Raw genomic sequence first — 57671 nt, 5'->3', positions numbered from 1 at the left:
GGAAGCGGCAAGTCCACGACAGGCAAGGCAGTGGTCAAACTGAATGAGGTGACATCCGGACAAATCCTGTTTGAAGGCAGGGATTTGGCATCTTTAAGTAGAAGAGAAATTAAACCATTTAGAAAAGATATCCAAATGATTTTCCAAGACCCGTATTCATCATTGAATCCCAAGAAGAGGGTACTGGACATCATTGCCGAACCGCTTAGGAACTTCGAACGGTTATCACCTTCAGAGGAAAAGAAAATCGTACAGGACTTCTTGGACAAAGTCGGACTCAGTCCGGAATCGATTCACAAGTATCCCCATGAATTTTCAGGGGGGCAGCGCCAGCGGATTGGGATTGCCCGATCATTGACATTGAAACCTAAACTGATCATTGCGGATGAACCGGTGTCAGCACTGGATGTTTCCGTTCAGGCACAGGTATTGAATTTTCTTCAGGATCTCCAACAGGAGTTCAATTTGACTTATTTATTTGTCGGGCATGATTTAGGCGTAATCCGGCATATGTGTGACCGGATGGGCGTTATGTATCGCGGTAGATTGGTAGAGGAAGGCAAAAGCGAGGAAATCTATGAAAATCCCCAACATATATACACAAAGCGCCTGATTGCCGCCATTCCGGATTTAGAGCCGGAAGTTCGCGAAAATAAAGTGCAGCTTAGAAAAAAACTCACCTCAGAATATGAGTCTACCTACTCAAAATATTTCGATGAGAATGGACGTGCTTACGATTTGAAGCCAATCTCATCGACACATAGAGTCGCATTACAATAAGGAGGTGGAAGGAATATGTGGAAGTTTATCCTAAGACGTTTATTAGTTATGATCCCGCAGCTCTTTTTATTGAGCATCATCGTTTTCATGATGGCAAAAGCAATGCCGGGAGATGCACTGTCAGGCCAGGAAATCAACCCTAGGGCCAATCCGGCAGAGCTTGATAGGATCCGGGAAGAACTGGGTTTGAATGACCCTTGGTACCAACAATATATAAGGTGGGCATCCAATGCAGTACAGGGTGATTTCGGTGTTTCCTATACACATAAGACGCCCGTTATGGATGTGATCGAAGACAGGCTTTGGAACACGGTGTTCCTGGCGTTGGTCACGCTGATCTTTACATATATGCTTGCGATTCCATTAGGCATACTTAGCGGAAGGTATAACGATACCTGGGTGGATAAAACCGTTACGGGTTATAGCTATGTAGGGTTTGGCACGCCGATTTTCATTTTTGCTTTAATCATGTTATTCGTTTTCGGATTTGCCCTGGATTGGTTCCCGTCTGGTGGCAGTGTCGATTCAAAGGTGGACGAAGGAACATTCGCCTATGTTGTAAGCAAGATCAATCATTTGATTTTACCAGCTTTAAGTACAGCTTTAATTGCAACAACAAGTACGATCCAATATTTGCGAAATGAAATCATCGATAATAAAATCAAGGATTTCGTAAGGACAGCGCGTTCGAAGGGGGTGCCTGAATCAAAAGTATATTCACGGCATATCCTGAGAAATTCCTTTTTACCGATAGCAGCATTCTTAGGTTATGAAATTACAGGATTGATTGGCGGCGCGGTCATAATCGAGACCATTTTCAGTTATCCGGGACTTGGGCAGCTTTTCCTTAGTTCAGTCAGTCTGCGGGATTTCAGCGTTGTTACGGCCATCGTCATGATGACGGGATTTGCCACTCTGCTTGGCACTCTTCTTTCGGACATCATACTTAGTGCGGTCGATCCGCGCATACGGATAGAATAGGAGCGGGGTGAGTCGTATGGAAATGAAAGTAGAAACCGGAAAGAACATACAAGTTAACGATGTGAGCCCTTCAGGAATCAAAATCATCTGGCAGGAAATCAAAAAGGATAAACTTGCCATGGGCTCATTGATTATATTAGCAGCCATATTGCTTTTTGTTTACGGTGCATCGTTCTTCATGGACGCCAAGGAAATAGCCAAGGTCGATTTTCTCTCCATTTATATGGAACCATCTTCAGACTATTGGCTTGGAACCGATTATGGCGGCCGGGATGTATTCGGACAACTGATAATAGGTACGAGAAATTCATTCACGATCAGTTTATTCATTACATTATTCACGGCTATCATCGGTTTATCATTAGGGCTTCTGGCTGGCTATTTCGGCGGGGCAACCGATAATGTGATCATGCGCGTTATCGATTTCGTGATTGCCCTTCCGCAATTGATGTTCATCATCGTTGTAGTCACGATTGTACCGATCTTCAATGTATATGTTTTCATTTTAATCATGACGATGTTTTTATGGACAGGAAAGGCACGGCTGATTCGTTCAAAGGCTTTGTCTGAGCGTGAGCTGGATTATATCCATGCCTCACAGACACTCGGGACGCCACATTGGAAAATCATCCTGTTTCAGCTTCTGCCCAATGTCAGTTCATTGATCATCGTTAACTTCATTTTGAACCTTGCTGGCAATATTGGCCTAGAATCCAGTTTGACTTTTTTAGGGTTCGGTCTTCCGGAGAGCACACCGAGTTTAGGGACGCTCATCAGTTATGCTCGTAATCCAGATGTTCTGGAAAACAAGTGGTGGATATGGGTACCCGCATCACTCATGATTTTAGTGTTGATGCTGAGTATAAATTTCGTTGGTCAAGCGTTAAAACGCGCCGCCGATGCAAGACAAAGAAGAGGATAAAAAAGGGGAGTGTATGATATGAAAGTCAAAAGCTACAGTAAGGTATTAAGTGCATTGGCCATTTCGTCTCTACTGCTTGCTGCATGTTCGAATGATACGGAGAAATCGTCAACGAAAGAGAAAAAAGGGAAAGATGTCGAACAGGTCGATACCTCTAAATTCCCGACAAAGACGACCAATCAAGGAGAGCCGATTGAAGGCGGCCATCTGACATATGGTTTGGTATCCGATACCCCGTTTGAAGGGATATTAAACAAAGTTTTCTATCAAGGCGAACCGGATCACCAAATCATCACTTTCCTGGATGATGAAGATTTATTGGATACAGACGAAAACTATGTGTTCACGAATGAAGGTGCCGCTTCCTATGAGATTTCAGACGACCATAAAACGGTTACGCTGACGATTAAGGATAATGTAAATTGGCATGATGGAAAACCTGTGACTGGTGCCGATTTGGAATATGCATATCTTGTCATGGGAAGCAAAGATTACAAAGGTGTCCGCTATGATGAACAAATGGCTTTAATCGAGGGTATGGAAGAGTATCATGAAGGGAAAGCGGATAAGATTTCAGGCATTAAAGCCGACGGCAAGAAAATCGTTTTCACATTCAAAAAAGCGAATCCTTCCGTCACGACCGGATTATGGACATACCCGCTTCATAAAGAATACTTAAAGGATGTTCCGATTGCAGATTTGGAATCTTCGGATAAAATCCGTAAAAACCCGATTGGTTTTGGACCATTCAAAGTGAAGAAAATCGTACAAGGGGAAGCGGTCGAATTCGAAGCGAATAAAGATTATTATCGCGGTGAACCTAAATTGGACAGTGTCACATTAAAAGTCGTGAATCCGTCTGTTGTCGTCAAGTCACTTGAAAATGGTGACCTCGATGTAGCGGAGGTCCTGGCGGAGCAATATGAGCAAGCCAAGGAATTGGATAATGTCGAATTATTGGGGAAAGTTGAATTGGCTTATACCTATATTGGTTTCAACTTCGGTCATTATGATAAGGAAAAAGAAGAAAATGTTATGGATGAAAATCCTAAATTCGGTGACAAACGCCTTCGTCAGGCGATGGCATATGCCATCAATAATGAAGAGGTTGGCGAAAAGATGTTCAAGGGCCTTCGCTTCCCTGCCAACTCGGTCATTACCCCGAACTTTAAATATAACAATAAAGACCTAAAACCATATGAATATAATCCTGAAAAAGCTAAGGAACTTTTGGATGAAGCAGGATTTGTAGATACGAATAATGATGGCATTCGCGAAGATGCTGACGGAAAAGAGTTCAAAATCAACTTTGCTTCCATGAGCGGTTCCGATGTTTCTGAGCCACTAGCAAGATATTATATCCAGCAATGGGAACAAGTAGGGTTGGACGTCGAATTGCAGGATGGAAGGCTGCATGAGTTCAATTCATTCTACGACCTGCTGAAAAAGGATAATGATAAAGTTGATATTTATCAAGCTGCATGGGGTGTAGCTTCCGATCCGGATCCATCTGGAATATGGTCCAGATCTGCAGAATTTAACTATACCCGCTGGGTGAGTGAAAAAAATGATGAGCTTCTTGCTAAAGGGATTTCAGAGGAAGCCTTCGATGATCAATATCGAATCGATACGTATAATGAGTGGCAAGAATTGATCCATGAAGAGGTTCCGGTCATTCCGACATTATTCCGTTATCAATTGGCTGGAGTGAATGAACGCGTTACAGGTTATGATTATCTCGCAGGCCGCCAATATCAGTGGCATAATGTCGGGGTAACCAAATAATTGATGACTATCGGCTGCCTTTATGGGCGGTCGATTTTTTTGCGTTTCAATGAAGTGGATAAAGGTTATATAGATAATAGTAAGTAATTGGAAGGGTGATATTGTTGGAAGTGAGAAATCCTAATGAAACAAAGAGAGAGTTAGAAATATTGTTTACTGAATCGGTTGGCCGTTTACTGAAACCTCTTGAAGAGGAAATCATTGCAGACATTGCAGCCTATCCAGACGAAAAGAGAATTGCCTTCTTGGAATATATGAAGGAAATGTCCAACAAACAAAGACAATTGAAGTAAGTTGAACTTTCATCATGAAGGAGGTTTTTTTATGAGAAACGAAGATATGGACAGATACAAGGTATGGCGCGATAAGTGGAAAAGGAAAGTGCATATGGAGAATTTAGCGTTATATGGAATTACAACATTAGCTATGGCCATCTTGCCTGTCATGGCTTTTATGAGTTAAAGCTATTAAAGGGCCGCCTTTTGGCGGTCTTTTAATATGTTAAAAGTTGCCATGAAAAGATATAATGAACAAAGAGGAAAGGAGAGATATGCTTGAGTGTGATCGAAGAAAAAGAAATCGTATCTTACATAAAAGAGTTAGTATCAATACCCAGCCCCTCCGGCTATACGGAGCAAGCCATTAAATACGCGGCCGAATTCATGGAGAAAAGGAAGGTACCTTACCAGATCACGAATAAAGGTGCACTACTTGCTTCATTAAAAGGCGAAGATGATGGCAGACATCGTTTGCTTACTGCCCATGTTGATACCCTGGGAGCCATGGTAAAGGAAATCAAATCGAATGGCCGCCTTAAATTGACGATGATCGGCGGTTTCCGCTGGAATTCAGTGGAAGGGGAGTATTGTAAAATCCATACGGCTGATGGGACCATTATCACCGGCACCATTTTAATCAACCAGACATCTGTCCATGTATATAAAAATGCCGGGGATGCCAAGCGGGATGATGAGACTATTGAAGTCCGTATAGATGCAGTCGTAAAAACCAAAGCGGAAACGGAGGCCATAGGCATTTCTGTTGGAGATTTTGTCTCCTTTGAACCAAGAGTGGAAGTGACGGACACAGGCTTTTTGAAATCAAGGCATTTGGATGATAAAGCTAGCGTAGGCATCCTCCTTCATATCATTGACCTCATTTCCGCAGGAAAGATAAAATTGCCATATACGACCCATTTCCTGATTTCCAACAATGAAGAAATCGGCTATGGCGGAAATTCCAATATCCCTGAGAAAACAGTCGAATATCTAGCAGTAGATATGGGCGCGATCGGTGATGGACAATCGACGGATGAATTCAGCGTTTCCATTTGCGCAAAAGACTCCTCAGGTCCATATCATTATAAACTGCGTCAGCACCTGGTCTCACTTGCCCAAGCAAATGCTGTCGACTACCGCGTCGATATCTATCCATATTATGGATCGGACGCTTCCGCTGCGATCCGGGCAGGATATGATGTCGTACATGGTTTGATCGGACCGGGGATCGATGCTTCACATGCCTTCGAGCGGACACATGTCTCTTCATTAAAGCATACAGCCAATCTGATTTTGCATTATATCCAATCAGAGTTGGTGTAATCGGGAAAAAGCCCGCACTCCTATCATATGAGTGCGGGCTTTTACTGGTTTTTTAGCAATCATTTTTATTATAGTCGTGAGTTTTAGTATAATACCCGTGAATTTCGGCGTTTTACTCGTGAATTTCGGTGTTTTACTCGTGAGTTTAGGTGTTTTACTCGTGAATTTCGGTGTTTTACTCGTGAGTTTAGGTGTTTTACTCGTGAATTGGCATTATAAACGAGATTTGGCCCATTTACTCGTGAATGACAAATAATGCTGATTTATAATGATAATTCTTGTGGAGGTTCACCGTTGTTGTTCATCAATCGGATGCTTTCCGGCTTAATTTGGAGAATTATATAATTTGGATCATTAGGACCTTCGAACCAATCTTCAAAGGATCCATTCCATAATTTATCCTTCAGTTCCTGTGAATCGTTTATTTTCGAGGTACCTGAGATTTCCAGGTAAGAATCGCCAAATCCTTCATTATCATAGCCGATCAGGATATGGACATTAGGATTCTTTTCAATTTCATCAATTTTTTCCGTCTTTCCACTCGTTGGTGTGTATAAAGTTAATTCATCGTTAAAAAATGTCATATAGCGTGAATGTGGTTTGTTGTTTTCAACTGAAGATAAAACTCCTATTTTATGATCACGGATGATGTTCAATACTTTTTCTTTTAATTGGTTTTGGATCATTTTTGCACACTCCTTTTATTTTTTACTCTATTACTTTTCCTCTTTTTTCATTAAGTTAAACAAATTTATGAAGTTTGCCATTTTTATGAATGAAGACTGAAAGAAGTTGCCATACTAGTCATTATGTGTTCTGTTTAGAGCAATTTTCATGATGTTAATCCATTTGTAAAGGTGAGTATGATGAATGAATTGTGGTGAATTACTTATCATCGGCGGGGCAGAGGATAAGTGCCTTGAAGGTGAAGTATTAAATAAATTTGTCGAGCTTGCAACCCGTAATAGTGATGGCGGAATAGGAATATTGCCTACAGCGAGTGAAATTCCTGAGGAAGTGAGTACAGAATATATCAAGATTTTCAGGGATTTAGGTGTGGGCAGGGTGGAAGTGATCAAGCTGGATTCAAGGCAGGATGCAGATGACCCGGCAATTTGTGAACAGCTGACATCTTTTTCCGCCATCTTCATTTCAGGGGGAAACCAGAGCCGATTGTCTGAACTGATTGTTAAAACCAAATTCCACGATGCCCTTTCTAAAGCATGGCATAAAGGAATGGTGGTAGCTGGAACAAGTGCTGGCGCTTCCATTTTAGGTAAGCATATGATCATTGCTGCTGACACGATGCTGAATGACAATAAGTTAAAGGTTGAGATTGGGGTAGGTTTCGGCTTCCTTGCCGGTTTGATAATCGATCAACATTTTTCCCAACGTGGCCGCTTTGACCGTCTGTTAAGTGCGATAGCAGGGAATAAAGAAATTATGGGTATTGGCATTGATGAAAATACAGCCATATTAGTTAAAGACGGTCATTTTGAAGTAGTAGGCCAACATCAAGTATTGGTTCTTGATGGAAGCAACAGTGATTATATCAATATCACATCCTCTGATAATGGCAGTGAAGAATTGACTCTTTCGGGATTTAACCTTCATGCACTAACCAGGGGATACCGTTTTGACCTGCTTACCAGGAAATTGTTGATGAAAAAGGGGATCCAACAATGATAATCAATCGAGTCCGTTATTTAAAAGGACCTAATTATTTTGCTTATACACCGACGATTTGCATTGAATTGGATATAGGGGAACTGGAACAGAAACCATCTGATTCAATACCTGGATTCAATGAAAAATTGTTAAAGGCGCTCCCGAACTTGGGAAGCCATACATGTTCTAAAGGGTATCGAGGCGGATTCGCCGAGAGGCTGAGAAAAGGAACATGGATGGGTCATATATTGGAGCATATGACGATTGAACTTCAAAACTTGGCTGGAATCGAAGCCGTTCGTGGAAAAACGATAATGATGGAAAAGAAGGGTCTTTATTATGTTACCTTTGACTATCAGGAGCCCCACTCAGGTCTTCAAGCTTTTTTAGCAGCAAAAGATATCGTGGAAGCCATCCTGAATGGTGAAAAATTTATAAATGTACAATCTTATGTAAAACAAATAGAACAGTTATATTATAAAAATAAACTGGGGCCAAGTACCGAAGCCATTTATAAGGCTGCACAAGCAAAAGACATCCCTGTCGAACGAATGGGTGATGATAGCTTACTGCGGTTAGGAACCGGCACAAGGCAGAAGTATGTCCAGGCGACAATTTCTAGCCAGACTTCGAATATTGCCGTTGAGAATTCATGTGACAAATCATTGACCAAATCAATTTTAAGAGGGTGTGGTCTCCCTGTACCTGAAGGGGAGGTTGCCCATTCCATTGAAGATATCTTTGCCTCGGCGGACAGGCTGGGTTTTCCGCTGGTCATTAAACCGTATAATGGGAGACAGGGGCAGGGTGTCATCACCCATATCAAAAATAAGGATGAACTATTCAATGTAATCAATTGTTTGGAGCCGCATGTGGAGAAGTACATTGTCGAACGGCATATTGAAGGACATGATTATCGGTTACTGATAGTCAACGGAGAACTTATCGCCGCTAGTTTGAGGCTTCCTCCCTATATTATTGGCAACGGTAAGGAAACGATACGCAAATTGATAGAAAAGGAAAATTGTAATGATTTGCGGGGAGAAGGTCATGAAAAGCCGATGTCAAAAATCCCACTTACACATACCGTGACGTGTTACCTGGAAAAATCGAATCGGACGCTCGATACCATTCCGAATCAAGGAGAATTGGTTCAAGTTGTCGGCAATGCAAATCTTTCGACTGGTGGAAAGGCAATCGATGTAACGGAACAAGTTCATCCCACCATTAAGAATATGGCGGTTGCTGCCGCGAAAGCGATCGGTCTGGATATAGCCGGAATAGATTTTATCTGTGAGGATATATCAAAACCAATCGAACATTCAAGGACTGCGATTATTGAAGTGAATGCTGCACCGGGAATTCGAATGCATCATTATCCGAGTGAAGGAAAAAAAAGGGATGTAGGCAAAGCCATTGTCGATTATTTATTTCCAACTCGGGAAGAGGCAGCTATACCGATCATCGCAGTGACCGGAACAAATGGAAAGACGACAACGACCCGATTGGTTCATTATTTTCTTACTAATGAAAAAACAAAGGTCGGTATGACCAATTCTGATGGAGTATATATCGGTGATGAGGCACTGGATCATGGTGATTGCAGTGGCCCGGTCAGTGCAAGAATGGTATTGGCCCATCCTGAAGTTGATGTAGCGGTATTGGAAACGGCCCGGGGAGGGATTCTGCGTGAAGGTCTGGCTTTTCGTAAATGTGATGTGGGGATCATTACCAATGTAAGTGAGGATCACCTCGGACGTGATGGAATCGATACATTGGATGATCTCATAAAATTAAAGAGGCTGGTAGCCGAAGTCGTAATGAAAACAGGCTATTGTGTGCTTAATGCAGATGACCCGAATGTAGCTGCCATGAACGCTTATACTGATGGGGAGGTCATTTACACCTCTACAGATGCCACCCAACCTCACGTGAAGGCTGCGATAAATGGGGGATGTAAAGTTTGGTACGTCAATGAACAAGGCGTAATTTGTCATTCATCTGATGGTGTCATCCACCAATTTATGGATTGCACCATGATTCCAATAACGATTTCCGGCAGGGCACGTCATAATATCGCCAATTTACTACAGGCGTTAGCCGCAGCCGAAACACAAGGCATTTCCATGGAAGAACTAAGAAGAAAGGCTGCCACATTTATGCCTGATACGAATTTGTCCAAAGGACGCTTCAATTTAAAGAAGTTGAAAGAGCGCACGATCATCATCGACTATGCCCATAATGAAGCAGGATTGAAGGCCATATTCGAAACGGTCAGTGCCTATAACAAAAATCGCCTTATCACTGTTTTGGCAGGACCGGGGGACCGTATTGATGTAGAACTTATCAGGCTCTCCAAGGTGGCGGCCATTAATTCCGATCTGTTCATCATTAAAGAAGACGATGATTTGCGGGGAAGGGAGCCGTTCGAAGTAGCCGGGCTGCTTCAGGAAGCTGCCGTAGAAGCAGGGTTACAAAAAGATCGGACATTCATCGAACCTAATGAATTGGACGCATTCGTAAAAGCCTGGGAAACATCACAACCGGGTGACCTATTATTGTTCTTTTATACGGATTTCGAATATGTAGAGAGGTTTTTCGAAAAGGTTTCAACAAATCCATTGCCGAAGAAATAAAAAAGTGCATTTCTCCCTGAAAATCCCTACACTGTCCATCGCAAGCTTGAGTAGTTTCAGTGAAGTGGAAAGTGAATGTATGAAAAAAAAGCTAATCCAAGAGGATTAGCTTTTTTTCATGACCGTTTCATTTGCAGCCGGGACAACGGCATGGTCTTTTTTATATATTCGCTGAAGCACGATGGACTGAACAATCATGAATATACCTCCGATTGACCAATATAGCGGCAATGCAGCAGGAGCGGAGAAAGAAATGAATAAAATCATTGCTGGTGAAAGCAGGCTCATCATCTTCATTTGTTTCTGCTGTTCCTCGGGCATTTGTCTCATGGAAATGACCGATTGGAAGTAATAGATGACACCAGCAATAATCGCCATGGCAATATTCGGCTGACCAAGGCTGTACCAAAGGAAACTATGGGTCGCAATTTCATGGGAACCTTGAATTGCATAATAAAAGCCCATTAGAATCGGCATTTGAATTAAGAGCGGCAGACAGCCCATGTTCAAAGGATTGACTCCATGTTTTTGGTAAAGCTGCATCAGTTCCTGTTGAAGGGCCTTTTGTTTAGCTGGATCTTTCGTCTCTTTGATTTTCTGCTGGATTGCTGTCATTTCCGGTTTCAGCCCATTCATCTTCGTTTTCATGCTAAGCTGTGTTTTATATTGCTTAGCAGTCAGGGGAAGCAAGACAAGACGAATCAAAAATGTCATCATGATGATGCTTAAACCATAGTTGCCATTAAATAATTCAGCATTAAATTCTAGCATTTTTGTCATTGGGTTAACCAAAGCAGTATGAAATGGACCGCTCGTTGCTGCTGAGCAACCAGTCAAAAGGGTCGTTGCCAAAAATAGGACGGCAATTAAAAACATGTTTTTCTTCTTCAATATAATTTCCTCCTCGAATTGTTAATGTTTAAACAACTAGAAGGAGGCTTGGCTCATCGGAATCATCTGGTGAATCCTTTTGCCGGATAAATGTGAAAAAGCGCTGTGCACCGCGCCAGTCAAAGATGCTGCCTGCATGAACAGGGGATTTACTTTTATCTGTATGAACGGAAGCTTGATATTTGTCGTTCAGGAGCGATTGCTTTTTATTTAAGAAGTAAAACGCAGCCAGTGGAAAGACAAAGGTAAATAAGTAACCTGCCCATACCGCATGGCGAACGGTCTGATAATCGAATTCTAATAATAATTCCCACATAGGAATCCCTCGTTTTTTCTAAGATAAGAAAATTTGGCCTCTAAAAATGATTCAGGGCCTGAAATGACTTTTGACCTTATTGAGTTTAAATCATTAATAACACTATATCAAATTCAAGTGCAAGAAAGCTAAAAAATATAAGGGTTTTTTCAAAAAATAAACAGGGAATATTTTCTGATGCATTATTTTTCAGATTATAGGTCATATAGAAACAGATTCGAGACTGTAATTCAGAGCGAAGATTGTACTCATGGTCATTCGTCTACATACGGATAAAAGGAAGTTCAATTATGAGGTGAAAAGGTATGAAACCATACGATTCATTGAATCAACAGAACCTCCATAACGGTAATGAAAATAATTTATATCAATATGCACATCTTCGAAACATGGATAATGATTTCTTGGCAGCGCCATATCCATTTAAAAATCAGAAAATGGATGTAAGGACTCCGCCTGACCCTTCCTACGGAGGGGGGCTCGGAGGTCATTATTCTCTATAACTGCTTCAAATCCCAAAAAAATCAAAAAGGTTTCGGAATGAGACCATTGTTTTGTCTACAAACTGAAAACAATCCGCATTAGCAGTTTGTTTTTCACTTTTCAAAAATAATCAGGAAAATCAGAAATGATCCCATCTAACTGCATCTTTTTGAACATGCGTATTCGTTTTTTATTGTTGACGGTCCATGTATATACTTTCATCCCGTGCTTTTGGATTCGCATTTGCAGCTTCGTACTCAAAATCGTTTGCTTTGGATTCAAAAATGATGCAAACTCGGCAATCTCTTTTAATTTTTGGTCATTAATTCGCCGTTTTATCAAAACGCCCACTTGTATGTCCGGCATTAATTGATGAAACCTTTTCATGGAGTCCATATCGAACGAATGAACCATTATCCTATTTTTACTTGTTGAATACTCTTGGAATTTCATTAATTCTTCTGCAAGTTTCTGTTCCATGCCGGGATAAGCAGAGGGATGTTTCAATTCGATTAAAATTCCAACTTCAGACCCGAAATTCTCCAATACCTCACATAGTAAAGGAATCCTTTCGTTTTTATAGCGAGAATGATACCAGCTTCCTGCATCCAGTTCCTTTAATTCGGCTGCCGTGTAATCACGGAGTTTCCCTTTGCCGTTTGTGGTTCGATCCAAGGTGGGATCATGATGAACCACAAGGACATCATCTTTACTAAGATGGATATCCACTTCCAGGAAATCAGCTCCCAATTCAATTGCTTTTTTATAAGATGCCATTGTATTCTCGGGGCAATATCCAGATGCACCTCGATGTCCAATTTTAAGGGGGGAAGGCTGCATTATTAAGCTTTCAGGGAAATCACTCTTTGATCTTTTAGCGTAGAGAGCGAACAGGACAAGCATGGTTATCACGATAATAAGTAAAAATGCAATCATCTTTCACACTCCTATTAGGCACAATGATTAAAATTTAGCAGGACAGTCTCATTTCATAATTTTACATGTTAGGCAGGAAAAAATCATGTTTTACACAATGTTATAATCCGACTTAAAGGATTTATTGGAAAGGTATGGAATACATATAATTTAAGTATCAATAAGGAGGGAAAGCAGATGGAATTGCAGGTGAAACCGAAGTCTAAAAAATGGAAGGGGAATTTTGGTTTATATTTTTCCCTGCCCATTCTCTCTTGGGCGTTTTACGATTTTGCCAATACGATTTTTTCTTCTAATATCAATACGATTTTCTTTCCATTCTTCCTCCAGGAACAGATTGGGGAAAATGCCGTTCTTGATCAGATTGCCAGTACCTTCATCTCCTACGCTAATGCGATTGCCAGTTTGTTTCTTGTTTTGTTTTCCCCGCTGTTCGGTGTCATGATCGATCGAACGGGAAAAATGAAAAAGTACATTATGATTTTCACCCTCATTTCTGTATTATGTACATTTTTAATGGGGGTATTTGGAGGAGCTCCGTTCGATGGGGAATTTCTGGGCATTCCAATTTCCTTAGCGATCGTCATTCTTTTATTTGTGATAGCAAAGTTTTTCTATCATTCGAGTCTTGTTTTCTATGATACGATGATGAGTGATTTAGGTACGAAACAGCAATTGCCGCTTATATCAGGATTTGGCGTGGCGGTAGGCTACCTTGGAACATTGGTGGGCCTGTCAATCTATCCATTTATAAGTAAAGGGAGTTCACATGAAGCCTTCATTCCCACGGCCATTTTATTTCTGGTTTTTTCCCTTCCCTTATTCTTTTTTTTAAAAGAGTCTCCAAAACAGCAAAAAGCGAAACAACCTTTTTTATCCGGTTATAAGGAAATTAAATCAACATTTAAAGAGATGCAATCCTATCGATCGGTTTTTACATTCATGATTGCTTATTTCTTTTTAAATGATGCAATTGCGACCACTATCGGCATGATGGCCGTATATGCCAAGACTGTTGTAGGATTTTCTTCAAGCGGATTCATTTTGCTTTACTTGGTATCGACAGTATCGAGTATTGCCGGATCGTTTCTGTTTGGATACATCACGCAGTCGAAGGGACCGCGGCTAGCTGTGACATATGTGGGGGTTCTGCTCTTGATCGCTTTATTTATAGCGGTCTTCGCACAAACCGCTCTTTGGTTCTGGGTTGCAGGGAGTATGTTCGGCATTTCGCTGGGTTCGATGTGGGTGACATCACGGACATATATCATTGAATTGACCCCGGATGAGAAGAGGGGGCAATTTTTTGGACTATTTGCATTCTCCGGAAAAGTCTCTTCAATAATCGGTCCGCTATTATATGGAACGATAACGTTGGTATTCCATGACCTTGGTACATTGGCGAGCCGGATGGCATTAGGGTCATTGATCATCATGGCGGTAATAGGTCTGGGCTTTCTTTTGAAACTGAAGGGATTGGAAGAAGTGAAATAAGAAAAAGGGAATGTAGCCGGCCTTAATGCCGTATCCATTCCCTTGCATAAACTTTATACCAAAATCAAGGTGACATCGACGTTCCCGCGAGTTGCTTTTGAATAGGGGCAGGTCATGTGTGCTTTTTTGGCGAAGTCTTCGGCTTCTTCCCTGCTTAGGTCGGGAATCGAAACATCCAACCTTACAGCCAATTTAAAACCGCCGTCTTCCTCATCTTTGCCGATCGTGACATTTGCCGTCACGGAAGTATCGACCTTTTTCTTTTCTTTTTGCAGAACAAGATTCAAGGCACTGTCAAAACATGCCGCGTAACCGGCTGCGAATAACTGTTCAGGGTTTGTAGCGCGCTCACCGGAACCACCTAATTCCTTCGGTGACCTCACATCGAAATCCAGAATCCCGTCCTCTGATTTAACATGTCCCTCACGACCACCGTGTACGGTAACTGTAGCTGTATATAATGGTTTCAATGAAAACAACTCCTTTGTTTATACTTACTATCATTAGTTCCCCACTATAAGTCTAGTTAAACAAAATGAAAGCGAGTTTATGGAGAGGATTGTTTAAAATGGTTTTAAAATGGTTTTAAATTGGTTTTAAATTGGAAGATATTGTTTTATAATGTACCGTATTAGGAGATGTAATACACCCATTTGCAAGGAGGGTTTATGATGTTTGAGTTGGATGTTCAAAGTGAAAAGCCGATATATGAGCAATTGATGGATAAGTTAAAGGAACTAATGATCAATGAAGTTTTACAGGAACATAATCAGCTCCCATCCATACGAATATTGGCTCAGGAATTGACCATTAATCCAAATACGATCCAGAAAGCGTACAAGCAGCTTGAATCTGACGGGTTTATATATACATTACCAGGTAAAGGGAATTTCGTGGCACCTCCTAAGTCCTTGAAAAATTCATTGAAAGAAGAAGAAATCAGAAACGAGCTTTCAAAGGTCCTCGCTGAAGCTCTGTATATCGGAATCGATAAACACGAAATTTATAGAATAATAAAGGAAATCAGTCCATTGGCAAAGGGGGGAGATTCATGATTGAAATAAAACAGGTAAGTAAATTATATGAAGGAAAAGAAGCGATCAAAAACGTCACCTTGGTCATACAAAAAGGCTCCATATTCGGATTATTAGGTTCAAATGGGGCGGGGAAAACGACTCTATTAAAAATGCTTTCAGGCAACCTGATACAGGATGCAGGTGAAGTTCTTATTGATGGATCATATGTGTTTGAAAACCGTATAGTGAAAAATCGTTGTTTCTTCCTTCCTGATACGCCTTATTTCCTGGCTAACTATACGATTAGGCAAATGGCAGGTTTTTATAGCCATATTTATAGTGAGTGGAATCAAGAACGTTTCTATCAATTACAGGAAGTATTCCCGATACCCGTTCAAAGTAAAATACATAAACTATCGAAGGGGATGCAGAGACAGGTTGCTTTTTGGCTCGCACTCTCGACGATGCCGGAAGTTCTCATATTGGATGAACCGTTTGATGGATTAGATCCGGTCATGCGTAAAAATGTTAGACAGTTGTTGATTCAGGATGTATCGGAAAGGGATATGACGATTTTACTATCATCCCATAATCTCTTGGAAATTGAAGATTTAGCCAATCATGTAGGGATTTTGCATAAGGGTGAGCTTGTTATCCAAAAGGATTTGAATGACTTAAAAGCGGATGTACACAAAGTGCAAATTGCCTTTAAACATAAAATCCCCCACGGTTTATACCGCGGAATTCAAATTCTTAACAAGGAAAGACGCGGCAGCGTGATCGTTTGCATCGTTAAAGGTAAAGAATCCATGATTAATTCGCACTTTAATCAGTTTCAGCCAGAAATATTAGATATTCTCCCCCTTACTCTAGAGGAGATATTCATTTATGAAATGGGGGATATCGGTTATGCCATCCAGAATAACCTGGTTTAATAGAGAACTGATTATCTATATTTTCAGAAGCACTGGCTGGATTGGTTTCCTGTATCTCGTTGGCCTCATATTTGCTCTGCCTCTGGAAATGTTAGCGATTATCTTGAATGAGAACAATGAATATGTGGAATTCGAAAACCTTTTTTCCTGTCAGCAGATGATACAGTTTGTCTTGGTCATCGTTATTCCAGTATTACTTGCCATCTTCCTTTTTCGGTTTTTACAAATGAAACAAGCCTCAGACTTTATTCATAGTTTACCGATTACTAGACGCAGCATCTACGTTCATATGATTGGGACGGGAATTGGCTTCATGGGTTTGCCGATTTTACTTACAGGTTCAATATTGATATTATTCCACTCGGCAATTGATATAGAAAGGCTATATACCATGACGGATATATGGTCTTGGATGGGGACTACATTTATTTTGGAAGCTTTGATCTTTTCTGTTGCCGTTTTAATTGGAATGGTGACGGGATTATCAGCCTTTCAAGGATTGCTGACCTATATTTTTCTTGCTTTGCCGGTGGGGCTGTTTGTTTTGTTTGCAGCCAATGTGAAGTTTTTGATAGCAGGATTCTCTGCAGATTATTATCTAAGTGCCAATATGAATGGCATCTCCCCCTTATTAGCAGCAACGGAGATGGAAAAAATCACTTTTTTCTCTATTAATACATTAATTTATAGTATATTAAGCTTTCTTTTTCTGATCAGCTCTCTTTTTCTCTATGAGAGGCGAAAGCTGGAGCATGTGTCGCAGGCATTTGTTTACCCGAAGATTAAGCCATTATTTAAATTCGGCCTGACATTATGCATGATGCTGTTTACAGGGCTTTATTTTAGCGAAACGACAGGCGAACCTGGGTGGATTTTCTTCGGATATACCGTCGGTTCTTTACTTGGATATTATTTAGGGGAAATCGTCCTGCAAAAGACTTGGCGAATACGGGTCAACCTGAAAGGGTATGTAGCGTTTATAGTGGCTATCATTGCGCTGGCACTCATTATAAAAATAGATCCCCTTCAGTATAAGGACAAGATTCCTGATGAAAAGATGATTAGCCAAATTTATATTGGCAATTCCCCTTTATTTCTTGATGATGATGACACTTCGAATAATACTTCCAATTATCTTAAAGAGAAGGAAAATATAGAAGCGATCAGGTTATTGCATCAGGAAATTATCGATAAGGGTAAAAAGGTATACATTGGTGAATTGAATGATGGACATTCCGTATTTCTCATGTATGAACTCAAGAATGGAAAACGGTTAGCAAGAGAGTATCATTTGCAAAACTACGACTCATACATGCCACTATTGGCGAAAATTTATGAGTCGAATGAATATAAAAAAATGGTTAATGAGTTATTGAATGTTTCCGCTGAAGACGTTTCTAAAATCAAGATAACGGCGAGCGGACAAGTGGACAAATCAATGACGATCACGGACGGTCAACAGCTGGAAGCTGCCGTGCAGGCTTTGTCGGAGGATCTGAATAATCAATCGTTCGCCCAAATGACATCTTCTTTTGGTGATTATGCCTCCATCGACATTCTTTTGAATAATAACAAAACCATTTATATGAACTGGGACTCTTCATATACTCAGTTTTCAAAATGGATGGAAAGTACCGGACAATCGGAAAAAGCGCGGTTAATGGCTGATGATATCTCTTATATCCTGGTTGCGAAGACCGATTCAAAAATATATCATTCGAATTCTGAAAGTGAACTTGCACAGCAGATTGAACAACAGCCAAATCGCTTGAAAATTAAGACCGCTTCGGAAATCGAGACGGCCATTGATAATGCCAAAATCGATTGGGGCGGAGAGTATTCAGCTGCCTTTTATTATAAAGAAAGCAGAGATGTGGACATCAAGAGTTTTTCTGGGGAACATGTTCCCGGCTTCATTTTGGATCATTTTAATGAAAGCTAACGTGAATATTTCGCTTGTACAAATATAAAGGAAAGGATGCTGCCCAATATGGGCGGCATCCTTTTGCATTGCCTATCAATTATGTTTGTGTATCTATGCTTTAGAGTTTTACGACGTTTTTAGCTTGAGGTCCGCGGTTTCCTTCTTCGATCTCAAATTCAACCTCTTGACCTTCATCAAGGCTCTTGTAACCTTCTCCTTGAATGGCGGAAAAATGTACGAAGACATCATCTTCGTTTGGCACTTCGATGAATCCAAATCCTTTGTCACTATTGAACCATTTCACTTTACCTGTTACTGTCATTCGATGAATCCTCCTAAAAAGTTAAAAAATATTAATGGTGAAGATTTTACCTAGATGGAAAAATCAATTTCACACATTATCCAGCACCCTCATTCAAGTTAAAATTATCATACGAAGATGCTTGATAATATGTGAAAGCCTACAGGAAAAATTAACCCGCTAACTCTGGAGCAATTTCCAATTTTTAAGTATATACCCACCTTTATAAAGGATAAAACAAATGGAAGTAATTTATACATTCCCATTTGGGGAAAATAATATTAGACAGGTTTAATACGGGGAAGATAACGGTATTGTCGTACAGAATTTTACTGGATTGAAATTTGACGGTGATGCCATGTCCAAGAGGAAAAGCCTTTAGGGATGAGATTAGGAAAACAATTTGTCATTAAAGTTTTTCACGAAAATAATCGGGTATAGGATAAGAAAGAAAGGACTGATGAAAAATGAAGAAATTATTGAAAAGGGCCCTCATTTTTGCTGCTCCAATCATTTTCAAGGAAGTAAAAAAACGCTGGAAGAACAAGCGGAATCAAAAAGTGATTAAAACAAGGTAAATAAACCATGAATAAATGAACGGTAACCATATGGAATAAGATAAGGGGCGCTGATTAAGCGTCTTTTGTTTTGCCATCTGAACAAATCCCCTTATGGTGATTCATTCACCTCTACATCTTTCCTTCATATCGTGTTAAAATAGAAAGGTTGATTGAAATGAATGCAGAGTAGCCAATGCTTAAGCCTTATGATATATTTCTTCTTACATATATAGTGTATGATCAGGATTTTTGCATACAAAGAAAGGTTGCCATTCCAATGTAAAAAATACAGTAATCCTCCTATAAATTTTTTTATTGATGACTCCAATAATGAAAGGAACATTTTATGACTACTTTAAAAGACGAGGTTCAATCCCGACGGACCTTCGCAATCATCTCTCACCCGGATGCCGGGAAAACGACTTTGACAGAAAAATTATTACTGTTTGGTGGCGCGATTCGCGATGCCGGAACAGTTAAAGCTAGAAAAACAGGGAAGTATGCAACTAGTGACTGGATGGAGATTGAAAAGCAACGGGGAATTTCCGTTACATCTTCAGTCATGCAATTCGATTATGATGATTTCCGTGTCAATATTCTCGATACACCAGGCCACCAAGATTTCAGTGAAGACACATATCGTACACTGATGGCTGTTGATAGCGCCGTGATGATCATCGACTCGGCAAAAGGTATCGAGGATCAGACGGTTAAATTATTCAAAGTATGCCGGATGAGGGGTATCCCGATTTTCACTTTTATCAATAAAATGGACCGACAAGGTAAAACGCCGCTAGAATTGCTAGCCGAACTTGAAGAGGTATTAGGTATAGAAACATATCCAATGAACTGGCCGATTGGGATGGGAAAAGACTTCGTGGGCATTTACGATAGGTTCAATAATCGGATTGAACAGTTCAAAACTGAAGGGGAAGAGCGTTTCCTCCCGTTGAATGACGATGGTGAACTCGAAGTGGATCATAAACTTAAGGATTCCCAGTTATATGAGCAAACTTTGGAAGAAATCATGCTGTTGACGGAAGCGGGTAACCAATTCTCTGAAGAAAACATTGCGAATGGAAAACTTAGTCCCGTATTTTTCGGTAGTGCTTTAACGACATTCGGTGTTCAGACGTTTTTGGATGCATATCTTAAATTTGCACCAGCCCCACAAGCACGGATGACAACGTCAGGTGAAATGGATCCCGTCAGTAATGATTTTTCTGGTTTCATTTTCAAGATCCAGGCGAATATGAACCCAAAGCACCGTGACCGGATCGCTTTCCTTCGCATTTGCTCCGGTAAATTCGAGCGTGGAATGAGCGTCAACTTGAGCAGGACAGGGAAACCGATCAACCTTTCTTCTTCTACTCAATTCATGGCTGATGATCGGAACACCGTAAATGAAGCGGTAAGCGGAGATATCATCGGTTTATATGATACCGGTAACTACCAAATTGGCGATACGATCACAACAAGCAAAGACATGTTTCAGTTTGAAAGGCTGCCTCAGTTTACTCCGGAACTATTCATGAGGGTAACAGCTAAGAACGTCATGAAACAGAAACATTTCCATAAAGGAATTAATCAACTTGTACAAGAAGGGGCAATTCAGCTCTTCAAAACGGTACGGATGGAAGAATATCTGCTTGGTGCGGTTGGGCAACTTCAATTCGAAGTATTCGAGCATCGAATGAGGAACGAGTACAACGTTGAAGTCGTGATGGAGCGCATGGGCAGCAAGATCACACGCTGGGCTGAAGATGAAAAGCTTGATGAAAATCTTCATAGCTCAAGAAGCATCCTTGTTAAAGACCGGTTTGATAAATATGCATTCTTATTTGAAAATGAGTTTGCACTTCGTTGGTTCCAAGATAAAAATCCTGATGTGGAATTATATAATCCAATGGATTTGAAATAATGGAGAAGCCCGTGTTATATACACGGGCTTTCAGTTTGTAGACAAAAGGGGTTCGGAATTAAAAAATTCCGAACCCCTTTTGAAATTCCCTTTTAAATTTTGACCAAAGGTTAAGAGATTTGGGCTCTTCGAGCCACTATGTTAAGCCATTTTAGGACCTTGCCATGTCCACGTGGCCATCTTCTTTAAATTAATGGCAGCCTCCATTTTACGAACCAAATGGTTCGGTGGCACCAGTTGATCTAAAGTAATCATTTCAAGTTGATCTCGCTGAATAGAATTATGTTTCGAAAGCATCCTCATCACCTCAAGTTTTAATCGTTCTATTTTAAAACAAAAAAGACTGTAGGCAAAAGGAGTTCTATCTAAATTTTTAAACATAGTTGATTGGAACGGAAGGTGCGAGACTTCTGCGGGAATAGCGAGTCCAAGGGAGACCCCACAGGCGCAAGTGCGCCGAGGAGGCTCCCGGACCGCCCGCGAAAAGCGAGTGCCTGAAGTGGAAATCAACGTCCAAATTGTACAAGCCATAAAAATAGACAAACTCGATTTTCATCGAGTTTGTCTACAGTCTGGAAGCCCGTGTTATATACACGGGCTTTGTTCATTATCCGGAGATATTTATACATAAAGAAGTGTTACTATAACTTTCGCTTACCTTACGGTTGACCTTACATACAGGGAATGAATTGTGCCGATAGCTTCCTAATTTCCTCAGTAAACTTTTCTCGTGGGAATGTGGGGTGATTTCTTAAGTCACCTTTTTCCGAAAACAGGATACATAGTCCTGATCGATCATTATCAGAAAAACGGTTTCATTATTTAGTAAAGATCAATGTGACAACTTAGGCATTGCAATTAGCCCGAATAATTATCGAATCACATAAAAGTCATTATGATGGAATGAATTGAACATGAAGAGAAATATCACTGAAAAAATCAAACGCTACTAAAATATTCATTTGACAATCTCCTGAAACTCCTTTATATTTAGCTAGTACTTTAGTGCTTAAAAGCGTTTCAGTAATTGTGAGTGAAAAGGTCCGAACCTTACCTCAGAGAATATACAACATTGAAAGCGGGGAAATACATCATGCGTCTTGAAGATGCAAAGCTAAAACTCTCCTTACCTGAAGCAATCGGGGTTTTGGCCATTCTTTTCTTAATTATTGCAACTGGTATCATACATTATGGACTTGCCCCCCATATTCCAATAATAGCGGCCATTCTATTTTTATTTGTTTATGGAGGGATCAAGAAGCTGCCATTTTCAATTATGGAGGCGGCTATAGTCAAAGGTGCAGGTACTGGTATGGGAGCCATTTATATATTCTTTTTCATTGGAATGCTGATTTCCATCTGGATGGCAAGCGGGACGATCCCCACCATCATGTACTATGGGTTTGACTGGATTTCTGGTGAATATTTCTATGCGATCACATTTCTGGTGTGTTCGCTAATTGGGCTCTGTATCGGGAGTTCACTTACAACATCAGCCACAATCGGCGTTGCTTTAATAGGCATGGCGGCAGCGATGGATTTATCGTTGGCGATCACAGCCGGTGCAATCATTTCCGGTGCATTTCTTGGTGATAAAATGTCTCCATTATCCGACTCGACCAACCTTGCATCGGGAACGGTTGGAGCACCATTATTTGAACATATTAATAATATGCTTTGGACTACGATTCCAGGTTTTTTAATATCACTTATCATCTTTTACTTCCTTTCACCGAATGTCAAAGTTGCTCGTGTCGAGGAAATCGAAGCCATGACCAAAGCCCTGGAAATGGAAACGAATATAAGCATATGGAGTTTGATTCCGTTTGTCATCGTTCTAATCATGGCTTTGAAAAAGGTTTCAGCCATTCCGACATTGTCGGCAGGAATCATTTCGGCAGCCATCATCGCTTTCATTCAAACGCCTAATTTGACGGTTGCAAAACTGGCGGATATCTTATACGGGGGTTTTGTGCTGAAGAGTGGAATGGATCAACTTGACTCAATCCTATCGCGGGGAGGCATTGAAAGTATGATGTTCTCCGTTTCGATGGTGTTGTTGGCATTGGCCATGGGCGGACTATTGTTCGAATTGGGAGTCATACCTTCTATTTTAAAAGCGATCCAGGATTCATTGACGAGTGTAGCGAAAGTGATTTCCGCTACTGTATTTGCAGGAATCAGCGTGAATTTCCTGGTGGGTGAACAGTATTTGTCAGTTATACTGCCTGGGAAAGCCTTTCAGCAGAAATATGAAGATTTAGGCTTGCAGCCCAAAACGCTTGCGAGGGTACTTGAAGATGCGGGAACAGTTGTGAATCCTCTGGTTCCTTGGGGTGTCTGCGGTGTATTCCTGACACAGGTATTGGGTGTTTCAACCCTTGAATATGCCCCATTTGCAATCTTCTGCCTGCTTTGTCCTTTGCTCAGCCTGATTTCTGGCTTTACGAAAATCGGTATCCATTATAAATGAAAAAAACAGGCGGTCGGTCTCGACTGCCTGTTTTTTCATGTGAACTTCCATAACCTTACAGAGAAGGGAACCCCCTGACATGAACAGAAATGTCAGGGGGGTATTTGATCGATTATTTTGAAGACGCAATCTCATCTTTTGGGATGGACACGACCTTTTCTTTCTGTTCAAGCAAGTTCATTCGCATAACGACATTTTGGAATATGCCCATTGAAAGCATGAGCAGCAGTAAGGAAGATCCTCCATAACTGATGAATGGAAGAGTGATCCCTGTAATTGGGATAAGTCCAGTCACCCCGCCAACATTGATGCCGACTTGAATGCCGATCATGGATGAGATGCCGATCAATAAAAGGCTTCCAAAAGGATCCTTGCATTTTGCTGAAAGTACAAATCCCCTTAAAACGATAAAACCTAGTGTCAATAGAACGAACCCCACTCCGAATATCCCGAGCTCTTCCGCAATGATAGACATGATGAAATCAGTATGTGATTCAGGCAGGTACCCGTATTTTTGTACACTGTCACCAAGTCCCACTCCAGTAAGGCCGCCGGATCCTATCGCGAATAAGGAATTCACGAGTTGATACCCGCTTTCTCCTGCCTTTCCGAAAGGGTCTGCAAACCCCGTAAAACGAGACATCTTATTTTCAGAAAGAACGGCTGAGAAATTTCCTGTGACGAGTACCCCTAATGCAAAAATGGCAACGAATATCGCAGTAATCAAAGAGAGTTTGAATATACTCTTAAAAGACATCCCGGATGAAATGATCATGGTACTTGAAATCAGGAAAATGACCGCTGCCGTTCCATAGTCAGGCTGTATTCCGATTAAAAAGCAGATGAATACCAGAAAGAAAATCGGCGGGATGACAGCTTTATCAATACTATTGATTCGATCCTGCCTTTTTCCGTAAATGGCTGCCAGATAAATGATTATGGCTAATTTGGAAAATTCAGCGGGTTGGATCGATTTTGTCCCTAATTTGAACCAGCTTGTGGCATTTCCTGCTGTATGGCCGAAGATAAAGAGCAACAAAAGGATACCGGCCATTCCAAACATCATAGACATCAAGAACATTTTGTTTTTGTACATCTTATAAGGAAGGATCATCGTGACAATCATTGCCAGAAATGAAATGAAAAAGGCCGTTTTTTGTTTTTCAAAGAAGAAATCCATGGACTGTTCGTATCGAGCAACAGCAGTGATCATGCTCGAACTGTAAATCATGACTAAACCAAACAAACAGAGTAATACGACAGCGATGAAAATAGGGAAGTCGTATGCTTTAATTATTCTTTTCACTTGTGCGCTCACCTCAAATATGTATGCGCGAAAAAATCGCCTTCTTATATAGTAACGGAAAATCGTTTATATAGATAATAATTTTTATTCGATATATGAATTTATCCTCCATAAACCAATATTAAACACTAAAACCGAGAAACTTGTCTGCCGGATTTCCTTTTTGTTTATAGCCGAATTCGGTTTCCTATACATTACCTTCGATAGCAAACGTAAATACTCCTTTTAATAATGAAAAATTTTTACTATATATTCCATTTCCGCAGTGCTATTATGTCTGGAAGATTACTATTTAAGGTTATTTGAGATAAGGATGGAGTTCATGGGGTTTCACCAATTGGTTGTAAACGTGATGTGATGCAGTGGATACTGTAAACGAATTTGTTAGAGTAACTCATCTTAAGAGGTATACTTATTTTAGCACCGATTATGTGACAGGGAATCGGGCAGGAATCTTATGAAGAGAGGGAACCGATTGTGAACTTGGTTCCAATCGCTTATATTATACAGGCTGCTGCGTCTCTGGCATTATATAAAGAGGGTTCAGGGAAAAACCTCGACGTTTAGTGAAGTTTTTGAACGTTTCGCTGATGAACTGTTTAAGAAAAGCAGTCAGGCGCTCTTATCAATCCGTCCAAGCATATTAAAGAGTGGAATAGAAGCGCTATATTAAATTCACTTGGAAAGGGCGTTTTGTCAGCACTGCAGCCGATAAGTTTTGCTGCATTTCAGAGAAGGTGGTCCTCCTTGGTCGATCATTATTTAAAGCATAAAAATGATAGGGAGTACAAATAAAAATAAGGTAAAGCAAGGGGAGTAGTTATGGAAGAAATACATGACAAGTTGGAAGTGTTTTCTCCGGCAACAGGGGAGAAGATTGCGGAAATCGTCCCAACGCCATTGAATTCGATTACTCATATATATAAGAAATCAAGACATGCGTTCGAATCATGGTCGAATCTGTCCATCAAGGAACGGCTGCAATATTTAAAACGGCTACGTTTATTGATGGTTGAAAAAATGGATGAAATAGCTGAAGTCATTTCAAAAGATACGGGAAAAGTGAAAATTGAAGCGCTGGTTGCTGACATCATGCCAACCATTGATGCAATCAAGCATATCGAGAAACATGCAGTGAAAACTCTTTCCGGACGGAAGGTCACCACTCCACTCATGTTAATTGGTAAAAAATCTTATATCCATTATATGCCCCGTGGAACGATTCTCGTCATTTCACCATGGAATTATCCGCTGCAGCTTTCCATGGTACCCATTCTTAATGCTCTAGCAGCGGGAAATACAGTTATCGCCAAACCGTCAGAGGTAACTCCTTTAGTTGGGGTGTGCATCGAAAGTCTGTTTCTTGAAGCTGGTTTCCCAGAAGGAACTATTCAGTTTGCCCATGGAGGGAAAGAATTGGGTGCGGCATTAACCGAGCAAAAACCAGATTATATATTTTTTACTGGATCTGTAAGGACCGGAAAAATGATTGGTGAGGTCGCAGCAAGACAACTGATCCCAACGACTCTGGAGCTTGGCGGTAAGGATCCGATGATCGTTCTGCGTGATGCTAACCTGGAACGGGCTGTGAACGGGGCCCTTTGGGGGGCTTTTACAAACAGCGGGCAGGTGTGCATGAGTGTTGAAAGGGTTTATGTGGAACGTTCTGTTTATAAGGAATTCCTTATGCTTCTTAAAGAAAAGACGAAGTCCATGAGGCAGGGGATGCAATCGATGGATGATATCGGTTCAATGACTTTCCCGGCACAAGTTGATATTGTGGGTGAACAACTGGAGGATGCACTGAATAAGGGGGCCGTACTTGAAACCGGAACACCTCCGATCGAGTGGAAAACGGGACAGACCCATTTCATTCCGCCGACGATTCTGTCCAATGTCGATCATTCCATGAAAATCATGAAAGAAGAAACATTCGGACCCGTGTTGCCTGTTGTGCCTTTCGATACGGAGGAAGAAGTGATCGCCCTGGCAAATGAAAGTGAATATGGACTCAATTCCAGCGTTTGGACGATGGATAGGGAAAAAGCAAGCAGGATTGCGTCACGGTTAGTAACCGGGGCGGTGACGATCAATGATGTGCTGATTACTGTAGCTAATCATCATTTACCATTTGGCGGTGCCAAACAAAGCGGGGTAGGCCGCTATCATGGCGAGCATGGATTGAAGATTTTCTGCCATGAAAAAGCGATCATGATCGATAAAGGTAAAAACAATACAGAAATACAATGGTATCCATATGAAGGGAAATACACGAGTTTCTTATCGCTGTTTCAGAACTACTTTTCTGCCAAACCGAACTGGATTCGTTTCGGCAAAGAATATTTGCGATTGATTAAAATATCCAAAGGGAACCGAAAATGAGATCTATTTACAAAAAAAGATTGTTATTTTCATAACGAGCGCGTATACTATTAATATACTTAATAACTGATTTTCCTTTTCAAAGGGGAGTAGCGTTAGGGTTCGCCCTAAAACAAAGTCGTCATTACGTGAATGTTAAACATTCATCGGCTTTGTTGACATGATTTCATGTTCAGCAAGACCTTTGCCTATATGGCAGAGGTCTTTTTATTTTGCCAATGCCAATGGGAAGGAAATACTAACTATTGGAGGTTGAATGGATGGAAGCATCAATATTATTGGAATATGGCTGGGTCCTTCTTATCTTGGTTGGATTAGAAGGGATACTTGCAGCGGATAATGCAGTCGTCATGGCAGTCATGGTTAAGCATTTACCAAAAGAACAACAGCGAAAAGCCTTGTTTTATGGTCTGATGGGAGCCTTTGTTTTCCGCTTTGCAAGTTTATTCCTTATTTCCTTTCTTGTCGACGTGTGGCAAATTCAAGCAATCGGTGCGATTTATTTACTTTTCATTGCTTTTCAGAACATTTACAAAAAATACGCTGGTAAAGGTGAGAAGGAAATCACGAAGCCTAAAAAGCAATCTGGCTTCTGGATGACCGTGGTAAAGGTTGAAGCGGCTGATATAGCTTTCGCAATCGATTCAATGTTGGCTGCCGTCGCACTGGCTGTTACACTTCCTGCAACAGGCTGGATGAAAGTCGGCGGTATTGATGGAGGCCAATTCGCTGTCATGTTCCTCGGCGGTATGATTGGATTGATCATTATGCGATTTGCAGCAAATGCGTTCGTGAAGTTGCTTCATCAGCGTCCTTCCCTTGAAACGGCAGCATTTTTGATAGTGGGTTGGGTTGGAGTGAAATTGGCGGTACACACACTCGCACACCCTTCACTGGCTGTCATCGATCATCATTTCCCTGAATCAACTCTTTGGAAATCGATTTTCTGGGTCGTATTGATTGGAATTGCAGCAGGTGCATGGATCGTTTCAAGCAAAAAAGAAAAAGAAGAGAAAAAAATACAGGAAGCTTAAAAAAACAGGCGTGCTGGTCACGCCTGTTTTTTTTGCTTTTTCATGTATTTATGGAGATGACCCTCAAAAGCGCAGGGATGTTTACGAATGATATGTTAAAAGATGTGAATATTAAATTCCAGTTATAAAAATGACAATTGTCCCATTGTATTGGACAAAAATCAGGAAAAAGATAACTTACTGTAATTGCACTGTAATAAACGAGAAAAAACTAAGTATTTTATCATGTTGATATATTATGTGATTTCATTTTTAATGCAAAAATAGTTCTTTTGGTACTGTCTTTTAGACTCCCTCCGCTTAAGATAAGTATGTTGATGCGTATTTTATGTTCAACAGGAGCGAGGTGAGCAAATGCTTGGATTGTTGTTTACAGCATTCAAAAAAAAGCGTTCTTTAGAAGAAACCGTATTGAAAATTCAACAAGGCGATATTAGCCTTCGTAATGATACCATAGAGTCATTCAAACCTTTTATTGCGAAAACAGTGTCATCGGTTTGCAAACGTTACATATACGAATCAGATGATGAATTCAGTATTGGACTGATTGCTTTTAACGAGGCAATCGATAAATATTCCCCGGAAAAAGGCCGTTCTCTATTGGCGTTTGCCGAGACCCTCGTTAAACGAAGGGTTATAGATTATTTAAGAAGCCAGTCCAAACAAAAAGAAATCTTATTGGATTTATCACTGAATGATGATAATGATCATCAAAGCCATATATATATCGATAATGAAAATTCCATCAATGAATACGAGAAGCAGAAGGAATCGGAAAGAAGAAAAGAAGAAATTCAGCTTTATATAAGCCATCTAGAGGATTTTGGTCTGTCTTTTGAGGATTTAGTTGAAAACTCTCCCAAACATGCAGATGCCAGGAAGGGAGCTATTATGATCGCTAAATTGTTAATGGAAGATGACGAACTGAAAGAAATCCTGTTTGCAAAAAAGCGGCTGCCCGTAAAACTGCTTGAGGGAAAAGTGGAAGTTAGCAGAAAAACGATTGAACGGAACAGAAAATACATCATTGCTGTGGCAATCATAATAAACGGAGAATTTTTGTATTTGAATGATTATATAAAAGGGGCTATCGATGGATGAAAAAAGGAGTTATTCTTTCAGTTAATAAGCGATTTGTAACCCTATTGACCCCCGAGGGTGAATTTCTGAAAACCAAAAGGCAGGAACGGGTATATGAAGTGGGTGAGGAAATCACTTTTTCACCTGCTAAACAAAAGTTCACTTTAGCCTTTTCCAATTTTCATTCACCTTTCAAAAAAACGGCCGTGCTAAGCATTGCCTCCACCTTCTTGATTCTCTTTTCGATTCTTCCTTCTTATTTCTCTGGTCCAGTGTCGGCATATATGACGATAGATGTGAATCCAAGCATTGAATTGGAGCTTGACGATGATTTAGAAGTTCTCAAACTTACCGGTTTAAATGAAGACGGCAAGCTTGTGATTGATCAGCTGAAGGAATGGAAAGGCAAGGATATAAAGACTGTTACAAACCGAATCGTTGAAACGACGAGGCAACTTGGTTATTTGAAAGGAAATAAACAAATAGTCGTTTCCACAACGTTATTGGGAAAAAATAAAGAACTGGATAAGAATTTAAAAGAAGAGGTAAAAGAAATATCTGAGCAAGATAATGTTTCTAAAACAAGAATGAAAGTGATCCAGGCAACAAAAAGCGATCGGAAGCAAGCAAGGGAACAAGGCATATCCACGGGTAAGTATCTCGAAAAGAAGTTGAATGAAGATAAAGAAAAGGTAAAAGTCAATAAGAGGGAGCCTGCTCCAGCGCCAGATAAAAAAGTTGAGCAAAAGGTTGATATTCCGAAAGAGAAGAGCATGACGTTGAGTAGGGAAAACAAATCGGATGGAGAAAAGAAAAAAGAGAATAATGCAATTGAAATAAAGGAAAAGCCGGCCAATGAAGCCAAACCGACTGAGCGGAAAGGCCCGGGAACGGAATTTACCAAAATTAAGGATCAAACCGAACGGGAAGATACAATTGGAAAACGGAATGGATACAAGGAAAAAATCAACGAGTCAAAAGGAAAATCCGATAGCGACCATAGCAACCAATCAAAGAACAAGCAAAAAAAAGAAAAGAATGTTAAAAAGATCGATGTTACAAAAGTTCCATCAGCCAAAGAAAAGAATAATAATGATCATATAAAGTACGACAATATAAATAAGCAAAATAAACAGGATATGCAATATAAACAAGATAAGAAAGATTGGGATAAGTCGAAAAGGGGTAAAGGCAATAAAGGAAACGGAAATGGACATAATGATTAAAAAGAGTCCAGCATGCAGCTGGACTCTTAGCCATGGATATTTAATTGTGATAAGAATTATTGACCTTTAAGTTGAGATTGTGCTTGTTGTACAAGGCGTTTCGTGATTTCTCCGCCAACTGAACCATTGGCACGTGCTGAAGTATCGGAACCTAATTGTACACCGAATTCAGATGCAATTTCATATTTGATTTGTTCTAATGCTTGTTCGATTCCTGGAACAAGAAGATTGTTACTGCTGTTAGCCATTTGAATCTCCCCTTTACTTTTTCAACGGCTTTTGCCGCTGTAATGATAGTATAAGTAGAATGTGGAGTTTTACTTATGAGAGCAGTATCAAACTTATTGGTAAACCTGCCTTTTTGTTGTAAGTAAGTCAGTTTTAAAAGAGAATGGAAAAAAGAATGAAAAAAGGGTAAACTAGATTTTTAATGGTTATGTGATTCACATAACTATATAGGAGTAAGAAAGGAAACTCTTTATGTTTGCTATCAAAAAAATATTATCAAAGTTAACACCAGCTCAGCTTATTGTCGGTTATTATTTTTTGGCCGTCACTATCTCGACAGTACTGTTGAGTTTGCCGGTTGCTCTGAAGCCAGGCGTGGAATTTAAATTCATGGATGCTTTATTCACAGCCGTAAGTGCAGTTAGTGTGACAGGTCTGACAGTTGTTAGTTTGCCCGAAGTGTATAATGAGGTAGGCTATTTCATTCTAATGTTCGTTCTCCAATTTGGCGGTATTGGCATCATGACACTCGGAACCTTTTTCTGGCTTATAGTGGGCAAGAAAATCGGTTTGAAGGAAAGGCAATTGATCATGACTGATCAAAACCAATCGAATCTTTCGGGTCTTGTTAAATTATTGATCCAAATCATTCAGATATTTGTCGTAATTGAAATGATTGGAGCTCTCGTTTTAGGCATTTACTTTCTGAACTTTTTTCCAGACTGGAAAGAGGCCTTTTTAAATGGCTTATTTTTAGCCGTAAGTGCCACCACGAATGCTGGTTTTGATATTACCGGTATATCGATGATTCCATTTAAAGACGATTATTTTGTACAGTTCATTACGATTATCCTGCTTACCCTTGGCGCCATTGGGTTTCCTGTTTTGATTGAGCTGAAAGAGTTTTTGTCCAATAGGGCCCGTACTTATAAGTTTCATTTTTCTTTGTTCACGAAGCTGACCTCAGTCACTTTCTTTTCCCTTATCATTGGGGGAACGATCCTGATTTATCTTCTGGAAATAAATGGATTCTTTAAAAATAAGGGTTGGCATGAATCGTTCTTCTACTCTTTATTTATGTCCTCCAATACGCGAAGCGGCGGGTTAACAACCATGAATGTAAGTGACTTTTCGGAACCGACCCTTTTATTGATGAGTATATTGATGTTCATTGGAGCATCCCCAAGTTCAGTCGGGGGAGGAATCCGGACAACGACTCTGGCCATCATGATTCTATTTTTATGGAATTTCATGAGGGGAAGGCGTTCCATTAAAGTGTTCAAACGGGAGATTCATCCCGATGATATCCGAAAAGCGACAGCAGTTATGATCATGGGATCGCTCCTTTGTATAATCGCGGTCTTCATTTTATCGATTACTGAGAATTTCACTTTGATGCAAATCATTTTTGAAGTATGTTCGGCTTTTGGTTCAGTCGGCCTTTCGATGGGAATTACGCCTGAACTCAGTAATACCGGTAAAATTGTCATTATGATCATTATGTTCATTGGCCGTGTCGGGATAACGTCCCTCCTGTATATAATAGGCCATAAAGAAGTTACGGAAAATTATCATTATCCAAAGGAACGCGTCATCATTGGGTAAATGATTTATGTATAACAGTAACCTTTCCATCCGGGGAAAGGTTTTTTGTCTTGTTTGCAGGAATCATGGATAAAATGTTGAAATTTACCTAGTAAGTGAGTATTCTACCACTTCTATATACAAAAATATTCTTAATTTGACCTCTTACTTCGAATTCGGTCGGATGAAGTATAAATCATTTTGGTAAGGAGGTGGAAGAAGTGAAGAAATATGCTGGAAGGATCTTTGTCCCTGCCCTTTTCTTCATATTGATATTACCCTTTATAGGGTGGCTGGGGCATGAAGAACGAAGGTTTTCCGCCTTTGCAGGAATATATTTAATCGTAATTTTAACCATAGCCTGGTGTTTGGGTGCCTTCTATGATCATAAACGGAAAACGATTGATTTATTGCAGGATAGCGAAGGGCGTTATCGCATTATTTCCAATTACTCTAAAGAGTTGATCAATAGCTTCAATGAGGTTATTTTCCAAACGGATGATAAAGGAAATTGGTTGTACTTAAACCCGGCATGGAAATCGATGAGTGGCACAACCGTGAATGAATCCCTGGGGCTTCACTTTTCTAAACATATGGATAAAGCTTCTTATCAAGACGTATTAAAGGTCTTTGCGGATTCCTTTCATCGAGGGAATAAATATTTTCGTGCGGACATTAAACTAAATGCGAAAAAGGGAACAAGTTGGGTTGAAGCATTCGTAAAACTAATTTACGATGACGCAGGGAAATTCATCGGGACGGCGGGCATTTTATCGGAAATCAATGAACGTAAACATGCGGAGGAAAAGCTTGTCAGCCTAAACGAACATTTGGCAATCACATCAAGCAAATTATCAACGGCTGCCCAGCTTGCGGCAGGGATTGCACATGAGGTCAGGAATCCGATGACAGCGATAATGGGATTCGTGAAGCTGATTAAAGATGGCGGTGCCGAAAAGCAGGAATACTATGATATTATTTTTTCGGAAATAAATCGAATCGAGCAAGTGCTGAATGAACTCTTGCTGCTATCTAAACCAGCAGGGGCGGTTTTTCTTGAGAAAGATTTAAAGGAAAGCTGTAACCATGTCGTGACACTGTTGGAGACAAATGCCGTGCTGAACAATATTCAAATTCATAAAAATTATGATTCTGAACCTATTTTTATGTACTTTGATGAAAACCAAATCAAGCAAGTACTAATAAACATGATAAAAAATTCCATAGAATCGATGCCGAATGGCGGAAATATTTTTGTGAGCATAAATGAAAAAAATGGGGAAGTTTTTTTGAGCATTTTGGATGAAGGGGAGGGTATTCCGGAAAACTCCCTTCAAAAAGTGGGAGAACCATTTTTCACTACCAAAACATCAGGAACAGGATTGGGTCTTTCCGTTTGTTTTAGAATCATTGAAAAGCATGGCGGAAAAGTTTTCATCACGAGTGAACTGAAAAAAGGTACGAAAATCGTTTGTATATTTCCAACCGTCCAACAAAAGGAATATGGTGGGAAGGGTAGGGACCAGATCCATGGCCTTGAACGACAAGAAAATAAATGATTTAATTATTGAAAAAGTCTGAATCTTATGTATATAATTTAAAAGTAATAACATACTGACCGGTTAGTAAGTTTAAAAGGAGGAATTCAATTTGAACTTTGAACATACTCAAAAGGTGAAAAATCTGGAAAAGAAGTTAACGGAATTCATGGAAAAGCACGTATACCCAAATGAATCAATATACAAAAAGCAGCTCGAAGCACAGAATAGCCGCTGGAGTGAAATACCCCCGATATTATCGGAATTGACGGCAAAAGCAAAAGAAGAAGGGTTATGGAATTTATTTTTACCTGATAGCGCTTATGGCGCGGGTTTAACAAATCTGGAATATGCCCCGCTTTGTGAAATCATGGGTAGGTCGACGATAGGGCCTGAAATCTTCAACTGTAATGCGCCGGACACTGGTAATATGGAGGTGTTGGTGAGATACGGTTCAGATGAACATAAAGAACGCTGGCTGAAGCCCTTGCTTGCTGGGGAAATCCGCTCATGCTTCTCGATGACAGAACCGGAAGTGGCGTCGTCCGATGCGACCAATATCGAATGCAGGATAGAAAAGACGGGTAATGAGTATGTCATAAACGGCCGAAAATGGTGGTCTTCAGGAGCAGGCGATCCACGATGCAAGATTGCCATCGTCATGGGTAAGACAGATCCTGAGGCGTCCAAGCATGAACAACAGTCAATGATTCTTGTACCGCTGGATACACCGGGTGTCAAAATCGAGAGAATGCTCCCTGTGTTTGGTTATGATCATGCCCCGCATGGCCATGCAGAAATCACTTTTGAAAATGTTAGGGTCCCGGCAACGAATATTCTATGGGGTGAAGGCAAAGGATTTGCGATTGCCCAAGGAAGACTCGGGCCCGGAAGGATACATCATTGCATGAGGCTGATCGGCGCTGCTGAAAGAGCACTTGAAGAATTATGTAAGCGCATTCAAAATCGTGTCGCTTTTGGTAAAACATTGGCGAGTCAAGGTGTGATCATGGAATGGGTCGCTGATTCACGGATTGAAATCGAACAAGCAAGACTTCTGACCTTAAAAGCTGCTTATATGATGGATACTGTCGGGAACAAGGAAGCGAAGGCGGAGATTGCCATGATAAAAGTGGTGGCACCAAATATGGCATTGAATGTGCTGGACAGGGCTATCCAAGGCTTTGGAGCTGCAGGGATTTCCGATGATTTCCCTTTTGCTGCGCATTGGGCAAATGCACGGACTTTAAGGCTTGCTGATGGTCCCGATGAAGTTCACCGCTCACAAGTTGCTAAAATAGAACTTCGAAAATACCAACAAAAGCATGAGGTGAAAATATGAAAGTTACCGACTTATTCGATCTAACTGGAAAGACGGCGATCATAACCGGTGGAGGGAGAGGATTGGGAGAACAAATAGCGACCGGCTTTGCCGAAGCTGGAGCAAATATCGTTCTTTGTTCAAGGAAGAAGGAGGCATGTGACGAAGTTGCTTCGCAAATCGAAAAGCTTGGTGTCAAGGCGCTTTCCTTCAAATGTGATATAACCAATCCGTCAGATGTACAGGAAGTCGTTAACGAAACTTACCGTGAATTTGGTGCCATCGACATTTTAGTCAACAATAGCGGGGCATCCTGGGGGGCACCAGCCGTCGACATGCCCCTTGAAGCGTGGCAGAAGGTGATGAATGTCAATGTAACCGGAACCTTTATCATGAGCCAGACAACAGGCAGGGTCATGATTGAGCAGGGACATGGGAAAATCATAAACATCGCTTCCGTTGCCGGATTAGGGGGGACCGACCCGAGGGTGCTCGATGCGGTCGGATATAATACGAGTAAAGGGGCGGTCATTACTTTAACGAAGGATTTAGCTGTTAAATGGGGTCAGCATAATATCAATGTTAATGCAATCGCACCCGGTTTCTTTCCGACAAAAATGACGAAAGGGGTTCTTGAGCAAGGAAAGAATCCTATCTTGGATTCCACGCCGCTAAAAAGATTAGGGAGTGATGATGATTTGAAAGGGGCAGCGGTTTTCCTGGCCTCAAAGGCATCTGATTTTGTGACTGGAAATATTTTGATTGTCGATGGGGGTTCACATGCAAAGTAATGAAAGGTAAGTAAAAATGGCTGGAGGGTATGAAATGATGAATGATAAAAAGTGGCTTTCCGTTTATCCTGATTCAATTTCAAAGGAAATAAAAGTCCCTGAGTTTCCGATGCAAAGAATCCTTCAAAATGCATGTCAGTCCTATCCAAACAATACAGCTATTACTTTTTATGACCGAAAGATATCTTATCAGGAACTTTTTCATGCGTCGCAAGCCTTTGCTTCAGCTCTGCAAAAAAAAGGTGTTCAAAAAGGCGATCGTGTCGCCATCATGCTACCTAACTGTCCGCAATACGTCATAGCTTATTATGGATCGTTGACAACAGGAGCCATTATCACCCAAATTAACCCAATGCTGGTTGAAAGGGAGCTTCAGCATACTTTACAGGACTCCGGTGCAGAGACGATCGTTGTATTGGATGGATTATACCCGAAAGTGAAAAGTGTGCAGCAACATGCAAATCTGAAAAATATTATCGCCGTAAGCCTTCAGTCTTCGGATGCAGATTTCCAGCCTGATGTTTCTTTTGACCAATTCATGAAGACAGGAGACGGCAAAATTAATCCCGTATCAATCGATCCGGAAAATGATATCGCCGTTCTTCAGTATACAGGAGGAACGACTGGCCGTTCAAAAGGGGCGATGCTGACTCACAGCAATATTCTGGCCAATGTCGTTCAATCGTATGAATTCTTCAAGCATGAATTAAAAATGGGCTCTGAAAGAACGCTGTCGGTCATCCCGCTTTTTCATGTTTTTGGAATGACGTCCGCAATGAATTTATCCGTGTATATCGCGGGTGACGCCATCATGCTGCCACGATTTGAAATAGAAGAAGTGCTGGAAACGATTAAGCGTGAACAGCCGACCACTTTTCCTGGTGTACCGACCATGTATGTAGCGTTGACGAATCATCCAAAGGCAGAAGAATATGGAATGGGCTCAATTCAGGTCTGTAACAGCGGAAGTGCACCGATGCCCGTGGAACTGCTACGTGAGTTCGAACGAAAATCAGGTGCGAAGATATTGGAAGGCTATGGTCTTACGGAAGCTTCGCCAACAACGCATTGTAATCCGGCATTTGCAAAAAGGAAGCCTGGGAGCGTCGGGATTGGTATCCCTTCGACTGAATATAAAGTGATGGACCTGGGAGATGGGACAAAAGAAGTGGCCCCTGGCGAAATGGGGGAATTGGTCGTCAAAGGACCCCAAGTGATGAAAGGTTACTGGAATATGCCGGAGGAAACGGCTGTGACCCTTAGGGATGGTTGGCTTTATACAGGTGATATCGCCAAAGTTGATGAAGACGGGTATCTCTATATTGTCGACAGGAAAAAAGATTTGATCATCGCAAGTGGTTATAATATATATCCGCGAGATGTGGAGGAAGTTCTCTATGAACATCCTGCTGTCCAGGAAGCGGTTGTCATCGGAGTTCCAGATGCTTACCGAGGGGAGTCGGTAAAAGCGGTGCTTGTACTTAAAAATAATAAAACGGTAAATGAACGGGAGATTATCGATTACTGCCGTGAAAACCTATCGGCCTATAAAGTTCCGCATTTCGTTGAATTTCGTGAAGAGTTACCGAAAACAAATGTCGGAAAGATTTTAAGGCGAGCTTTAAGAGAAGAACTTTCCAGGAAATAAGAGGGCTTAGAGTACGAAAGCGTATGATATCAATTCAGCTGAAATTTTAACAGATTGCGAGGATGCATACATGAAAGAAAAAATGACAGAACATAGCATACGCTTATTTGAAAAGAAGGGCTTTAGTGAAACGTCGATTTCTGATATCGTCGAATCCGTCGGGGTGACGAAGGGAACGTTTTATTATTACTTTACGAGCAAAGAGCAGTTGCTTATGGATATTCATCTAGCTTATATAGACGAGTTGCTTAGTGAGCAGGAAATAATCATGTTGGAACCTGGGAAAAGCTGTAAGGATAAGCTTTTCGATATGGTATTGATGCTTTTAAAAAGCATCAAAACCAAAAAATCCAGCGCAACGGTCTTTTTCCGTGAAATGAAAAATCTAAGTGACGAAAAACTTGCACAAATCCTTCCTAAGCGGGATGAGTTCCGTAATAAAATCGTGCAAGTGCTGATTAGTGGCATCGAGAGCGGAGAACTACGTTCCAATCTCGATGCATCCATCATCTCTTTTGCTATTTTGGGCGTTGCGAATTGGAGCTATCATTGGTTCGACCCGGAAGGTGAAAAAACCGAACAGGAAGTTGCAGCCATTTTTATGGGGATGATTCTGCAGGGAATTGAAGCGTGACCAGGTTACATACTAACCAGTTAGTTGAAGGGAGATAGAAGGCATGGCCAACAAGCAAATTCAATCGATAACCGTAATTGGGGCTGGGCAGATGGGGCATCAAATTGCGATGCTTGCTACACTTGGAGGTTACGAAACGATCCTTCAGGATGTTCAGGAAAAAGCGTTGAATACAGCCAAAGAAAAACTGGATGTCATTTTGACTAAATGGGTTCAAAAAGGAAAATTGTCTGAAGATCGTAAATTGGCTGCTTTTAGTCGTCTTCAATATACTACCGATCTTGAGAAAGCGGCTAGTGGAGCTGATTTGATCATTGAAGCGGTTGTTGAAAAGCTTGATGTGAAACAGGAAGTCTTCGCTAAACTTGAAGAATTGGCCCCAGCAGAAACCATTTTTGCAACGAATAGTTCAACGATCGTCAATAGCCTGCTTGCGAGTGTGACGAATCGTCCGGATAAGTTCATTAATATGCATTTCTTTTTTCCGCCTCTAATAATGGATTGCGTTGAAGTTGTCATGAGTGATCGCACATCCGAGGAAACAGCCAAGCGTACGATGGAAGTTACAGAGAAAATGAATAGGACAGGAGTTTTGCTGAGAAAAGAGATATCGGGATTCGTAGCCAATCGAATTTTGGGAGCGTTGCAGCGTGAGGCTTTATATTTGTATGAAGAAGGAATTGTGGACTATAAGGATATCGATTTAATTTGCAGGAAGGCTTTAGGCCATCCCATCGGCCCTTTTGAACTGATGGATCTATCAGGTATTGATGTAGGATATTTTGTCATGCAGCAACGATACAATGAAACTGGAAATCCAGAAGACAAGCCAAATGCTTGTATAGAAGAAAAGGTGAATAAAGGACATTTAGGAAGGAAAACAGGAAAAGGCTGGTATGAATATCCAAATCAAGGAGTGAAGAATCGATGACAAAATTAATTAGTGTGGTTAAGGAAAATAAGCTTGCGGTCATCACCATCGATAATCCTCCATTAAACGTAATCAGTAAACAAGTATTCAGGGAATTGGGAGAAACATTCGATGATTTTACAAAAGATACTGAGACTGTTGCGGTACTCATAACAGGTGCAGGCAATATCGCATTTGCGGCTGGTGCTGATATAAAAGAATTTCCTAGCATGATGGGGAACCCGAATATGAAAGAAGTGGTAAAGGAAGGTCATGCCGTCCTAACCAAAATCGACCAGTTTCCTAAACCTACGATAGCTGTTTTAAACGGCCTGACTTTGGGCGGCGGATGCGAACTGGCTCTTGCCTGCGATTTGCGAGTGGCTGAAACACAGGTTCAAATTGGTCTGCCGGAAGTGAAGTTAGGCTTATTTCCTGGAGCTGGCGGTACACAGCGTTTGTCCAGACTTGTAGGAAACGCAAAGGCAAAAGAGATTATATTTACCGGTGATCCGCTTGGTGCCATAGAAGCGGAAAAGATTGGGCTTGTCAATAAAGTCGTCGAGCAAGGCTGCGGCTTATCGGAAGCGAAAATTTTGGCCTCACGAATGACAAGGCACTCACTTCAAGCACTTTCGAGAATCAAGAAGGCGATTAATGAAGGAAGTGAGGCAACGCTTGAGCAAGGTCTAGAGATTGAAACGAATCTTTTTGAAGAAATCTTCCAAACTGAAGATGTTAAAGAAGGGGTTTCCGCTTTCTTGGATAAACGTAAACCTGCTTTTGTACATCGTTAATTCAAGGAGGGGTCTTATGCATGAATTTGAAGTCGACGTCCGTTTTTCCGAAACGGATGCTTTGGGGCACATCAATAACACAAGCTATTTCATATACCTCGAAGAAGCACGCATGAAATTTTTTGAAGCTTTGGGCCTAGCGACGAATGTCGAGTCATGGAATTTTTTGTTAGCCTCCACTAAATGTGACTTTATTGCTCAGGGATATTTCAATCAACTCTTGACCATTCGTTCATCAATAAAAAAGGTAGGTACGAAAAGTTATGAAATGGTCCATGATATCCTCTGTTCACAAACTGGTGAAATCATCGCTAAGGGAAGTGCAGTTTTAGTCTGTTTTAATTTTATGAAACAACAAAGTGAACCTATTCCTGAAATGATTAAAGAAAAACTCATTTCACATCTTGTTCATAATTAGAATGACAAAAGTCTAAAGGAGTGGAGGAAAATGGTTGACGATACGATTCCTGTTCGGCCCGGCGAGGAACTGAATATTGGTGCATTAGAAGGTTTCCTAAGAAAAAATATATTGGACCTTCCAAATGAACCGTTAGAATTGCAACAATTTTCAACGGGCTATTCCAATTTGACCTATCAGCTGAAAATGGGTGAGTGGGAGGCTGTTCTCAGAAGGCCACCGCTTGGTCCTGTTGCTCCAAAGGCACATGATATGAAGCGTGAACATCATATCCTTTCCTCGATCAACCCATATTTCCAAGCAGCTCCCGAGCCTATTCTGTTCTCGGATGATGAATCGATTGTGGGGGCCCCATTTTTCCTAATGGAAAGGAAACATGGAATTGTAATAGATACCGAATTTCCCAAAGGAATCGAGCCTACTGTGGAAAAGTGCCGACAGCTTTCTCATGTCATGGTGAATCGGCTTGCTGATCTTCACTCGATTCCCCATGAGAAAACTGGATTGGTGGAAATATCCAAACCTGAAGGGTTCATTGAAAGACAAGTACGCGGATGGATTTCCCGTTATGAGAGAGCAAAAACTGATGAAATCAAGGAAATTCGACCGCTTATCGATTATTTTCAACAGAATATCCCGAAACATAGCCAGACTTCTATTATCCATTATGACTATAAGATCAATAATGCCATGTTTAGCCAGGATCTTACAGAGATGGTTGGTTTATTTGATTGGGAAATGTCCACCGTTGGTGATCCGTTAGCCGATCTAGGAGTGGCTTTAAGCTACTGGATGGAAAGCGGTGACCCGGAACTTATCAAAATCGGTGTGGGTCAAGCGTCCGTCACGACTTTACCTGGTTTCCTGACACGAAGGGAATTTATCGAGACGTATGCAGCAAGAAGTGGCAGGGATGTTTCCAACATCGATTTTTATTTAACCTTTGGTTACTTTAAGTTAGCTGTCATTCTTCAGCAAATCTATTATCGATATAAAAAAGGCCAGACTAATGATCCCCGTTTTTCCAATCTCGGAAAAATGGTTAAAAGCTTACTCACTCATGCTGCAAATGTAGCTGCGAAGGAAGTTTAATAAAATGGAATATATACAAAACATTCATTTGCTACTAAAAAAAGAAGAGATAGATGGGGAAAAGCTTCAAGAAGGGGAGAAAGTTGCGGTCATCCTGGATGTGTTATTAGCGACCACAACGATTATTTCAGCACTTCATGATGGAGCACGCCAGGTGATACCGGTCATGGATCCAGTGGATGCCTTGGTGAAAAGCCGGGAATTGGACCATGGGGATTCCATAGTGGCAGGGGAACTAAAAGCAAAGCCGGTTGATGATTTAATGTATCCAAGTCCTACTCTATTGAGTAAGTTGGTACGCGGCAAAACATTAATACTGTCCACGACTAATGGAACGGTTGCGTTGAGGAATTCAGCCGCTGCCAAAAAGGTTTATATCGCTTCTTTGCTGAATAATCCGTCTGTTGCGGAAAAAATAAAAAAACATCATAAAACAGAAACGATCATCATCGTTTGTTCGGGAAACTCAGGTGAATTCAGTCTGGAAGACTTTTACGGTGCAGGCCATTTGATAGATTGCCTGATTGCTGGATCACAAGGTACGTTCATACTCAATGATGCAGCAAAGGCTGCAAATGCTCTTTATCACACGAATTGTGAAAATGCCTTTGATATCCTGAAATCATCATATGTCGGACAGTTGTTTGACAAACATAGTTTGATCGCCGATTTGGAATTGGCGGCGCAAAAAGGTTCGATGGATCTTGTTCCAGAGTTGGTGGATGGAAGGATCGAAGCTGAATTGAAAAGGCAGGAAACGTAGTTCAAAATCCAGACAGGAGGAGTGAAGGGGATGAGGTTTTCACAGTCAATTGCGGTGGTGACAGGTGCAGGTTCTGGTATTGGGAAAGCTACAGCGATGCGCTTGTCGGACGAAGGGGCAAAAGTGTTGTTGGTAGGGCGTACGAAAGGAAAGCTGGAAGAAGCAGCGGCAGAAATCAATGCCAGACACACAATTCCCATGGCCGACATTTTCCCTGCAGATGTTACCGTCGAGGAAGATGTAATAGAGCTGGCCAGTTATGTGAAGGAACAATACCGTGACCTTCACATTTTAATCAATAACGCAGGTGGATCAAAGTCCTCGAAGCTCTTGGATACATCTGCAGCTGATTGGGATATGATTCAACATGTCAATTTGAAAAGTGTCTTTCTAGTTTCCAAGTACTTGGGGAAATTGATGGAAGAAGGAGCGAGCAGTGGAAATGAAGGCTCCATCAATCGGGCAATCGTGAATGTGGCTTCACTGTCAGGGCATCAGGCTGGGGCATACATCCCGCATTATAGCTCTGCTAAAGCCGGAGTCATCAGTTTAACGAAATCATTGGCACTGGAACTTGCTGCAGTCGGCATTCGAGTCAATTCCGTATCACCTGGATTCATTGAAACGCCATTAACGGAGGATGGGTTGCAAAATGAAAAATTCGTAAAGTCCATTCAACGGAATACGGCACTGGAAAGAGTGGGAAAAGCGGAGGAAATAAGTAATGTCATTACCTTTGCTGCTTCCCCGGAGGCTTCCTATATGACTGGGACGGATTTATTGGTGGATGGCGGCTGGTTGATCAAATAGAAAAAGGGGATGGGTAAATGTTAAAAGAACACTTATTGACAGAAGTAATCGATAATGTAATGATCCTGACTTTGAATCGTCCTGAAAGCTTGAATGCATTTAGTCCGGATATGATTGCAAGCTTAACGAAAGCGATTAAGGATGTAAAACAAACACCACATATAAGGGCAGTCATCATCAAAGGGGCGGGAAGGTCATTCACTGCAGGAGGTGACGTTAAGTCAATGGGGAAGGCCTCTGCAGGTCAATTGTATGATCATGTTGGCAGAATGAACGATTGCATATTGGCTCTGGATGCTTCTGAGGTTCCCGTAATCGCTGCCGTCCATGGATTTGCGGCAGGGGCCGGATTCAATTTGGCACTCGCTTGTGATTTGATCGTGGCTTCCGATGATAGTCAATATGCCATGAGTTTTTCACAGGTAGGCCTGATCTCTGATGGAGGGGGTTCGTATTTTTTACCTAAATTAATAGGGCCTCACCTTGCAAAGCAGCTCTTCTTTTCAGCCGAGCCCATTTCTGCGGAACGCTTATACCAGTTAGGTGTCATTAATTATATATATCCACTCAATCAACTTGAAGAGGAATCATTGAAACTTGCGGAAAAGCTGGCAAATGGTCCGACAAAAGCATATGGGATGATGAAAAAGCTCGTTAGCCATTCATTTACGGCTACCCTTGATGAAATACTCGAACAGGAACGTATCACGCAAACCTTGATGGCTTCCACAGAAGATCATCTGGAGGGAGTTGCAGCATTCAAAGAGAAAAGAAAACCGGAATTTACAGGAAATTAATAAGGGAGGTATAAAGATGAGAGCTATTCATTTTGAAGAATACGGCGGACCGGAAGTACTGAAATTGACTGAAATGGAAAGACCCGTGCCAACTGGGCATGAAGTTTTGATTGAAATCGATTGTGTCGGCGTCAATTATGCAGATACAGCCAGAAGGGAAGGGCAATATGTAGTACCTACGCCGCTTCCGTTCATTCCAGGTGCGGAAGTGGCTGGCGTTGTGGTGGAAGTTGGTGGAAAGGTGACCAAAATCAAACCTGGTACAAGGGTCGTCAGTTTAATTGAATCGGGTGGATATTCAGAATATGCTCTATCTGATGAATTCTCGGCCATTCCTCTTCCTGATGCCATTCAGTTCCATGAAGCTGTTGCCCTTCCCCTTCAAGGCCTGAGCGCCTATCATATATTAAAGACAATGGGACGCATGCAAAAGGGGGATACGGTATTGGTCCATGCTGCTGCAGGTGGAGTGGGAACGATTGCAGTCCAGCTAGCCAAAATTTTCGGGGCTGGAAAAGTGATTGCCACCGCCAGCACAGTGGAAAAGTTAAAACTGGCTAAAGAGATGGGGGCAGATGAACTCATCGATTACACGAAAGAAGGGTGGGAAATGAAAGTCCGTGAGGTCACGGGAGGAAAGGGAGTCGACGTGGCGCTGGAAATGGCTGGAGGGGATATTTTCAATAAAACATTGAAATGTTTGGCACCATTTGGGCGTCTTGTTGTTTTTGGTAATGCCAGTCGTAAGCCTTATACGATGAACCCGCAGCAATTAATGAGGCGCAATCAATCCGTCGTAGGTTTTTTCCTGCCACAGATCATGAAACAACCAGATTTGCTGTTGCCTAGCATTCAAGACCTTTTTGCATACGTCTCGTCTGGGGAGCTTAAGCTGACTATCGGCGGCATCTACCCAATTGAAAAGGCAGCTGCCGTTCATGAGGAAATGAACGCCCGTCAAACGAAAGGGAAGTTGATTTTGCAGGTTAAATGAGAAAAAGGGGGTGTTTGATGCACCCCTTATATAATAATGGGATTTTTGACCTTCTTGAACGACTCAATCCGTATCAGTGCTAACATCTTTATCGGGATGCATGAAAGGTGGCTGCGGCGCTCTTTTAGCCTCTAACAGTTCACGGTTTTCAGTTGAATTCCAGCCTATATCATTGGTGGGGTGTATCCATTCATCTCCAGCCATGATTTCCGGGTCTGTATCTTCACTCCAATTTTCGAGTGGTGAGTTTTCAGATGCATATTTACTGTCGCCAATGACGACTCCATGATCATTGACGAATGGAGCCTGTGGTTTTATGCCGGTTCCTTTAAAGCTGGGTGCGTTAATTTGGTGTGGCTGTGTATCGTCGATAATTGGTGAATCCAATTTCTTTTTCATTTAATGTCTCCCCTTTCCGTTTTACGGTTATTTTTCTCGTCTGTCCCTATATTATCCCTGAATAATTTCCGTCCTTTTTACCCCATTCTAAAATGTAAACTATATTAAAAAGGGTGGATGAAAATGAAACGGAAAGCCAATGTGGATGGTGCTGTCAAAGCAAGTAAAACGCCAAAAAGAAACCAAGCTGAAAATGAATTTTCCAATGAGTTCGCATTGGAGGAAAACGCAATGAAAGGTGCCAACCGCAATTCAAAGCAGGGCAGAAAAGGAAGAAGTTAATGGATAAAGAAAAACGGAACAGTCAGGAAAAAATGGGAGAACATGTACGAACTGAATTTGGAATCGAATTCAGCGGCGATATGAACGCAACCAAAATTTATGAAATTTTGGCAAAAGAAAATAAAAAACGTGATAGTGATAAGTAAATAAGGACGGACCCAGGAATGGGTCCGTCCTTATTCTTAAAGCTTGATGCTTCCAGATTTTGAGAGAGGGAAAATCGTTGATCCCTTACCACTCGGATCAAAATAGGCAAGCAAGAACGATGGTTTATTGACGATTGTCCCCTCAGCTAAATACGTTTCCAAATCAAAGGGAAGTGCCTCGAGCAATGTGTGTTTGTGAATTTCCTTTTCATTAAGAGCCAGAGCTGTGAAAGAGGAACCAAGCTGTTCAGGCTTATTCAGAATATCTTCATATATCTCTTTTCGCCCACTTTTATCTAATGAAGCTTCCCACCAAGGTTTACGTGGTTTGTATTTTTGATTCATGAAATAATCCAATTTCATGAGTCCGATAATGTTATTCAGTTCAGCAGATTCCCGGGAAGCCAAAAACTGCTGTAAACGTCTGAACAAGTCTTCAAGCTGATGTCCGATTCGTGACCAACCTTGTTCATCCCAATAGGTACCGAAATCTTGAAAGAAGTCGAATGGTGATTGGAATACCGTTTTGACAAGATATTCCGTGGTATGATCCATTCTATGATCGTTCCAGTATTTTTCTAGGACATCTTCAACTTGTTTAATGCGGACAATGTCATCGAAGGATAAAACATTATTTCCCAGGATTTCATAGGGAGCATGTTCGCTGTATATATATTGGTGTTCATCGGCACGTATCCGTAAGCCAGTGCCACGAAGCATCTTTAAGAAACCAAGCTGCATCTCTTCGGGTCTGAGCTCGAATACATCATTGAAAGTCTTTCTGAAAGAATGGTAATCTTCTTCCGGTAAACCGGCAATAAGGTCTAAATGCTGATCAATTTTCTGCCCTTCTTTTACCATGGTTACGGTCCTGGTCAGTTTTTCGAAGTTCTGCCTTCTCATGACTAGATCATTCGTATGATCATTCGTCGATTGTACCCCTATTTCAAAGCGGAACAATCCTGCAGGGGCATTATCATTCAAGAACTGGATAACTTCCGGACGCATGATGTCCGCCGTGATTTCGAATTGGAAAACCACACCGGGAAGATGTTCATCGATTAAGAATTGAAACATTTCCATGGCATAGCTTCGGCTGATATTGAAGGTTCGGTCAACGAACTTAATGGTCTTGGCACCATTAGCCATAAGGTACCGGATATCTTCTTTAATCTTTTCACGATCAAAATACCTGACACCCACTTCAATCGATGAAAGGCAAAATTGGCAGCTGAACGGGCACCCTCGGCTAGTTTCGATATAGGTGACACGTTTGGATAGATCGCCGCGGTCTTCCTCCAAACGATATGGAGTAGGGAGGGATTTCAAATCAACCTTGCCGTTTTGAGGCTGGATGATGTTTTTTCCATCCTGTCGATACGCAATGCCGCCGACCTTCTTATAGTCATTCGAACCTTCAATTTCTGATAAAAGAGCCTTGAAGGTGACTTCGCCTTCGCCAATTACGATGAAATCAGCCCCAGGAATCTGATCAAGCCATTCCCTAACATCATAAGTGACTTCAGGTCCGCCCAGGATGATAACCAATTCTGGATTGATCTTCTTCAGCATGGCTACGACTTTCATTGTTTCCTCTATGTTCCAAATATAGCAGCTGAACCCTATGACATCAGGTTTTTTGGAATGAAGGTCACCAACTATGTTCATAATCGGATCTTTTATCGTATATTCTGCCAGCTGAACATCATAATCTGGCTGGGCATAAGCTTTTAAATATCGGATGGATAGCGATGTATGGATATATTTTGCATTAAGAGTACTGATTATTATATTCATGTTAAAGGGCGTAAAATAAACGCCTGGCTCCTTTCGTGTACATGTCATTTTAAGCCAACAAGCACTAACGAGTAATTTTACCATAGCGTGCTCCATTTGAAAAATGAGTTATTGTATAGAAGGGGAATCTTTACAGCTTGAATGTCGGTATGAAATAAAAACGGATAAAGCAGGAAATGCTTCATCCGTTTTATTTAAAACGCTTGTTTAATGTACTCTTTTGTTTTAGTCATGAACCGTTTTGTTTTGGTCGCCTTCAATTCGATGATCGGCTGCGCCATGGTAGCGATCATTTCACTTGATAATAACACGGTAATCAGGAAAGAGAGGCCGGCGAGCATGATAAAACTCTCTGTATTGCTGAAGTATTCCTGTATGGTGCTTTCACGGAAGAACCGAATGAAGAAACCATGCAGCAGATAGACATAAAGGGTTTGTTTACCCCAATTCGTAAAGAAATATTGTCCGCGTGGGATGAATGAAAGGAAGCTGAACACTGAAATGATGCTCAATCCATAAAATCCCAGGCGTTTGAACATGGACACGATTGTGGCATCTTCGAGTTCGGCATATGGTTTCGAACCGAGCAGCCATTTATAATTGATATCGTCATTTAAATAAAAACCGATAAAAATCACTAACATGACACTAAGTGAAGCCAAACGAACATTGGGAGTGAATAGTTTTTTTAAATGGTCCTTGCTTAAATGGTATCCGATCAGAAACATCGGGAAAAAAACGAATGTCCTGGAGAGACTAAGGTAATTGGAGATATTGTCAATGTATCCAATCAATAATGCGATTAAAAAAGATAAACCTATGCCTATTGATGGCTTTAGCTTTGAAAAACCAAGCAGCATGATGTTCCAACAGAATAAACTGATCAAGAACCATAGCGACCATTGGGGATCAAGCAGGTCTACGGTGATGGCAGAACGTTCATATAAGAAATAATAGTAAACGGTATATATCAATTGGAAAATGATGTAGGGTAAAATCAGTTTTTTAGTAATTTTACCTAAATACCCTTTTTGATAAAAACCTTTCGCAAAGAAGCCTGAAACAAGGATAAAGGCAGGCATGTGAAAGGAATAAATGGTTTTATATAAAGCATAAATCGTTTCACTGTCATGTATATACGTATTCAGCAAATGTCCAAAGACGACAAAAGCCATGAGAATGAACTTGGCATTATCGAAGAAAAAATCACGTTGTTTCATTGTTGCCTCCATTTAATAAATTTTTAAGGTAGCTAGAAAGAAACCATTGTTATTCCTTATACCCTAAATACCTTGTACGAAATCAATATTTATTAAATTTATTATAAAAACCTTAAATTAAGCTTAACGCTAAGTTTTATAGGATTCAATATACTATAAATTGATTTATAGGATAATTTTGGAATGATATGATTGCACCGATTTTCGAAAATACCGAGGAAAATCAAGATGGATGTCGAATAAAGTTGGTAAGCAGAGGTTTTGATGAGGGGGGTTAATATGAATATCGGTTATGAGAATGAAACGGGATATAAACAGGAAATTTTAAAATTGAATAAACAGATCGAAGGGTTTTTTAACATTTTCAATTCAATGGCGGAGCCGTATATTAGGGTTGATGAGGAACTGTGTATCACTTATGCCAATGATGCTGCTTGTGCCCTGCTGGAAACATCGAAAGATCAGCTGGAGTTCATGAAGTTAACTGATTTTCTCGATGTCATCCCTTTAAATAATCAGGAAGTGTCAAGTTCCCTTAAAACCTCGAATGAATCTGAAAGGCAAATGATCCAGCTACATACCGGAGCCCTTAAGCAAATAGAGTTTATACGTATAGGCGATCTTTCCGAAGGACAGCAGTTCTATCGTTTGGGCGATGTGACATTGGATGTTTCTTCGTCAAGGGAAACAAGGATGTCAAGGCAGATGTTTTTGGACATTTTCGATACAGCCATAGAAAGCATCGTTCTATTCGACAGTTCAGGAATAATAATGGAAGTGAACCATGCCTTTATCCATGTCTTGGGCATCCCGAAAAAAGAGATTGTCGGTAAGAATATGAGGGATCTCATATCCCCAGATTATAGGGGATATTGGGATGAGAGCATACAAAGTGCCTTGGATGAGTCGAACTTCAAAGGAGAGGTAGAGATAAAGGTTGGGGATGAACTGCATCATTTTACCATTTCGATAAGTTCTACGGTAGGAAATGAATTATATATGTCGGTGCTTCGAAGAATTACAGAATCAAATATAATAGAAAAAAAGTTAGAGACGAGCGAACGGATTTTTGCGGAATTATTCGACCAGTCCATGGATGCGATCATATTCTGGAATGATGACGGGATCATTTTTCGTGTCAATCATTCAGCATGTAAAATATTCGAATCCAGCAGAGAGGATTTGATAGGCAGCTATATCTGGAAATACGTGTATAGCAACAATCACCATTTTAGTCAGATGATGGAAACGTTTGGAAGAGACACCCAAGTTCGGGGTGAGCTGATTTATAAAATGCCTAATAACCAGATTAAATTGCTTGAATTGACTGCCAAAAAACATGAAGGTGACGGGTATAACGTAACGATATTTCGAAATGTCAGTGAGCGCTGGCTGATTGAGAAGGAACTAAGGGATAGTGAGAAGAAGTTCAGAAAGATTTTTGAAGGAACATTAGACGGCTTGATTTTATGGAATCATGAAGGGTTCACGGATATTAATGAAGCGGGTCAAAAAATATTGGAGATTTCGAAGCGCAAGCTGCTTTCTTTATCTGTAAAGGGGTTCATCGAAAAAATTCCTGAAAATGCACCTGTATTGAACGCCCACATTGAAAATGTTTATAAGCATGAGGTCTACTCTTCCATCATTCCAATTACATTCGAAGATGGAAGAGTTAAGCATATTGAATTTTTGACTAGGAAAAATTTATATTCGAACCTGAATTTAAGCATTTTTCGTGATGTGAGTAAAAATCTCGAAATGCAGGAACAGATCAGGAAATCGGATACTTTGAATGTCGTTGGTGAACTGGCGGCCGGAATTGCTCACGAAATCAGGAATCCAATGACAGCCTTAAAAGGTTTTATCCAGTTGCTTGAGGATGGTGTTAAAGGGGAGTTTTCCACATATTTCCATGTGATTACATCCGAAATTAAGCGAATCGAAACCATTATCACGGAATTTTTGGTACTGGCAAAGCCGCAGGCGCTAAAAATTTTCAAACAGGATGTTCATACCATATTAAGAGAGACACTAGAATTACTGGCAGCTCAGGCACTGTTGGAAAATATTCAATTCGAGACAGACTTTGAAGAAGATGAATTTAAGGTTTTATGTGAAGCGAACCAGTTAAAGCAAGTCTTCATTAACATCATCAAAAATGCATTGGAAGTCATGCCGGATGGCGGATCTGTTCATATTAAAACAAGCCGATTTTCAGAGAAATACGGTTGCATTTCAATTACCGATAAAGGCATGGGGATTTCAACGGAAATGCTAAAAAAATTGGGTGAACCTTTTTATACGACGAAGGATAGGGGAACCGGGCTGGGGCTCATGGTCAGCTATAAAATCATTGAAGAGCACAATGGCTATATAGAAGTGGAAAGCGAAGTGGGAAAAGGGACGAGCTTTCATATTTATTTGCCATTCGAGTAATGTAGAAGGGAATGTTCCATACCTTTCTTAAGTTAACAGATAGCATGGAAATTTCATCAGTTAATGGGGAATCTTTTAGTTTGTTTACAAAAAGGGGTTTGGAATGGTCTAATCCCAAACCATGATTTCAGTAGAAACCTTGGTTATGTTTTTACTATTTTCTACGGATGAAACCCTCACTGGATTGAAGAAATTTGCGACACCCCTGACGAATACTCCACAGACGCTTGCTTTGATGCGGCTTGGCAGACAGTCGGCGGAAAGGGAGCGGATTTCTGAAATCAACTGAAACGGTATAAATAAAAAATTCGTAGGCAAACTGGCTTTTCTTCGAGTTTGTCTATAGTCTGGGGATCCTTTATTGGATACCTTTTTTTGTTCCATCATTTATTATCTTTGAATCACAATTGAGGTTGTAACCATGAGAAATATTGTGCTTCCATTAAAGGGAAACTGCCGAAATAATTAAACGCTAATAATGACATCCAAATTGGGGAACTTACGAATCGATTTTCGGAGCTGGCTTCATATGAAATCTTCCTAATCAATATAAGAGGTTTATGCTTAGAAATTTCCGTCATATCCTGTCTGCTGGTAGGTAAAGCTTTATCGCAATTTAAGAAGTTTTGTCTTTTTTTGCGAATCTATTTACATATAAGGCATATTTTGTAATACTTCTTTATTATAATGTAACTTTAAAAGGGCAGGAGTAGTGAATGTAGTTATGAATTCTAGGTGTGCAACGGAAATTTGTTCTGAGATTCGAATGAAGCGTTGGGAAATGATGGAGTTGGCAAAAATGTATGGACTAGGTCATGAGTATACCCTTCGCCAAAGCGAGCAGCTTGATAAACTAATAAATGAGTATTTGATCCTTCAACATCATTCATCAGTGGAAGTGAGAAATAAGCGAGAAGAAATGGTTGTTATTGTGCAGCAGCCCTTTAATGACGACATTACCTTTTAGAGGGAACTGAATGCATGCATGACTTATTAAATTAGCAGGCAAGGAGACAATCACCTTTGTGTGGTTTCTGGTGAAATGAACCTTTGCAAACATATCATGAAAACAATTAAAGAAGACTTAGATAAACAAGTCAATATATCTTTTGAATTTCCTATGGACTTGGGGAATATAACGAGGGGAGGCCACCAGAAGGTGTCCTTCATGCATCTGGATTGGTTTAGAAGTCTTAATTTTTCTGAATGGATTACAGATAAATAAAAAGTAAGAGCTGACTCACTTGATGGAGCCAGCCATGGAAGTTCGGGAATTACAAAACTTCCAATAATATTACCATGAACAAAAGGCCGACAATGAAGGAATAGGTAGATGTGCGTTCATTACCATCCCCATGGCTTTCAGGAATCAATTCCTTATAAACGATGAAAAGCATGGCCCCTGCGGCGAAAGCTAGGCCGTATGGAACCAGGAACTCAATGTAAGAGGTTAAATAATAACCCAGTAAGCCCGTTATTATTTCGATGGTACCGGTTAAGGTTGCTATCAGGAACGCTGTGAGTTTACCGATTTTTTGATTAATTAAAAACAAGGCGACCAGCAAGCCTTCCGGAGCATTTTGCAGACCGATGGCAAAAGCGATCAAGTTACCTGTATCAGCTGTATCAGAGGCGTAACTGACCCCGACAGAAAGACCCTCAGGAATATTATGGAGTGTAATGGCAGTGATGATGAGCAAAGCCTTTTCATCGAACTGAATGCCACTTTTCGTATGGCTGAGATCGATATGAGGAATGTTTTTTTCCATGATCGTTAAGGTCATTACCCCGAGAAAAACCCCAATTACTAGCTGAATATACCCTCCGGTGGCCAGAGACTCCGGGATCAGGCTCAATAACGAGGCAGCCATCATGATTCCAGCGGTAAATGCCAGAAGTGTGTCTCTGAATCGATGTGTAATTGAACCTTGTATAAACAAGATTGGTAACGCACCAAACCCTGTTGACATAGCGGATAGGATGCTGCCTAATAAAACTCCACTCATAAATTTCTCCTTTGTAAGGTACTTATCGTTACTTATTTGTAAATTTCTGGGTGGAACAATAATTTATTGTATTTAGACATAAAGAATATGTTCCAGGAAAAAACCATTTGGCATCATTCTTCTGCATACCATTTTTTCAATGTTAGATCAGTCGGTAGCAATATGCTGATGATCCCCAGTAATGGCAGGAATCCCACTAGCTTAATCATGGATTCGATTCCAATTATATCTGCAATGGCTCCCAATGAAACGGATCCAATGGCACCCATTCCAAAGGCTAACCCTACAGTCAAGCCTGCCATCGTTCCGACTTTTCCCGGGACCAATTCCTGAGCGTATATTACAGTGACGGAAAAACTGCTCATTATAATGAATCCCGCCATCAATAATAAGATAAAAGCGGCTGTAGGGGGTACGAATGGTAAAAGTGCGGTTATAGGCATGCTGGCAGCGAAAGAAAAGAAAATGATATTTTTACGCCCGAATCTATCAGCAAGCGGACCTCCGAAAAATGTACCCACAGCACCTGAGGCTAAAAAGGCAAATAGGAAAAATTGTGCAGATTTTATCGTGAATGAATACTGCTCGATCAAATAAAAACTATAAAAGTTCGTCATGCACGATACATACCAGGAACGGGCAAAGATTATGAATAAAATCAATACCAGGGCTTTGGCCACTTTATGGGATCGCTCTTTATTGATTACTTTTGCAGCAAGCTTTTTAGGCTGGAAGTGAACTAATTTTTGGGAATACCACTTGGCAATATACATCAATAGGATAACGGCCATTAAAGCAACCAGGGCAAACCAGAGTGCGCCTTTTTGACCAAAAGGAACAAGTACGATGGCTGTGATGAGTGGGGCAAGTGCTTGCCCGCTATTCCCGCCGACCTGGTAAATTGATTGTGCCAGGCCTCTCTTTGGTCCGCCTGCCATGTAGGCGACCCTAGAGCCTTCAGGATGGAATATGGCTGACCCTAAGCCCATCAAGATGACTGCACCAAGGATAATGGTATAGTTTGGGGCAAGTGCAAGAATGATGACCCCGATTAAAGTACTGGTCAACCCAATGGGCAATGCATATGGAAAGGGCTTTTTATCCGTATAGAACCCAACTGCCGGTTGCAGGAGCGATGAGACGATATTCAGGCAGAATGCAATCATCCCCAGCTGTGTATACGTTAGCGACATTGATTTTTCGAGGATTGGGAACATGGCCGGTACGACGGCCTGAAGAGAATCATTCATTAAATGGCATATGCCTATGATGATCATGATTTTCAGAGTCATATCTTGTTTTTGCGGTTTTGTTTTAATGGCAGCGATACTTCCCATCTGTATATTTCCTTCTTCCTGATTAAGATTTTTACCTATTCCATAAATAGATTCAAGGAGCATGCACCGTATGCATGACACCTTTATATAAATCGGAATCGTTACTAGTCTTCATAAAAAAATGAAACTCTTCAAAGTATTGCTAAGGGTGGTCCTTTATAAGCGGTAAGCTGATTGTAACGGTCGTACCGTTCAGAGGTTTACTTGAAAACTCGATGGTACCGTTAAATGATTCAATTATTCGTTTACACACAAATAGCCCTAATCCGGTTCCTTCCTTTTTCGATGTATAGAAGGGATCGAACACTTTACTTATATCTTTTTCATTCAGTCCTTGCCCGGTGTCGATGATCATGATTTTAGCCCATTCATTTTCATGGTGAATTCGAATCCTTAACTTTTTCCCAACTTCCATGGCCTCGAAACCGTTTTTGGCAATGTTGAGAATGACTTGTTTGAGTTGGTCCTTTGTACAATGAACCAGGATCGGCTCCTTTATGATATTCCATTCCACTTCAATATTGAAATGACGTGCTTCTGATTCTATTATTGGTCTCAATTCAGCAATGATACTGCGAATATCATATAAGGATAAAGTCTGGGCCATTGGCTTCCCTAAAATCAAAAATTCGCTGACGATACTATTGATCCGTTCAATTTCCTTCATGATGACAGAGTAATAGAACTGATCTTGTTCTTCAGGGTGTTTTTCAACCAGTAACTGCACTAGCCCCTTTATGCCGGTAAGTGGATTTTTTATTTCATGTGCAGTACTGGCAGCCAATGTTCCGACAAAATCTATTTTTTGTCTTTCGTTTAGTAACTTTTGGTTTTTGGTATTCCTGCGAACGATCAGTTCCTCCACGATGATATAAATCATGTGAGTAAAAAAGAAGGTGAAAAAGACAAGCATTAAAAAAACATTCATGTTATTTGTGTTAATCTTGTCGGGCACTTTGACGGACAGTGTCCAATCGACTTCGGTCAAAGGAACATCCACCCATGTTGAATGTCCAGTGAATCCTTCGGCATTTATATCTAAAATTCGGGTTTTGTCCTTTGTTTCCAATATAAAGGTATGACCAGGGCTAAGCATTTTTAATATTTTTTCCATATGATCTAGCCTGATATGTGCCAATAAAAACCCTTGCACTTTTTTATCATGATCAAGTATGGGGGCGAAAATGGAAAAATAATTAAAATTTGGGTTATATATATCTTTTGTTCCTACAACAACGGCTTTTTGAGTTTTTACTGCACGTTCAATATCATTCTGTTCAATTAGACAGTAATGATGGAAATTCTTATTCGTTCCTGAAATGGCAACACCGTCGCGATTTAGCCAATATACTCCGGCATACATGGAATCTGTATCTTTGATCCATTTCATAAGAAGTTCGGTTTTTTTTTCATCCATATAAAGCAAGGAACTGCTAAGGCTAAGCAGCTCAAGGTTTTCCTTCGTTTCACTGATAACTTGATCTATGTATTCTTGATAAACCGTTCCCGCCCATTTAGCTTGTTCCTGTCTTTCTTTTTGAAGAGAACGTTCTAAATGCATCCAATAAATGATAGAGAGAATAATTAATGGTAAAATAACAATAAGTAGATATGTGGTGAATTTATGCCTTGTTTTCATGTTTGTCACTACTTTAGCTTTTTTTTCAAGTATATCAAAATGATTGATTAAACAATAGTACATACTAATAGGGCAGATTGACAAAAAAGTCTTTATGTCATATAATAACTTTCAATTCAAGATATTTTAATTAAAAATTTTAAGGTTGTGAAGTTATGGAGAATAATAACATCCAACAGTCTTTGAAGCTGTTCATAGTGATGTCTAGAGCTCATCGATCCATTAATGATGTGGTAAATAAACATATAGCTGAAGAGGGTTTGAATCCAACTGAGTTTGCAGTACTGGAATTACTTTATCATAAAGGGGATCAGCCTCTTCAGCAAATAGGCGGAAAAATCCTGCTTGCTAGCGGCAGCATTACCTATGTCGTGGATAAACTTGAGCAGAAGGAATATCTGCAGCGAATAGCATGTAAAGAGGATCGCCGTGTAACCTTTGCAAAGATAACGGATAAAGGAAAGGCCTTTATTGAAGGAGTATTTCCTGAGCATGAAAAAAGAATCGATGATATCATGAGTGTACTAACGCAAGATGAAAAGGCCACCGTGATCGAATTGCTTAAAAAGATTGGCTATTCCGCTCAAAATTAGCTAAAGAACCAGCACCTGGATTTGACTGCAGGTGCTGGTTTTTTATGTCTGAAAATCTGATTTTGTTTCCGGGACATAAAGGTTTTTTATAACCCTGCGGCGAATTAAATTATATTACGATAACCGCGATAATGGTGAATGTGTCTTGGAAAAGAATTCGATTGGATAACGTTACTCTGGTTGAAAAAATGTTTTTATATCGTGAAAAGGAGCGTACATATGAAATTTAATGAGTATGAATATAAACGTCCCGAAATGGATGAAATTAAAACCCGGTTCATGAAAGCTTTGGAAAAGTTTACTGACGCTGCTAATGCCGATGCACAAATAAAAGCCATGGAAGAAATAAATGAAATTCGAAATTATGTAGGTACGATGTTTAATTTGGTCTATATACGGCATTCCATTGATACCAATGATGTTTTTTATAAAGCTGAGAATGACTATTTAGATGACTTCTCCCCTGAAATGGAAGAGTTAACCTCAAAATTTTACAAGGAACTCGTTCGCTCGAAATACCGTAAGGAGCTTGAGGTAAAATGGGGGACTCAACTATTTGACCTGGCAGAGGCCCAACTCAAAACTTTTTCGCCCGAAATCATACCACAGCTGCAAAAAGAAAATAAATTATCAAGTGAATATTCACAATTGATTGCCTCTGCAAAAATTCACTTTGAAGGAAAAGAATTAACACTTGCGCAGCTTCAGCCTTTTATGGAGTCCTCGGACCGTGAGTTAAGGAAAAATGCAAGTGAGGCAAATTACGGTTTCTTTGAAGAAAAGCAGGAGGAATTGGATCGTATATTCGATGAACTTGTCAAGGTGAGGAATGGGATT

The 57671-nt window shown here is 40.7% G+C and carries 56 protein-coding genes (2 of these 56 cut by a window edge); 41 read left to right on the top strand and 15 right to left on the bottom strand.

Annotated features, from left to right (window positions below; translation table 11 throughout):
• The 8 genes from Q8G36_RS12840 to Q8G36_RS12805 all read left to right on the top strand — a co-directional run.
• Positions 1-780, top strand: the 3' portion of a protein-coding gene (locus Q8G36_RS12840) for an ABC transporter ATP-binding protein (protein WP_305161271.1). Its footprint begins 147 nt before the window's first position; only the last 780 of its 927 coding nucleotides appear in the window; its start codon lies beyond the left edge, outside the window; the stop codon is at positions 778-780.
• 15 nt (positions 781-795) lie between these two features.
• Entirely contained in the window at positions 796-1761 is a 966-nt protein-coding gene (opp4B, locus tag Q8G36_RS12835; RefSeq protein WP_034314271.1) for an oligopeptide ABC transporter permease, read from the top strand.
• A 22-nt stretch (positions 1762-1783) separates the two neighbouring features.
• Positions 1784-2683: an ABC transporter permease gene (locus Q8G36_RS12830; protein ID WP_054400497.1), complete on the top strand. Its 900-nt coding sequence runs from the start codon at positions 1784-1786 to the stop codon at positions 2681-2683.
• Between the two features lie 18 nt (positions 2684-2701).
• Positions 2702-4468, top strand: coding sequence for an oligopeptide ABC transporter substrate-binding protein (gene opp4A, locus Q8G36_RS12825; RefSeq protein WP_305161270.1), 1767 nt, complete (start codon positions 2702-2704; stop codon positions 4466-4468).
• 104 nt (positions 4469-4572) lie between these two features.
• Positions 4573-4761: a hypothetical protein gene (locus Q8G36_RS12820; protein WP_095390035.1), complete on the top strand. Its 189-nt coding sequence runs from the start codon at positions 4573-4575 to the stop codon at positions 4759-4761.
• Positions 4762-4792: 31 nt separating this feature from the next.
• Positions 4793-4930 (top strand): hypothetical protein, encoded by a 138-nt coding sequence (locus Q8G36_RS12815; RefSeq protein WP_305161269.1) that lies wholly within the window; start codon positions 4793-4795, stop codon positions 4928-4930.
• A 98-nt stretch (positions 4931-5028) separates the two neighbouring features.
• Positions 5029-6069: a M42 family metallopeptidase gene (locus Q8G36_RS12810; RefSeq protein ID WP_305161276.1), complete on the top strand. Its 1041-nt coding sequence runs from the start codon at positions 5029-5031 to the stop codon at positions 6067-6069.
• A 118-nt stretch (positions 6070-6187) separates the two neighbouring features.
• The gene (locus tag Q8G36_RS12805; RefSeq protein ID WP_305161268.1) at positions 6188-6325 is read left to right on the top strand and encodes a hypothetical protein; all 138 of its coding nucleotides are present in this window, start codon (positions 6188-6190) and stop codon (positions 6323-6325) included.
• 7 nt (positions 6326-6332) lie between these two features.
• On the opposite strand, the gene Q8G36_RS12800 is transcribed toward Q8G36_RS12805, so the two are convergent.
• Complete coding sequence (locus tag Q8G36_RS12800) at positions 6333-6755, bottom strand: pyridoxamine 5'-phosphate oxidase family protein (protein ID WP_305161267.1); 423 nt, start codon at positions 6753-6755, stop codon at positions 6333-6335.
• 184 nt (positions 6756-6939) lie between these two features.
• Here Q8G36_RS12800 and Q8G36_RS12795 point away from each other — a divergent pair, with 184 nt between their 5' ends.
• Together Q8G36_RS12795 and cphA are read left to right on the top strand one after the other, a co-directional pair.
• The gene (locus tag Q8G36_RS12795) at positions 6940-7755 is read left to right on the top strand and encodes a cyanophycinase (protein WP_305161266.1); all 816 of its coding nucleotides are present in this window, start codon (positions 6940-6942) and stop codon (positions 7753-7755) included.
• Positions 7752-10373, top strand: coding sequence for a cyanophycin synthetase (gene cphA, locus Q8G36_RS12790; RefSeq protein ID WP_305161265.1), 2622 nt, complete (start codon positions 7752-7754; stop codon positions 10371-10373). The genes Q8G36_RS12795 and cphA overlap by 4 nt, the downstream gene beginning before the upstream one ends.
• 105 nt (positions 10374-10478) lie before the next feature.
• Here cphA and yidC read toward each other — a convergent pair whose 3' ends face one another.
• Positions 10479-11264: a membrane protein insertase YidC gene (gene yidC, locus Q8G36_RS12785; RefSeq protein WP_305161264.1), complete on the bottom strand. Its 786-nt coding sequence runs from the start codon at positions 11262-11264 to the stop codon at positions 10479-10481.
• Between the two features lie 28 nt (positions 11265-11292).
• Complete coding sequence (locus Q8G36_RS12780) at positions 11293-11580, bottom strand: hypothetical protein (protein ID WP_048687259.1); 288 nt, start codon at positions 11578-11580, stop codon at positions 11293-11295.
• Between the two features lie 305 nt (positions 11581-11885).
• Here Q8G36_RS12780 and Q8G36_RS12775 point away from each other — a divergent pair, with 305 nt between their 5' ends.
• A complete protein-coding gene (locus tag Q8G36_RS12775) occupies positions 11886-12083 on the top strand; it encodes a hypothetical protein (protein WP_305161263.1) in 198 nt (65 codons plus the stop codon).
• Between the two features lie 100 nt (positions 12084-12183).
• Here the strand turns inward: Q8G36_RS12775 and Q8G36_RS12770 are convergent, their stop codons facing one another.
• Positions 12184-12999, bottom strand: coding sequence for a glycerophosphodiester phosphodiesterase (locus tag Q8G36_RS12770; protein ID WP_305161262.1), 816 nt, complete (start codon positions 12997-12999; stop codon positions 12184-12186).
• Between the two features lie 177 nt (positions 13000-13176).
• Here Q8G36_RS12770 and Q8G36_RS12765 point away from each other — a divergent pair, with 177 nt between their 5' ends.
• On the top strand, positions 13177-14493 hold the full coding sequence (locus Q8G36_RS12765) for an MFS transporter (RefSeq protein WP_305161261.1): 1317 nt from the start codon (positions 13177-13179) through the stop codon (positions 14491-14493).
• A gap of 53 nt (positions 14494-14546) precedes the next feature.
• Here the strand turns inward: Q8G36_RS12765 and Q8G36_RS12760 are convergent, their stop codons facing one another.
• Entirely contained in the window at positions 14547-14963 is a 417-nt protein-coding gene (locus tag Q8G36_RS12760) for an organic hydroperoxide resistance protein (protein ID WP_076366919.1), read from the bottom strand.
• A 201-nt stretch (positions 14964-15164) separates the two neighbouring features.
• On the opposite strand from Q8G36_RS12760, the gene Q8G36_RS12755 reads away from it, so the two are divergent.
• The 3 genes from Q8G36_RS12755 to Q8G36_RS12745 are packed head-to-tail and all read left to right on the top strand — an operon-like array spanning position 15165 to position 18386.
• A complete protein-coding gene (locus tag Q8G36_RS12755; protein ID WP_305161260.1) occupies positions 15165-15548 on the top strand; it encodes a GntR family transcriptional regulator in 384 nt (127 codons plus the stop codon).
• Positions 15545-16444 (top strand): ABC transporter ATP-binding protein, encoded by a 900-nt coding sequence (locus Q8G36_RS12750; protein WP_305161259.1) that lies wholly within the window; start codon positions 15545-15547, stop codon positions 16442-16444. Before Q8G36_RS12755 ends, Q8G36_RS12750 begins: the two co-directional genes overlap by 4 nt.
• Positions 16419-18386: a DUF6449 domain-containing protein gene (locus tag Q8G36_RS12745; protein WP_305161258.1), complete on the top strand. Its 1968-nt coding sequence runs from the start codon at positions 16419-16421 to the stop codon at positions 18384-18386. Before Q8G36_RS12750 ends, Q8G36_RS12745 begins: the two co-directional genes overlap by 26 nt.
• A 100-nt stretch (positions 18387-18486) precedes the next feature.
• Here Q8G36_RS12745 and cspD read toward each other — a convergent pair whose 3' ends face one another.
• On the bottom strand, positions 18487-18690 hold the full coding sequence (gene cspD, locus Q8G36_RS12740; RefSeq protein WP_305161257.1) for a cold-shock protein CspD: 204 nt from the start codon (positions 18688-18690) through the stop codon (positions 18487-18489).
• An 885-nt stretch (positions 18691-19575) separates the two neighbouring features.
• Between cspD and Q8G36_RS12735 the strand changes: the two genes are divergently transcribed.
• Complete coding sequence (locus Q8G36_RS12735; protein ID WP_305161256.1) at positions 19576-21150, top strand: peptide chain release factor 3; 1575 nt, start codon at positions 19576-19578, stop codon at positions 21148-21150.
• A 141-nt stretch (positions 21151-21291) separates the two neighbouring features.
• Here the strand turns inward: Q8G36_RS12735 and Q8G36_RS12730 are convergent, their stop codons facing one another.
• On the bottom strand, positions 21292-21447 hold the full coding sequence (locus Q8G36_RS12730) for a hypothetical protein (RefSeq protein WP_305275075.1): 156 nt from the start codon (positions 21445-21447) through the stop codon (positions 21292-21294).
• A gap of 796 nt (positions 21448-22243) precedes the next feature.
• On the opposite strand from Q8G36_RS12730, the gene nhaC reads away from it, so the two are divergent.
• A complete protein-coding gene (nhaC, locus tag Q8G36_RS12725) occupies positions 22244-23623 on the top strand; it encodes a Na+/H+ antiporter NhaC (protein WP_305161255.1) in 1380 nt (459 codons plus the stop codon).
• A 112-nt stretch (positions 23624-23735) separates the two neighbouring features.
• On the opposite strand, the gene Q8G36_RS12720 is transcribed toward nhaC, so the two are convergent.
• A complete protein-coding gene (locus Q8G36_RS12720; protein ID WP_305161254.1) occupies positions 23736-24929 on the bottom strand; it encodes an FtsW/RodA/SpoVE family cell cycle protein in 1194 nt (397 codons plus the stop codon).
• 822 nt (positions 24930-25751) lie between these two features.
• Here Q8G36_RS12720 and Q8G36_RS12715 point away from each other — a divergent pair.
• From Q8G36_RS12715 to Q8G36_RS12700, 4 genes are all read left to right on the top strand, one after another.
• Positions 25752-27311: an aldehyde dehydrogenase family protein gene (locus Q8G36_RS12715; RefSeq protein WP_305161253.1), complete on the top strand. Its 1560-nt coding sequence runs from the start codon at positions 25752-25754 to the stop codon at positions 27309-27311.
• 260 nt (positions 27312-27571) lie between these two features.
• The gene (locus Q8G36_RS12710; RefSeq protein ID WP_305161252.1) at positions 27572-28345 is read left to right on the top strand and encodes a TerC family protein; all 774 of its coding nucleotides are present in this window, start codon (positions 27572-27574) and stop codon (positions 28343-28345) included.
• Positions 28346-28699: 354 nt separating this feature from the next.
• A complete protein-coding gene (gene sigI / locus Q8G36_RS12705) occupies positions 28700-29446 on the top strand; it encodes an RNA polymerase sigma factor SigI (RefSeq protein ID WP_305161251.1) in 747 nt (248 codons plus the stop codon).
• Positions 29443-30651: an anti-sigma-I factor RsgI family protein gene (locus tag Q8G36_RS12700; protein ID WP_305161250.1), complete on the top strand. Its 1209-nt coding sequence runs from the start codon at positions 29443-29445 to the stop codon at positions 30649-30651. Before sigI ends, Q8G36_RS12700 begins: the two co-directional genes overlap by 4 nt.
• 56 nt (positions 30652-30707) lie before the next feature.
• Here Q8G36_RS12700 and Q8G36_RS12695 read toward each other — a convergent pair whose 3' ends face one another.
• Positions 30708-30899 (bottom strand): alpha/beta-type small acid-soluble spore protein, encoded by a 192-nt coding sequence (locus tag Q8G36_RS12695; protein ID WP_034314196.1) that lies wholly within the window; start codon positions 30897-30899, stop codon positions 30708-30710.
• A 232-nt stretch (positions 30900-31131) separates the two neighbouring features.
• Here Q8G36_RS12695 and Q8G36_RS12690 point away from each other — a divergent pair, with 232 nt between their 5' ends.
• The 14 genes from Q8G36_RS12690 to Q8G36_RS12625 all read left to right on the top strand — a co-directional run bounded on the left by Q8G36_RS12690 (position 31132) and on the right by Q8G36_RS12625 (position 44976).
• Positions 31132-32484 carry a TrkH family potassium uptake protein gene (locus Q8G36_RS12690; RefSeq protein ID WP_305161249.1) on the top strand — a complete coding sequence of 451 codons (1353 nt, stop codon included), beginning with the start codon at positions 31132-31134 and terminating at the stop codon, positions 32482-32484.
• Between the two features lie 200 nt (positions 32485-32684).
• Positions 32685-34022 (top strand): ATP-binding protein, encoded by a 1338-nt coding sequence (locus tag Q8G36_RS12685; RefSeq protein WP_305161248.1) that lies wholly within the window; start codon positions 32685-32687, stop codon positions 34020-34022.
• A gap of 91 nt (positions 34023-34113) precedes the next feature.
• Positions 34114-35343, top strand: a complete 1230-nt coding sequence (locus tag Q8G36_RS12680) for an acyl-CoA dehydrogenase family protein (protein ID WP_305161247.1) — start codon at positions 34114-34116, stop codon at positions 35341-35343.
• A complete protein-coding gene (locus Q8G36_RS12675) occupies positions 35340-36113 on the top strand; it encodes an SDR family oxidoreductase (RefSeq protein WP_305161246.1) in 774 nt (257 codons plus the stop codon). Before Q8G36_RS12680 ends, Q8G36_RS12675 begins: the two co-directional genes overlap by 4 nt.
• A gap of 37 nt (positions 36114-36150) precedes the next feature.
• Entirely contained in the window at positions 36151-37761 is a 1611-nt protein-coding gene (locus Q8G36_RS12670) for a long-chain-fatty-acid--CoA ligase (protein WP_305161275.1), read from the top strand.
• A 70-nt stretch (positions 37762-37831) separates the two neighbouring features.
• Positions 37832-38395: a TetR/AcrR family transcriptional regulator gene (locus Q8G36_RS12665; RefSeq protein WP_305161245.1), complete on the top strand. Its 564-nt coding sequence runs from the start codon at positions 37832-37834 to the stop codon at positions 38393-38395.
• Positions 38396-38438: 43 nt separating this feature from the next.
• A complete protein-coding gene (locus Q8G36_RS12660) occupies positions 38439-39326 on the top strand; it encodes a 3-hydroxyacyl-CoA dehydrogenase family protein (protein ID WP_305161244.1) in 888 nt (295 codons plus the stop codon).
• Positions 39323-40102 carry an enoyl-CoA hydratase gene (locus tag Q8G36_RS12655; protein WP_305161243.1) on the top strand — a complete coding sequence of 260 codons (780 nt, stop codon included), beginning with the start codon at positions 39323-39325 and terminating at the stop codon, positions 40100-40102. Before Q8G36_RS12660 ends, Q8G36_RS12655 begins: the two co-directional genes overlap by 4 nt.
• A 16-nt stretch (positions 40103-40118) precedes the next feature.
• The gene (locus Q8G36_RS12650; protein ID WP_305161242.1) at positions 40119-40520 is read left to right on the top strand and encodes an acyl-CoA thioesterase; all 402 of its coding nucleotides are present in this window, start codon (positions 40119-40121) and stop codon (positions 40518-40520) included.
• Between the two features lie 30 nt (positions 40521-40550).
• On the top strand, positions 40551-41612 hold the full coding sequence (locus Q8G36_RS12645) for a phosphotransferase family protein (protein WP_305161241.1): 1062 nt from the start codon (positions 40551-40553) through the stop codon (positions 41610-41612).
• Between the two features lie 4 nt (positions 41613-41616).
• A complete protein-coding gene (locus Q8G36_RS12640; protein ID WP_305161240.1) occupies positions 41617-42375 on the top strand; it encodes a 2-phosphosulfolactate phosphatase in 759 nt (252 codons plus the stop codon).
• 30 nt (positions 42376-42405) lie between these two features.
• On the top strand, positions 42406-43185 hold the full coding sequence (locus Q8G36_RS12635; protein ID WP_305161239.1) for an SDR family NAD(P)-dependent oxidoreductase: 780 nt from the start codon (positions 42406-42408) through the stop codon (positions 43183-43185).
• A 17-nt stretch (positions 43186-43202) separates the two neighbouring features.
• A complete protein-coding gene (locus tag Q8G36_RS12630) occupies positions 43203-43982 on the top strand; it encodes an enoyl-CoA hydratase/isomerase family protein (protein ID WP_305161238.1) in 780 nt (259 codons plus the stop codon).
• Positions 43983-43998: 16 nt separating this feature from the next.
• A complete protein-coding gene (locus Q8G36_RS12625) occupies positions 43999-44976 on the top strand; it encodes a quinone oxidoreductase family protein (protein WP_305161237.1) in 978 nt (325 codons plus the stop codon).
• Between the two features lie 63 nt (positions 44977-45039).
• On the opposite strand, the gene Q8G36_RS12620 is transcribed toward Q8G36_RS12625, so the two are convergent.
• Positions 45040-45375: a DUF3905 domain-containing protein gene (locus Q8G36_RS12620; protein WP_305161236.1), complete on the bottom strand. Its 336-nt coding sequence runs from the start codon at positions 45373-45375 to the stop codon at positions 45040-45042.
• Positions 45376-45498: 123 nt separating this feature from the next.
• Between Q8G36_RS12620 and Q8G36_RS12615 the strand changes: the two genes are divergently transcribed.
• Both Q8G36_RS12615 and Q8G36_RS12610 read left to right on the top strand, forming a co-directional pair.
• A complete protein-coding gene (locus Q8G36_RS12615; RefSeq protein ID WP_098371175.1) occupies positions 45499-45657 on the top strand; it encodes a hypothetical protein in 159 nt (52 codons plus the stop codon).
• Positions 45657-45803 (top strand): hypothetical protein, encoded by a 147-nt coding sequence (locus tag Q8G36_RS12610; RefSeq protein ID WP_305161235.1) that lies wholly within the window; start codon positions 45657-45659, stop codon positions 45801-45803. Before Q8G36_RS12615 ends, Q8G36_RS12610 begins: the two co-directional genes overlap by 1 nt.
• 36 nt (positions 45804-45839) lie before the next feature.
• On the opposite strand, the gene Q8G36_RS12605 is transcribed toward Q8G36_RS12610, so the two are convergent.
• Entirely contained in the window at positions 45840-47600 is a 1761-nt protein-coding gene (locus tag Q8G36_RS12605) for a B12-binding domain-containing radical SAM protein (protein WP_305161274.1), read from the bottom strand.
• Positions 47601-47794: 194 nt separating this feature from the next.
• On the bottom strand, positions 47795-48820 hold the full coding sequence (locus tag Q8G36_RS12600) for an acyltransferase family protein (protein WP_305161234.1): 1026 nt from the start codon (positions 48818-48820) through the stop codon (positions 47795-47797).
• Between the two features lie 279 nt (positions 48821-49099).
• Here Q8G36_RS12600 and Q8G36_RS12595 point away from each other — a divergent pair, with 279 nt between their 5' ends.
• Both Q8G36_RS12595 and Q8G36_RS12590 read left to right on the top strand, forming a co-directional pair.
• On the top strand, positions 49100-51259 hold the full coding sequence (locus Q8G36_RS12595) for a PAS domain-containing sensor histidine kinase (protein WP_305161233.1): 2160 nt from the start codon (positions 49100-49102) through the stop codon (positions 51257-51259).
• Between the two features lie 724 nt (positions 51260-51983).
• Positions 51984-52226, top strand: coding sequence for an aspartyl-phosphate phosphatase Spo0E family protein (locus Q8G36_RS12590; RefSeq protein ID WP_063232027.1), 243 nt, complete (start codon positions 51984-51986; stop codon positions 52224-52226).
• Between the two features lie 307 nt (positions 52227-52533).
• Here the strand turns inward: Q8G36_RS12590 and Q8G36_RS12585 are convergent, their stop codons facing one another.
• From Q8G36_RS12585 to Q8G36_RS12575, 3 genes are all read right to left on the bottom strand, one after another.
• Positions 52534-53265, bottom strand: coding sequence for a ZIP family metal transporter (locus tag Q8G36_RS12585; protein ID WP_305161232.1), 732 nt, complete (start codon positions 53263-53265; stop codon positions 52534-52536).
• Positions 53266-53378: 113 nt separating this feature from the next.
• Positions 53379-54602, bottom strand: coding sequence for an MFS transporter (locus tag Q8G36_RS12580; protein ID WP_305161231.1), 1224 nt, complete (start codon positions 54600-54602; stop codon positions 53379-53381).
• Positions 54603-54744: 142 nt separating this feature from the next.
• Positions 54745-56241, bottom strand: a complete 1497-nt coding sequence (locus tag Q8G36_RS12575; protein WP_305161230.1) for a sensor histidine kinase — start codon at positions 56239-56241, stop codon at positions 54745-54747.
• A 155-nt stretch (positions 56242-56396) separates the two neighbouring features.
• Here Q8G36_RS12575 and Q8G36_RS12570 point away from each other — a divergent pair, with 155 nt between their 5' ends.
• Both Q8G36_RS12570 and Q8G36_RS12565 read left to right on the top strand, forming a co-directional pair.
• Entirely contained in the window at positions 56397-56834 is a 438-nt protein-coding gene (locus Q8G36_RS12570) for a MarR family winged helix-turn-helix transcriptional regulator (RefSeq protein ID WP_034314147.1), read from the top strand.
• Positions 56835-57053: 219 nt separating this feature from the next.
• Positions 57054-57671, top strand: the start of a protein-coding gene (locus Q8G36_RS12565; protein WP_305161229.1) for a M3 family oligoendopeptidase. It continues 1077 nt past the right edge of the window; the window shows 618 of its 1695 coding nt (coding positions 1-618); it begins with the start codon at positions 57054-57056; its stop codon lies off the right edge, out of view.

The organism is Peribacillus frigoritolerans, assembly GCF_030676415.1.
GTDB classification, from domain to species: domain Bacteria; phylum Bacillota; class Bacilli; order Bacillales; family DSM-1321; genus Peribacillus; species Peribacillus frigoritolerans_A.
Note: the sequence above shows the minus strand (reverse complement) of the source record. Positions and strands in the feature narration are given on the sequence as shown.

Excerpts from the sequence above, each read along its gene's own strand:
- Q8G36_RS12575 (WP_305161230.1), bottom strand. The coding sequence starts at position 56,241 with ATGAAAACAAGGCATAAATTCACCACATATCTACTTATTGTTATTTTA.
- Q8G36_RS12715 (WP_305161253.1), top strand. The coding sequence starts at position 25,752 with ATGGAAGAAATACATGACAAGTTGGAAGTGTTTTCTCCGGCAACAGGG.
- Q8G36_RS12635 (WP_305161239.1), top strand. The coding sequence starts at position 42,406 with ATGAGGTTTTCACAGTCAATTGCGGTGGTGACAGGTGCAGGTTCTGGT.
- Q8G36_RS12655 (WP_305161243.1), top strand. The coding sequence starts at position 39,323 with ATGACAAAATTAATTAGTGTGGTTAAGGAAAATAAGCTTGCGGTCATC.
- Q8G36_RS12590 (WP_063232027.1), top strand. The coding sequence starts at position 51,984 with ATGAATTCTAGGTGTGCAACGGAAATTTGTTCTGAGATTCGAATGAAG.
- Q8G36_RS12710 (WP_305161252.1), top strand. The coding sequence starts at position 27,572 with ATGGAAGCATCAATATTATTGGAATATGGCTGGGTCCTTCTTATCTTG.
- Q8G36_RS12815 (WP_305161269.1), top strand. The coding sequence starts at position 4,793 with ATGAGAAACGAAGATATGGACAGATACAAGGTATGGCGCGATAAGTGG.
- nhaC (WP_305161255.1), top strand. The coding sequence starts at position 22,244 with ATGCGTCTTGAAGATGCAAAGCTAAAACTCTCCTTACCTGAAGCAATC.
- Q8G36_RS12780 (WP_048687259.1), bottom strand. The coding sequence starts at position 11,580 with ATGTGGGAATTATTATTAGAATTCGATTATCAGACCGTTCGCCATGCG.
- Q8G36_RS12630 (WP_305161238.1), top strand. The coding sequence starts at position 43,203 with ATGTTAAAAGAACACTTATTGACAGAAGTAATCGATAATGTAATGATC.
- Q8G36_RS12620 (WP_305161236.1), bottom strand. The coding sequence starts at position 45,375 with ATGAAAAAGAAATTGGATTCACCAATTATCGACGATACACAGCCACAC.
- Q8G36_RS12695 (WP_034314196.1), bottom strand. The coding sequence starts at position 30,899 with ATGGCTAACAGCAGTAACAATCTTCTTGTTCCAGGAATCGAACAAGCA.
- Q8G36_RS12595 (WP_305161233.1), top strand. The coding sequence starts at position 49,100 with ATGAATATCGGTTATGAGAATGAAACGGGATATAAACAGGAAATTTTA.
- cphA (WP_305161265.1), top strand. The coding sequence starts at position 7,752 with ATGATAATCAATCGAGTCCGTTATTTAAAAGGACCTAATTATTTTGCT.
- Q8G36_RS12585 (WP_305161232.1), bottom strand. The coding sequence starts at position 53,265 with ATGAGTGGAGTTTTATTAGGCAGCATCCTATCCGCTATGTCAACAGGG.
- Q8G36_RS12600 (WP_305161234.1), bottom strand. The coding sequence starts at position 48,820 with ATGAAACAACGTGATTTTTTCTTCGATAATGCCAAGTTCATTCTCATG.
- Q8G36_RS12580 (WP_305161231.1), bottom strand. The coding sequence starts at position 54,602 with ATGGGAAGTATCGCTGCCATTAAAACAAAACCGCAAAAACAAGATATG.
- Q8G36_RS12700 (WP_305161250.1), top strand. The coding sequence starts at position 29,443 with ATGAAAAAAGGAGTTATTCTTTCAGTTAATAAGCGATTTGTAACCCTA.
- Q8G36_RS12690 (WP_305161249.1), top strand. The coding sequence starts at position 31,132 with ATGTTTGCTATCAAAAAAATATTATCAAAGTTAACACCAGCTCAGCTT.
- Q8G36_RS12800 (WP_305161267.1), bottom strand. The coding sequence starts at position 6,755 with ATGATCCAAAACCAATTAAAAGAAAAAGTATTGAACATCATCCGTGAT.
- Q8G36_RS12650 (WP_305161242.1), top strand. The coding sequence starts at position 40,119 with ATGCATGAATTTGAAGTCGACGTCCGTTTTTCCGAAACGGATGCTTTG.
- Q8G36_RS12770 (WP_305161262.1), bottom strand. The coding sequence starts at position 12,999 with ATGATTGCATTTTTACTTATTATCGTGATAACCATGCTTGTCCTGTTC.
- Q8G36_RS12735 (WP_305161256.1), top strand. The coding sequence starts at position 19,576 with ATGACTACTTTAAAAGACGAGGTTCAATCCCGACGGACCTTCGCAATC.
- Q8G36_RS12645 (WP_305161241.1), top strand. The coding sequence starts at position 40,551 with ATGGTTGACGATACGATTCCTGTTCGGCCCGGCGAGGAACTGAATATT.
- Q8G36_RS12610 (WP_305161235.1), top strand. The coding sequence starts at position 45,657 with ATGGATAAAGAAAAACGGAACAGTCAGGAAAAAATGGGAGAACATGTA.
- Q8G36_RS12675 (WP_305161246.1), top strand. The coding sequence starts at position 35,340 with ATGAAAGTTACCGACTTATTCGATCTAACTGGAAAGACGGCGATCATA.
- Q8G36_RS12640 (WP_305161240.1), top strand. The coding sequence starts at position 41,617 with ATGGAATATATACAAAACATTCATTTGCTACTAAAAAAAGAAGAGATA.
- Q8G36_RS12775 (WP_305161263.1), top strand. The coding sequence starts at position 11,886 with ATGAAACCATACGATTCATTGAATCAACAGAACCTCCATAACGGTAAT.
- Q8G36_RS12670 (WP_305161275.1), top strand. The coding sequence starts at position 36,151 with ATGAATGATAAAAAGTGGCTTTCCGTTTATCCTGATTCAATTTCAAAG.
- Q8G36_RS12730 (WP_305275075.1), bottom strand. The coding sequence starts at position 21,447 with ATGCTTTCGAAACATAATTCTATTCAGCGAGATCAACTTGAAATGATT.
- opp4B (WP_034314271.1), top strand. The coding sequence starts at position 796 with ATGTGGAAGTTTATCCTAAGACGTTTATTAGTTATGATCCCGCAGCTC.
- Q8G36_RS12745 (WP_305161258.1), top strand. The coding sequence starts at position 16,419 with ATGCCATCCAGAATAACCTGGTTTAATAGAGAACTGATTATCTATATT.
- Q8G36_RS12765 (WP_305161261.1), top strand. The coding sequence starts at position 13,177 with ATGGAATTGCAGGTGAAACCGAAGTCTAAAAAATGGAAGGGGAATTTT.
- Q8G36_RS12605 (WP_305161274.1), bottom strand. The coding sequence starts at position 47,600 with ATGAATATAATAATCAGTACTCTTAATGCAAAATATATCCATACATCG.
- Q8G36_RS12750 (WP_305161259.1), top strand. The coding sequence starts at position 15,545 with ATGATTGAAATAAAACAGGTAAGTAAATTATATGAAGGAAAAGAAGCG.
- Q8G36_RS12660 (WP_305161244.1), top strand. The coding sequence starts at position 38,439 with ATGGCCAACAAGCAAATTCAATCGATAACCGTAATTGGGGCTGGGCAG.
- Q8G36_RS12795 (WP_305161266.1), top strand. The coding sequence starts at position 6,940 with ATGAATTGTGGTGAATTACTTATCATCGGCGGGGCAGAGGATAAGTGC.
- Q8G36_RS12615 (WP_098371175.1), top strand. The coding sequence starts at position 45,499 with ATGAAACGGAAAGCCAATGTGGATGGTGCTGTCAAAGCAAGTAAAACG.
- Q8G36_RS12830 (WP_054400497.1), top strand. The coding sequence starts at position 1,784 with ATGAAAGTAGAAACCGGAAAGAACATACAAGTTAACGATGTGAGCCCT.
- cspD (WP_305161257.1), bottom strand. The coding sequence starts at position 18,690 with ATGACAGTAACAGGTAAAGTGAAATGGTTCAATAGTGACAAAGGATTT.
- Q8G36_RS12665 (WP_305161245.1), top strand. The coding sequence starts at position 37,832 with ATGAAAGAAAAAATGACAGAACATAGCATACGCTTATTTGAAAAGAAG.
- opp4A (WP_305161270.1), top strand. The coding sequence starts at position 2,702 with ATGAAAGTCAAAAGCTACAGTAAGGTATTAAGTGCATTGGCCATTTCG.
- Q8G36_RS12755 (WP_305161260.1), top strand. The coding sequence starts at position 15,165 with ATGTTTGAGTTGGATGTTCAAAGTGAAAAGCCGATATATGAGCAATTG.
- sigI (WP_305161251.1), top strand. The coding sequence starts at position 28,700 with ATGCTTGGATTGTTGTTTACAGCATTCAAAAAAAAGCGTTCTTTAGAA.
- Q8G36_RS12570 (WP_034314147.1), top strand. The coding sequence starts at position 56,397 with ATGGAGAATAATAACATCCAACAGTCTTTGAAGCTGTTCATAGTGATG.
- Q8G36_RS12625 (WP_305161237.1), top strand. The coding sequence starts at position 43,999 with ATGAGAGCTATTCATTTTGAAGAATACGGCGGACCGGAAGTACTGAAA.